Raw genomic sequence first — 54,511 nt, 5'->3', positions numbered from 1 at the left:
GGGTTTCAACCCGCCGCACAACGCGTGGATTGTCTCGGCGAGCCGACGACGCGTCGCGCCAACGACGGCGATGGAATCGCCTTTTGCGGCAACGCCGGGGGTCGATGGCGGGTTGAAACCCGCCCTACACATCAATCCCGCGAAACGATGGCGGGTTGAAATCCGCCCTACGCCGCGATGCCGAACCGCGCCTTCAGCATCGCGTACACCGCGCGCAACCCCTGCGCTTCGCCGCCGGCCGGTTTGCCCGGGCGGTCGCTGTCGTTCCACGCATACACGTCCAGGTGCGCCCACGGCAGCGATGCCGGCACGAAGCACTCCAGGTACAGCGCGGCGGTGATGCTGCCGGCCATCTTCGACGGCCCGGAATTGGCGATGTCGGCGACGTTGCTGGTGAGGTAGCGCAGATACGGCCGCCACAGCGGCATGCGCCAGACCGGGTCGCGCGTGTGCAGGCCGGCGTCGAGCCACTGCGCGGCGACGGCGTCGTCGTTGGCGTACAGCGCCGGCAGGTCCGGGCCCAGCGCGGTGCGTGCGGCGCCGGTCAGGGTGGCGAAATCCAGCAGCAGCTGCGGCGACTGCTCGCTCGCATAGGCCAGCGCATCGCACAGCACCACGCGGCCTTCGGCATCGGTGTTGTCGATCTCGACGTGGATGCCCTTGCGGGTCGCGATCACTTCACCGGGGCGATAGCTTTCCGGCCCGATCGCGTTCTCCACCGCCGGCACCAGCAGCGTGATCCGCAGCGGAAGCCGGCGCGCCATGATCAGTTCGGCCAGCGCGATCGCGTGCGCCGCGCCGCCCATGTCCTTCTTCATGTTGCGCATGCCTTCGCCGACCTTGATGTTCAGGCCGCCGGTGTCGAAGCACACGCCCTTGCCGACGATCGCCACGTGCGGCGCCGACGCCTCGCCCCAGTGCAGCGCGATCAGCCGCGGTGCGCGATGGGAGGCACGCCCGACGGCGTGGATCGCGGGGAAATTGCGCGCCAGCAGCTCGTCGCCGCAGACCACGTCGATGGTCGCCCCATGGCGGTGGGCGATCCCGCGCACCACCTGTTCCAGCTGCTCCGGACCCATGTGCTCGGTCGGCGTGTTGACCAGCTCGCGCACGCGCACGCAGGCGGCGATGAGCGCACGGGTTTCGTCGTCGATCGCCTCGGGCACCAGCCGCGCCGGCGGCCGCGGCGCCGTGCGGAAGCGCGCGTAGCGATATGCACCGATGCCCCAGCCCAGGTGCAGGGCGCGGCGCGCGTCGGCATCGAGTGCGCCCTCCACCTGCCAGTCGCCGGCGGGCAATGCCATCGGCGCCGGCGCATAGCTCCACGGATCCAGCCGGTCGCCGATGGCCAGCACCGCGCCGGCGAGGCCGGCGTCCCCGGGCAACGCGAGCACGGTGCCCGGTGTGGCATCGAAGCCGTGCGCGGCGAGCCACTGTTGCGTCGCCGGCGACTGGCGCTGGCGCCAGGCATCGAAGCCGGCGCGATCGACCAGGTGCAATGGGCGCGGCTGCAGGCCGGGCGCGGCGGCGAAACCGTCTGGCAGGGTCATGCGGCGTTCCGCGATGGCGCCTGCGCCGCGTCGAGCCAGTCAGCGAGCGCGGCGAGGGTGGGGAATTCGAGGTCCGGACGCGGATGCCGCGATGGCCAGGCGCGCGGCCGGCCGTCGGCATCGCCGCGATTGATCCAGCAGGTGCGCAGGCCGGCATGGGCGGCGCCGACGACATCGAGTTCGACGTCATCGCCGACGTGCAGCACCTGCGCCGGCGCGCACCCGAGCTGCACGCAGGCCGCGTGGAAAATGCTGGCCGCGGGCTTGGCCGCGCCGTGTTCGCGCGCGCCGAGCTGGAACTGGAACAGCGGCATCAGGCCGATCCGGGCCAGGCAGGCATTGCCGTTGCTCAGCGCCGCCAGCGGCACGCGCGCGGCCAGCCGCTGCAGGGCATCGACGCTGTCGGGATAGTGCTCGACCTGGCAGCGCGCGGCGAAGTAGGCCTCGAACGCGGCATCCACCAGGCCGACGTCCTCACCGCTGTCGCGCAGCATCCGCTCCAGCGTGATCAGCCGCTGGCGGGTGAAATCGTGCGACAGCCGGGGGTGTTCGGCATCGACTTCATCGCGCAACCTGCGTCGGGCCGGTAGCGGCCAGCGCGCGGCCGCACGCGGCGCATGCGCCAGCAACCACGCGTCCAGCGCCGCCTCGGCGCGATCGATCGCCGGCGCGATCGGCCAGAGGGTGTCGTCCAGGTCCAGCGTGATGGCGCGGATGGGGAAGGCCATCGGCCTAGTTTACGCCCCGGGTTCCGATGCCGCGTGGAGGCGCCGCGGTAACGCGCGCGGGCGGCAGCCAGGCGCATGGCGGCTCACTCCAGCAGCTTCGCCCATCCCTCCAGGCCTTCGATCTTCCCCAGCACCAGCTTCACGCACACCAGCAGCGGCACCGCGAGCAGCAGGCCGATGATCCCCCACATCCAGCCGAACACCATCAGCCCCAGGATCAGCACCAGCGGCGACAACGCCATCCGCCGGCCGAGGATGATCGGGGTGATGAGCTGGCCTTCCAGCGTATGCAACCCGAGGTACACGGCGGCCGGCAGCAGCGAATGCAGCGGGTCGTTGAAGGCGACGAAGCCCATCACCAGCATGATCAGCATGCCGATCAGCGGGCCGACGTAGGGGGCGAAATTCAGCACCGCGGCCATCGTGCCCCACAGCAGCGCCTCGTCCAGCGGCACCTCGAGGTAGGTCAGGACGCCGGCGAGGATCAGTCCGAACAGCACGTTGATCACGCTGATCGTCAGCATGTAGCGCGAGATCTCGCGCTCGATCGACTGCAGGATCTCCACCGTCAACCGCTTCTGCTGGCGCCCGGGCAGCAGCGCGATCGCGTTCTGCTGCAGGCTCTGGCCGTAGACCATGAAGAAGAACGTCAGCAGCACCACCGCCAGCACCGAAGTCAGCAGTTTCGGCGTCGACGTCAGCGCCTTGTAGGGATCGTTGACCTCGGTCTTGACCACCTGCACCGGGTTGACCGAGCTTTCGCCGCCGGCGGCGCGGGCGATGTTCTCGGCCGCCTTGTTGGCCTCGCGCACCGGCTTGACCAGCGAGCGCAGCTTCGGGGCGAGGTCGCGCATCTGGCTGGGGACCTGGCGCACCCATTCGGCCGCAGGCGTCACCAGCTGGCGGCCGAGCTGGAAGGTCAGCAGCATGCCCAGCGACAGCACCAGCAGCGCGCCGAAGAAGCGCGGGATCCACAGCCGCTGCAGCAGGCGCAGGATCGGATTGCCGACCAGGGCGAAGAACATCGCCAGCAGCACCGGCAGGATCAGGTCCTGCGCGGCCCACAGGGTGTAGCCCACCGCCAGCACCGCCAGCACCTGCAACGACAGCGTCGAGCGCATGCGCGGCTTGGCCGGCCTGTCGGCTGCGACGGCCGCCGGGGGCGGTGGCGTGATCGGCAGCGGCGGCGGGACGGTTTCGCGCGGGTCGCCGGCCACTTCGCTCACAGCAGGCCCGCGGCGCGCAGGGATTCGGGCGTCGGTCGCGGGCGTTGCGAGGGTGGGACCGCGGCCGCGCTCGATGGCGTCGTCGCGTCGGCGTCGGCGCCGGTGGGTGTCACCGCGTCCACGGTCTGTTGCGCCTTGGCCGCCGCGTGCTCGGCATCGCCTGCGGCCGCCTGCGCGCTGCCGCCGGCGAAGAGTCCGGCCACCGCCGAAATCAATTGCAGCGCGCCGCTGCCGCGGGTCATGCGACGCGCCGGTTCGACCTTGCCGACCAGGAAGCCGCTCACCAGGCCGACCGAAAGCAGCCGGCCCGGCGTCCACAAGTCACGCCAGGAGGCCTTGGCCTGGCGCCAGTCGGCGGCGGTCTGGCGCTCGCGCGCTTCGAGCGCGTTTTCGGCCTGGCGCACTTTTTCGATCAGCGATTCAAAGCTCATGGCGATTGCAGGCCTGGGTCGTTGGATCGGTTGGAAGACGACGCCACGCATCCACGCGCGTGCTGCACGCCCTGCATGGAGTCGGCCGCCGCCGCAGGCACCACCGCGGCGTGCGCGCGCACACGGCCTGCGACCATCGCGGCCACGCAGGGCATCGTCGTGCTCATGGCGGTGTCACGTCCATGCCCAGCCCCTTCTTCAGGGGCGTCGCGCTGGCGGTGTCGGTGACGCGATCGGCGGCCTCCCGGGTCGAGGCGCCCGAACCCGCATCGGGCATGTACGCCGCCAGCTCACCGATGCCCAGCCGCGCCAGTTGCCGGCGCGTGGCCTGCAGCCGGGTGTGTTCGAAGTAGCGGCTTGCGCTCCAGCCGCTGAAACCGGCGACCGCCAGGCTCAGCACGCCGGTGGCCAGCAGCGAGGCCGCCCACGGCCACCCCAGGCGCAGGCTCAGCCACGACACCAGCGCGGCCATCAACAGCAGCCACGCCGAGGCACCGAACGCGATCGCCACGCCAGTGAACGCCAGCGTGCGCCCGAAGGCGCTGCGCGCCAGCGAGATGTCCGCCGACAGCAGCACCCGGAACGCCTTGCCGGCATCGCGGCCGGCCTTCCACGTCGCCCGGCCGCTATCGCCGAGCGCCTTGATGTCGGCTTCGATCCGGTGCAGGTCTTCGCGCAGCGATTCCCGGCCTGGACCGCCGGGAGCGCCACCATCGAAGCCGCCACGCTCGCTGCCCGCACTGCCGGCGCCGTCGTGCGCGCCGTCCGCCGGAGGCGACATGGCCGCGGCTTACCGGTCGCTGCCGCGGGCGAGCTTGGCGATGAGCCAGCCGGTGGCGAAGGCCACGCCGAACGACGCCAGCGGACGCTCGCGGATCAGTTCCGACGCGCTGTCCAGCAGGTCGCGGCCCTTGTCCATCAGCGCATCGACCTGCTCGCGGCCGGCGGCGGCGGCGACTTCGGCGGCGGCAATGCCGGACAGCGCGCTTTCGGCCAGTTCCGACTTCACCTGCGCCTTGCCGACCTTCATCTCCTCGCCCGCGGCGCTGGCGGCACCCTTGATCGCGACGCCGGCGTGGCCGGCCGCCTGCTTCAGGTGCGACCCGGCCTGGCCGAGGTTGTTCTTCAGGCTGCCGCTGGCGCTGCCGGTGCTGCTCATCGCCATGTCGCTGTCGGCGCCGTAGCTGCCGGTGCTGCCCAGGCTGGAACTGAGGTTCGAGCCGGAGCTCGTGCCGTCGGTGCCGGTGGTGTTGCTGCCGCCGTTGCTTGCATTGGGGGGAATACTCATGGTCCAGGCTCCTCGGGGTTGCGACATCGCCTGCGACGATGCCGGATGGCTGCGCGAACGCAGCGTCATTGCATGATCAGTTCGCCCTGCTGGTTGCCGCGCACCACGCGCAGCAGCAGTTGTTGCGGCCCGGCCGCGCGCGCATCGCCGCGCTTGCCGGAAAAGCCCAGGCGGAAACCGGACAGGTCGTCGAAGCGACCGCTGTTGGCGGCGATCACCAGATCGCCGGCCTGCAGCCCGTTGGCCGCGGCGCGGCTGCCGCGCGCGACCTGTTCCACCAGTACGCCATTGGCGCCAGCCTGCCGCAGTCGCTCGGGTAACTCGGTGAAGGTCGCGCCAGCCAGGCGTGGATCCAGCGCCGCGCCGTCGACCGAGTGTGGCTGCTCGCGCAGCTGCGCGTTCAGCCGCAGCGGCTTGCCGTCGCGCAGCAGGTCCAGCGCCACTTTGGCCCCGACCGGCTGCAGGCCTTCGAAGTTGTGCAGCGCCTCGCGGCCGTCGATGTGCTGGCCGTTCGCGGACACGACCACGTCGCCGGCCCGCAGGCCCGCGGCCGCGGCGGCGGAGCCGGGATAGACCCGCGTGACCAGCGCGCCGGCCGCGGTGTCCAGGTGCAGCGCCGCGGCCAGCCGCGCGTCGATGTCCTGGGTGTCGATGCCCAGGCTGCCGCGGCGGACTTCGCCGGTGCTGGCGAGCTGGCGCATGACGTCGCCGGCGAGGTTGGACGGGATCGCGAAGCCCAGGCCGATGTTGCCGGCCATCGAACCCTCGCGGCTGGGATTGAAGCTGGCGGTGTTGATCCCGACCAGTTCGCCGCGCAGGTTGACCAGCGCGCCGCCGGAGTTGCCCGGATTGATCGAGGCGTCGGTCTGGATGAAGTTCTGGTAGCCAAGGCCGGGCAGGCCGCTGCGGCCGACCGCCGAGACGATGCCACTGGTGACCGTCTGCCCGATGCCGAACGGGTTGCCCACCGCGACCACGAAGTCACCCACCTGCAGGCGGCTGCTGTCGGCCAGCGGGATGGCGGTCAGCGGCATGTCCTTGGGCACCGCGATGCGCATCAGCGCGACGTCGGTGTCCGGGTCGGAGCCGACGAACTGCGCCGGCAGGTTGCGCCCGTCGGCCAGCGTCACCGACACCTGGTCGGCGCCTTCGATCACATGGTGGTTGGTGAGGATCAGCCCGCGCACGGCATCGACGATCACCCCGGAACCGAGCGACTGCGCGATCCGCTCCTGGGTCAGGCCGGGGAACATCTGCTGGAAGAACGGATCACCGCCGAAGGGACTGACCCGTACCCGCTGCTGGCTGTGCACGCTGACCACCGCCGGCAGCACGCGCTTGAGCATCGGCGCCAGCGAGGGCATCGGCGTGCCTTCGACGCTGGCCGGCAGCGCGGCCATCGCCGGAACGGCCGCTGCCGTGGGCGTGGCCGGCGTCGCCCGCGCGGGCGCCTCCAGGCCTTCGTGCAGCGCGGTGGCGGCGAAGCCGCCGAACGCAGCCGCGGCGGTCAGGGCAAACAGGGTGTTGCGGGGGCTGGGCAGTGGACGCATGCAGGATCGGTCTCCTGGAGTGTTATCGGTCGGCATCGGTGGCAGGGACGTGAAGGGCGCGTGCCCATCGCCGCTGCGGCGGCGAAGGCCACGCGCGCGGCGCCATCCCGGGGCGCAGGGAGTGTGCGCCAGGCGCGGCGCGGGCGACTTGCCCGCAAGTGAATGCGCAGGCCCATCGACCCGGGCGGCAACGCAAAGTTCGCCCGCCAGCGGCCACCACCGCCCGCACGCGCGGCCGCAAAATTTTTCTCGCCTTCCCCGTTGACATCCCGGCGCACCGCGCATAGTTTGGCTCCCCTGCGTCGCCACTACATCTTGTGGTGAACAGGGCAGCGGAAGCCCAAGCAGTAGGGTGAAGCAGGGCAGGGGCGGGGCCGGTTGGCGTTCACGCGACGGCCATCGTTGGTGTCACGCCACGGGGGGCAATCCCCAAGGGGACGGCGGATGCACGCTGCAGTAGACCTCACGGCCCGGACGGGCCACATCCAGACCACGTCGCGACGCGCATGCTGGCGCCGCGGCAGCCCCGTCGCCGCAGTTCGGCCCCCCGGCCGCGACGCCGGGTAGAGACGACGACCAATACATACATGTCGCGGCCGCGGTCGCGCAGGGACGAGGAGACGGGACGCGATGAGCACGGTGCGGCTGGAGGCGATCAGGACGGACATGGGCCAGGTGACGACGGTGGACGGGATGCGCGACGGCGCGCAGGTCATTCCGATGCAGCCGGCATCGACCGACATCTGGGACAAGAAGTACCGCCTGAAGACCAAGGCCGGCGTCGCCATCGATGCCGACATCGACGGCACCTACCAGCGCGTGGCCAAGGCGCTGGCCGAGGCCGAGCCCACCACCGAGCTGCAGCGCTACTGGAACGAGCGCTTCCTGTGGGCGCTGCGCCGCGGCGCGATCCCGGCCGGCCGCATCACCTCCAACGCCGGCGCGCTGGAGCACAAGCCGGCGACCTCGACGATCAACTGCACCGTCTCGGGGACCATCGAGGATTCGATGGACGGCATCCTCGACAAGGTCCACGAGGCGGGCCTGACGCTCAAGGCCGGCTGCGGCATCGGCTACGAGTTCTCGACCCTGCGCCCGCGCGGCGCGTTCGTCGCCGGCGCCGGCGCGTATACGTCCGGCCCGATGTCGTTCATGGATATCTACGACAAGATGTGTTTCACCGTGTCCTCGGCCGGTGGCCGCCGCGGCGCGCAGATGGGCACGTTCGACGTCAGCCACCCGGACGTGAAGGACTTCATCCGCGCCAAGCGCGAGGACGGCCGGCTGCGCCAGTTCAACCTGTCGCTGCTGATCACCGACGGCTTCATGGACGCGGTCGCGCAGGATGGCGACTGGCCGCTGGTGTTCCCGATCAACGCCAAGGAACAGGGCGACATCGACATCGATGATGCCGACAAGGTCGTCTGGCGCGACTGGCCGACGCACAAGAACTACATCACCCGCGACGACGGCCTGGTCGCCTGCCGCATCTACGGCCACATCCGCGCGCGCCACCTGTGGGACATGATCATGGTCTCGACGTACGACTACGCCGAGCCGGGTTTCATCCTCATCGACCGCGTCAACGAGATGAACAACAACTGGTGGTGCGAGAACATCCGCGCCACCAATCCCTGCGGCGAGCAGCCGTTGCCGCCCTATGGCGCCTGCCTGCTGGGCTCGGTCAACCTCACCACCTTCGTGCGCAACGCCTTCACCGACCAGGCGACCTTCGACTGGGACGAGTACAAGGAAGTCGTGCGCGTGTTCACCCGCATGCTCGACAACGTGGTCGAGGTGAATGGTTTGCCGCTGCAGCAGCAGCGCGACGAGATCCTGCGCAAGCGCCGCCACGGCATGGGCTTCCTCGGCCTGGGCAGCACGGTGACGATGTTGCAGATGAAGTACGGCTCGAAGGAATCGTGCGAATTCACCGAGCGCATCGCGCGCGAGATGGCCGTCGCCGGCTGGGAAACCGGCCTGGCGCTGGCGAAGGAGAAAGGCCCCGCGCCGATCATGGCCGAGCGCTTCATCGTCACCGCCGAGATGCTGCGCAAGCGCCCGGAAATGGCGGCCGACGGCTGGAAGATCGGCCAGGAGATCGAAGGCAGGTTGCTGCACGCGCGCTACTCGCGCTACATGCAGCGCGTGGCCGAGGTCGCACCGGAGCTGGTCGACGAACTGGCCGAGGTCGGCTCGCGTTTCACCCACCACAGCTCGATCGCGCCCACCGGCACCATCTCGCTGTCGCTGGCCAACAACGCGAGCAATGGCATCGAACCGTCCTTTGCGCACCACTACAGCCGCAACGTGATCCGCGAAGGCAAGAAGTCCAAGGAAAAGGTCGACGTCTGGTCGTATGAACTGCTCGCCTACCGCGAGCTGGTCAACCCGAAGGCGATGCCGTTCGCGACCGAGGCCGCCGCGCGCCTGCCGGAGTATTTCGTCTCCGCCGACGACATCACCCCGAAGGAGCACGTCGACGTGCAGGCCGCGGCGCAGAAGTGGGTCGACAGCTCGATCTCCAAGACCGCGAACGTGCCCACGGATTACCCGTACGAGGACTTCAAGGACATCTACCGCTACGCGCACCAGCAGGGCCTGAAGGGCTGCACCACGTTCCGCTTCAACCCGGCCGCCTTCCAGGGCGTGCTGGTCAAGGAAGCGGACCTGGAGAACACCCTGTACCGCTTCGAGCTCGAGGACGGCACGGTGCTCGAGGTCAAGGGCAACGAGCAGATCGAGTACGACGGCGAAATGCACACCGCGGCCAACCTGTTCGACGCGCTGAAAGAGGGGTATTACGGCAAGTTCTGAAGGCGCGCCGGCAGCGCGACGCGGCCGCCCACCCGGGTGCCGCGGCGCGACGCCGGAACCGCTGCCGGCGCGGCCCGCCCGGCGTTAGGATCGCGGCGTCCACCGTGCGTGGACCATCCACCACCAGTCAGGCAAGCAGCCCCCGGGAGGGCACATGAGCAACGGTAACGGAGTCACTGCCACGATTTCCGCCGCCGCCGATACGGTCGCCGAGCGCGCGCTGGATTTCGGCACCATCGTCAGCCGCAACGCCGAGGCCGCCACCGAAAAGGTCAAGGACGCCGCCGGCAAGGCGCGCAAGGCCGCCACCAACGCCAGGCAGGCCGCCGGCAAGGCCGCGACCAAGGCAAAAAAGGCCGCGGGCAAGGCCGTCACCGACACCAAGAGCCGGCTCAAGGCCGCCGCCGACAGCGGCCGCCAGGAAGCCGCCGCGCTCAAGCGCGCGCAGGCCGCGCGCAAGGCGAGCAGGAAGACCGCGGCGAAGAAGGCCGGCGCCAAGGGCGCGGCGAAGAAGACCTCCGCCAGCAAGGCGCTGGTCGTGCGCAAGTCGCCGGCCAGGAAGGCCGCCGCGAAGAAGACGCTGGTGAAGTCGCCGGCCAACAAGGCGGCCGCCAGGAAGGCGACGGCCAAGAAGTCGCCTGCGAAGAAGGCCACCGCGAAGAAGGCGATCCCCGCGCGCGCGATGTCCAAGGCGCCCGCGCGCAAGGCCACCGCCAGCAAGGCGACCGGCAAGTCCACCGCGCGCAAGACCACCGCCGGCAAGTCGGCGGGCAAGTCCGCGCGCCGCTGATCGCAATCCACGACCGCCGCGCCCGATGACGGCGCGGCGGCCGCTTCCAACCCATCGCTTCCAATCCACACCGCAACGCGTCACGTCAGGACTCCCATGGCCGTCAAGATCGACAAGAAAATCAAGGGCTACGCCGTCGTCACCCCCGAGGACAAGGCCAGGGACGCCGCCGCCAAGGTGGAGTCGGTGGCGCGCGCGACGATCGAAGCGCAGCTGCCGATGGCCGACGTGATCCAGATGCACGAGAAGATCGAGCGCCCCGAGGTGCTGATCGGATCGACCTACAAGATCAAGTCGCCGCTGGTCGAGCACGCGATGTACGTGACGATCAACGACATCGTGTTGAATGCCGGCAGCGAGCACGAGCAGCGCCGCCCGTTCGAGATCTTCATCAACTCCAAGTCGATGGACCACTTCCAGTGGATCGTTGCGCTGACCCGCATCATGTCGGCGGTGTTCCGCAAGGGCGGCGACGTCACCTTCCTGGTGGAGGAGATGCGCGCGGTGTTCGACCCCAAGGGCGGCTACTTCAAGGCCGGCGGCGTGTACATGCCGTCCCTGGTCGCCGAGCTCGGCTCGATCGTGGAGGACCACCTGAAGTCGATCGGCATGATGCACGACCCGGACATGAGCGCCGAGCAGCGCGCGTTGATCGCCGAGAAGCGCGCGGCGTATGAGTCCACGCAGCGCGGCGGCTCAAAAAAAAAGTCTGACGTAAGCGTCAGCTTCGAATCCGAGAATTCATCGCACGCCGAAACCATCGAGGTCACCGGCGACGGCGCGTCGTTCCCGCCGTCCGCCGCGATGTGCCACAAGTGCAGCAACAAGGCGGTGGTGATCATGGATGGGTGTGCGACTTGTTTGAATTGTGGGTATTCGAAGTGCGGGTGATCTCGTGAAGAGGCGTGCGCTGATCTTTGCTGGTGCGGGGGCGTCTTATGCCGTGGATCACGATGCATACCCGACCACTGTGCAGTTTTTCGACAAGCTCCCGTCAGAAATACGCGAGCATTCGTTAATTAAGGCAATTACACACCGGCTCCCCGAGAAATTTGGCTCGGGGCCTCCGGACGTCGAAAAACTTCTTTGGTGCCTGGAAGAATTAAACGAGTATCTCAACGCGATTAATTCAAGCACCCACCCAGCGTCTTGGTTCCTCCCGAATAACCAGCTTCCAGGACTCGTAGGGGTTGGAAAGGACGTGACTGGATTCGTTACGACGGCGCATAGAGCCCACGCTGTAGCAACCGATTTAAGGAACAAGATTGCGGCGAAAGTCTACGAATTCTATTCAAAGCTGCCTTCGCAAGATTCCTTATTGCCGAACTGGCAAAAGATGCTGGGAATTTGCGCCGAAAAATCTTATTGGCCAGATATCGTCACGACGAATTACGATCTAGTCATTGAGCAGGCCGCAGATTTTGCCGGCCAACCCATTGAATATGGGCGTGGCCGCGGAGTTGTGAGCGGACTCAATCTTGAGGTGTGGAAGAGGCAGTTATCTGAACCTGACTACTTGCCATCCGGAGGCACAGGCCTTCTTACAAAACTGCATGGTTCCGTCAACTGGCTCAGAGAACACGGAAAGATTGTTTTCGGAGGTACGGAGTTCAAAGGTGATCACGCTTATCACGGCGTGATCTATCCAGGATTTAAAGGTGTTCCGAAAGACGAGCCGTTCTCGCTCTTACACAGCTATTTGGAAGCTGCAATTCAGCGGGCCGATTTGATTGTTTTTATCGGTTTTGCATTTCGGGATGAGTACATCAGCGCTTGCCTGGAAAGGAATCTTGGGAGCAAGGTAGTGCACTTGATTGATCCTGGAGATGTTGAAATTCCAAGTGGGATCAAGAGCAACGTAAAACACATAAAACTAGGCTTTTCCGAGGCTATGCCAGTGTTGCGCGAAATGGCTTAGCAAGCGTAGCCCGGGCAAGCGCAACGCGCGTAAGGCGGGTTGGAGAGCGGGGTCAGGTTCACTTAATTGGTGAAGCCTAGGATCAAAGGCTTCCGCCTTCGGCGGGTCACTTTTGTTTCGGCAAAAGTAACCAAAACCATCCGCTCCTGACACTCGCCGCCTGCGGCGGTTCCCTGCGCTCCTCGACCGCGACGGCACGGCGCCCAAACTCGCTGCGCTCAAACATGGGCGCCTCTTCGGCCGCCACGGCCTCCGGTGCTCGGCTCGCTTTAAGTCGCTGAAGCGCAATCAACCGCAACGCCGGAACGGGGTCAGGTTCACTTCAGTGGTGGGCGGAGAACGGGTCAGGTTCACTTACTTGGTGAAGCCTAGGATCAAAGGCTTCCGAGAAGGGGGTCAGGTTCACTTATTTGTTGAAGCCAGGATCAAAGGCTTCCGCCTTCGGCGGGTCACTTTTGTTTCGGCAAAAGTAACCAAAACCATTCGCTCCTGACACTCGCCGCCTGCGGCGGTGCCCTGCGCTCCTCGGCCGCGGTGGCACGGCGCCCAAACTCGCTGCGCTCAAACATGGGCGCCTCTTCGGCCGCCGCGACCTCCGGTGCTCGGCTCGCTTTAAGTCGCTGAAGCGCAAGCAACCGCAACGGCAATAGCAATAGCAGCGGCAAACGCAAAAGCACGAGTAACGGCTGCTGCGAGGCGAACACGCGTGCTTCTTCCTTTTCGCGCATCGAAGGAGATTTGGAGAGACTGTCTTGACGTTGACGTTGACGTTGACGTTGACGTGACGTTGACGTTGACGTTGACGTTGACGTTGACGTTGACGTTGACGTTGACGTTGACGTTGATGTGGCTCTTGCTGTCTTGCGACTTAAAGGCCGCCAAGCATCGCAGGCGGGAGCGGCCGTAGAGGCGCCCATGTCTGAGTGCGCGTAGCGCGCGAGTTTGGGCGCCGTGCCGCTGCTGCCGAGAAGCGCAGGGCACCGGGACGGCTGTATCGTCCCGGCGGACGTCAGGAGCAAACGGTTTTGGTGACTTTTGCCAAGACAAAAGTCACTCGCGCGAAGCGCGAAAGCCCTGGGCTTGATCTTGCCCTGCGCGAAGCGCGAAAGCCCTGGGCTTGCTCTTGCCCTGCGCGAAGCGCGAACGCCCCAGGCTTGATCTTGCCCTGCGCGAAGCGCACGCCAAAAGCAATCAAGAGGCGACAACGCCGGGGGTTAGCGTTCAACCTCCACCATGACCTCGTTGCGGCGCATGAACCACAAGGTCCATGGCGGGTTGTATTGGGCCAGGGAGACCGGGCCGATGGTGCGGAGGCGTCGCGACTTCACCTGCGCCAGCAGTTCGTTCGATTTCGCCTCGACGTCACCGGGCAGCGCCAGGCCCGAGAATCGGAGGACCGCAAAACGGGCGGGGTCCATGGATCGCAGCCGGACCCGCGGATCGTCCGGCACCGGAAGCGTCTGCAGCGAATAGGCGCTCGGCATGGTGAAGCGGACGACCCATTCACCAGTCGCCGTTTGCGTCTGCGCGACGGGTGCGGTCATCGCGATTTTCTCGCTGACGGCCTGCTGCGTCACCGGGGCTGTCATGGCGATGCCCTGCCGCCGCTTGTTGCCACCGAAGATGTAGCCGGCGAGCAGCCTGAAGCCTTTGCTCGCGGCGTCCTTCTGTCCGCCCGTGACGGTCACCTCCGCGACCACGAGCGCGGGGTAATCGCGTATGTCGAAATCGCCGTCCCGCAGCACCTGGCGGAAGGCGGGCTCTTCAACCGCCATCGTGGCGCTCGCCCATGTCATGACGACCATCGAGGCGGCCAACAGCCATCGCTTCACGGTCATCGGGGGTCCCCGGCTGCGTCATCGTTCGATCCTGTCCGCTCGGCCGCGTCGACATGCCGGGCGCTAGGTGCAGTGGTAGGCGCCGGGCGATGACGGGCGCGTCATCGTGCGATGTCCGAAGTCAGCGTAGCCCGGGCAAGCGCAGCGCACCCGGGGCGCTTCCCGCGACGATCAACCCGGGTGCGACTTCGGTCTTGCCTGGGCTACGGATGCAACGACCGGATGGATGCCGAGGACATCAGGGATGGTGGGATATCGACGCAATCGCGTGGATGGCGGTACGTTCTTCTTCACCGTCACGCTGCGGGATCGGCGCGGGGATGTGCTGGTCCGGCAGGTCGATGCGTTGCGCGGCCGGGCTGCTGCACAAGCTGCCGGTCGAAGTCGTCTTCGCTTATGTCGCCATGAGCGTCGTGGCGATCGCGCTGTACCCCTTCGACAAGGCGGCGGCCGAACGCGGGCGGCGGCGCACGCCGGAAAACACATGGCACATGGTCGCGTTGCTGGGCGGTTGACCGGGGGCCTTGCTGGCGCAGGGACTGTTCCGCCACAAGTCGAGCAAGGCGGCGTTCCAGGCGGTGTTCTGGATGACTGTGCTCGGCAGTTGGGCCTTGCTGGGCTGGCTCTTGCGGTCCGGTGCGCTGCAGGGCTGAATGCTTTCCAGCCCATCGCGCGAGGTCGCCATGCTGTCCACCCAGGATGTCGAGTGCCCCTATTGCGGCGAAGTCATCACCCTGGCGCTGGACGCCAGCGCCGGACCGCAGCGCTACATCGAGGATTGCCACGTCTGCTGCCGGCCGATCACGGTCGAGCTGGCGATCGATGCCGATGGTGACGTGCACGCCCGCGTGCAATCGGAAGAAGACACCTGAGCCGACGGTGGCCGCGATGCCGACGGGGCACCACGCGCAGCCGACCCCGCGTCAGCGCGAAGACGGCGTTCAGGGCAAGCGGTCGCGGAGGGAGACCGAGCCTGGCCGCCGCTCTGGGCCCGGGCGCGCATGGGCGGCATGCGCATCGTGCGGCCGCCAGTTGCTCCTGCGGTCCAAGCGGGCGCGTGGCTGCAGTATCACCGGGCTGTCACGACGGGCGGCGTCGCGCGCCGCGCTCCACTGCAGCCACCCGGCGGCCACAGCGATGCCGCCGAACGTCAGCGGGCCGCCGGGCCAGGCGTGGGTATTGAAGACCTCCAGGCCCCAGCCGGAGATCGCCAGCAGCAGGACCGGCGGCCACGGGCGCCCGGCACGGCGCAGCGAAATCGCGGCGGTGAGGGTGGCCAGCCCCAGCGCGAGTGCGCCGATGGAGGACAGCGATGGCGTGCCGCCATCGCGCACGCCGCCGACAACGGGGTGCCGCCAGATGACATCGATGGCATCGCGCCACGCCGGCGCATCGCCGGAGGCATGGGCGGCCTGGACGAGCAGGCCCACGACCAGCCCGGCGGCGGTATCGAAGGCGATGAAACTGACCGCGAACACGAACAACGCCACGCGGCTGGCGATCGACGCCAGGTCGCGGCGGCCGTGCAGCAATGCGGCGACGGCGATCGCAGCCAATGGAAACAATGGAATCTGCGCGTAGTGCACGAACAACCAGCGGTCGACATCCAGTTGCAGCACGTTCCCGGCGTGGGGATGAAACAACTCGAGCACGGCCAGGTGCAGGGGCGCTGCGACCACCAGCGAGGCGTTTCGTAACCCGGCACGCGCAGTCGCATCCATGGCGCTTCCCTGTCGACGGGGCGGGGGAAGCGCCGTGGCGGGCCTGGCTCGCGCTGCATCGCGCGGCCGACACGTCCACTCCAGCGTTCCACCCGCCAAGGACGGCCGATCCTAGTCGGGGTCGCTGCAAGCGGCGATGAAGCCCGCGTGCCGGCCTCACCGGTGAGCGGGGCTGCGCCGCCGCGCGTTCTAGCGGTCGTCACCACCAGACGGACGCTGTGCCGCCGGCACCGGCTGGGAAGGCCGCCGCGAGCGGCCGCGCCAACGCCCCCCGACATGCCAGGCGGTGCCCAGAACGACCAGCAGCAGCGGGATCGCACCCGGCTCGCCATCGGCATGGATCTTCCCGGCCATCAGCACGACGCCGACCGCGATCGCGCACGCAGACAGGATGCGTTGCAGCACCCGGCCACGGTTCGTTTTCATGCAGGCTCCTGATCGTGGCCGCGCCATGGCGGCCGTCGGCGACAGCCTGCCTGCGGCGTGTGTGGCGGTAATGAAGCGGGCGTGCAGTGCGCGGGGGGCCTCGGCTCGATCGCGTCGGCAAGCGACCGCGATGGTGCGACCGCGATGGTGCGACCGCGATGGTGCGACCGCGATGGTGCGACCGCGATGGTGCGACCGCGCACTATCTGCGCTTCGGCTTTGCCTTGTTGGTTTTTGCCTTGTGCGCTTTCCCCTTGCGCGCGGCTGCCGCGGCCGCCGCCTCCTCGGCCGCCTGCCGCGCGTGCACGCGTTCGATCTCGGCGGGGAGTTCGCGTTGCAGGATCGCGAGCAGCTGCGCGGCGATGTCGCTGTCGATCGGCGCGCCCCCCGGCGTGCGCGCCGTCACCTGCGTGGTCAGCTCATGCACGGTGTCCGACAGCAGCAACGGCTGCACCAGGATCAGCAGCGGCTGGTCGCGGTAGCGCAGCGAGTACAGACCCATCATCCGCGAGCGGCTGTCGTAGCTCGCGGTCGGCGTGCGCACGAGGATGTCGCCGACGGCGTTCCAGGTGTCCAGCGGCGCGGCATGCAGCGTGAACTGCCCGCGCGTCTCCGTCGGCGCGGCGATGACCGGCTCCGGCGCGGCGGGGTGGCTCGCACAGGCGGCGAGGGCACCCGCGATCGCCAGCGCACAGGCAGGCAGCAGGAGGCGTGGCGTCCGGGGGCGTGGCGTCGGGGCGCGCGTTCGGATCATTCCGGCGTGTTTGCACCATCGGCCGTGACGGGCGGGCCAAGGGCGATCGCCGTTCGCAAGCTGCGGCGCCGCGACGAAGCCACCGATCCTCCATGTGCGCCAGTGTCGAAGGCGCGCATCGGTCGATGCCGGTGCGGTGGCGCGGCCGCAGACACCCATCACTCCCGGTCGACCACGCCGCCCGCTCCCCGGGGGGCGCAAGGGCCCGGCGCGTCGGCGCGCCATTCCGTCGCACCCTTCGCACCACCGCAACCGCATCGCGCTAGATTGCGCCGATGCCGACCGTCTTCCCGCGCCTGTTTTCGCTGATGCCACGCCGCCACCCGTCGGCCTTCCTGCTCGCCGCGCAACTGCTCAGCCTGGTGCTGTATCCATCGATGGACAACACCCAGGGCGGGCGGCTGTTGTTCGGTGCGGTGGCGCTGGTGGTGATTCCACTGACGGTGCTGGTGGTCAATCGCAGTCGTTCGGTCACGAAAATCGCATGGGCGCTGGCAGTGCCGGCGATCGCGTTGACGGTGATGGGCGTGCTGACCGGGCATGCGCGCCTGTTCCGATGGTCGGCGTCGCTGGAAGCGCTGCTGTATTTCTATGCCGCCGGCAGCCTGATCCACTACATGCTGCGCGACCTGCTGGTCACCGCCGACGAGCTGTTCGCCGCGGGTGCGGCCTTCACCCTGCTCGCGTGGGGCTTTGCCTACGCGTACTTCGCCTGCCAGGCATGGGTTCCGGGAAGCTTCACTGGATTGGAGCCGGAACGCGCGCGCAGCTGGGTGGAGCTGTTGTCCATGAGCTTCAGCAATCTCTCCGCGACCGGCAGCGGCGACGTGATCGCGGTCGGTCCGGTGGCGCGGGTGCTGGTGATGCTGGAGCAGTTCGCCGGCGTGGGTTACATCGCCGCGGTGGTGTCGCGGTTGATCGGGCTGACGCTGGCGTCCCACGCGCGCTGAGTGGCCAGGGGCGCCCGCGCGCCGGCGCCGCCTCGGCGATGCTGAACGCTTCCAGCCGCGGCCATCGATGGCGTGGCGCATTCCACACCGGCTTCACGGCCGCCTGCGTTTGATGCACGGGCGGCCCATGACGGGCCACCCCACACGAGTGAAGGAGAGACCCGATGAAGCGTTTGATCGTCCTGATGATGATGGCGGCGTTTTCCACCGCGACGCTGACGGCCTGCAACACCATGGCCGGTGCGGGCAAGGACGTGCAGAAAGTCGGCGAGAAGGTCACCGACAAGGCCCAGGATTGCAAGGACGGCAAGTGCTGATACCTGCGGCACAGGCATGACGTAAAGGATGCGTCGGCAGGGAAGCATGCGGGCCGGAGCCAGCGCTCCGGCCCGCTTCTTTGTGCACGGACCGAACGCGCGCCCTGCGCGGGCGCGCTCGGTGCAGGCTCATCCGTTCGGCGGATCCGGCACGAAGCCGCCCGGGAACGCCTGCGGTGCCGGCCCCGACGCACGCCATGGCGGTAGCGGCCGCGGCACGATGCCCGCCGCGGCGAGCGCGTCGATGTCGTCGTAGCGCAGCTGCAGCACCTGGTCCGGTCGCATGCTGGCGCGCACGAACTGCGTGTGCTGCACCGGCGACCATTCGCGATCGCCGTGGCCAGTGCCCAGCCGTTGCGGCAGTTCGACAGCGGCATCCGCCGCCGTCGGCGCGGCGGCCTTGGCCTGGTTGCGTGCCAGCGCGCCGCGCGCATCCTCGCGCAGCATCGGCGCGACCGGCGGTGGTGGCGGCAGCGGACGAGCCTCGCGGAACACCGCGATGCCGAGCACCCCGACATTGTCCGGCCGCCCGGTGCGCGCGGCGTAGGAATCGGGCAGGTCGGTGAACACGAACTGCGCGACATCGTCGAGCGATTTGCGCCAGCCTTCGACCTCGGTGCTCTGCCAGGGCGCGAGCACGTAGCCGGCCTGCGAAGGATCGGCGGTTTCGCCGCTGACGGCGTTGACGCCGTCCACCGACAACACGACGAGCACGCGCTCGTCGCTGGTATTGGTCAGGCGCACGGCGTAGCGATGGCCGGGCGTGCCGGCCACCCAGCGATCGCCGCGATAGGGGTATTCGGGCAGCCATTGGCCGCTGTCGCGATCCAGCACGGCCAGCTGGACCAGCGGACGCGCATGCAGCGGGTGCGCGGCGAGTGGGCCGCTGGCGCTGGCGGCGACCAGCGCCGCGGTGAGCATCAGGACATTGCGCAACATGGGGTGTCTCCGGGTCGAGGGGCCCCGCTGCCAACGCACCGCGCCGGCCGGTGGGGTTGGCGCGGGTAAACTTGCGCGTTCCGAGCCGCGACCCGCCGCACGCCTTATGACCCCGACCCGCGTCCTCACCGGCATCACCACCTCGGGAACCCCGCACCTGGGCAACTACGTCGGCGCGATCCGCCCGGCGCTGGCGGCCAGCCGTCGCCCGGGTGTCGAAAGCTTCTACTTCCTGGCCGACTACCACGCGCTGGTGAAGGTGCACGAACCCGCCCGCGTGCAGCGCTCGACGCTGGAGATCGCCGCGGCGTGGCTGGCCTGCGGGCTGGACCCGGCGCAGGTGTGGTTCTACCGCCAGTCCGACGTTCCCGAGATTCCCGAGCTCACGTGGCTGCTGACCTGCATCGCCGGCAAGGGCCTGCTCAACCGCGCGCACGCCTACAAGGCGGCGGTGGATCGCAATCGCGGCGAAGGCGAGGACGACGATACCGGCATCAACGCCGGCCTGTTCATGTACCCGGTGCTGATGGCGGCCGACATCCTGCTGTTCGACGCCAACCAGGTGCCGGTCGGGCGCGACCAGGTGCAGCACATCGAGATGGCGCGCGACTTCGCGCAGCGCTTCAACCATCTGTATGGCGAAGGACACTTCGTGTTGCCCGAAGCGGTGATCGAGGCGCAGGTGGCGACGCTGCCGGGCCTGGACGGCCGCAAGATGAGCAAGAGCTACGACAACACCATCCCGCTGTTCGCGCCGCGCGAGCAGCTGAAGAAGCTGATCTATTCGATCGTCACCGACTCGCGTGCACCGGGCGAGGCGAAGGACACCGAAGGCTCGGCATTGTTCCAGCTGTACCAGGCGTTCGCATCGGCGCAGGAAACCGACGCGATGCGCCAGGCCTTCGCCGACGGCATCGGCTGGGGCGAGGCGAAGCAGCGCCTGTTCGAGCGCATCGACAGCGAGGTCGCGCCGATGCGCGAGCGCTACGAGGCGCTGGTCGCGCATCCGGAAACGATCGAGCAGCAGTTGCGCGACGGTGCCCGGCGCTTGCGCGAGCGCTACGCGGTGCCGCGGTTGCGCGCGTTGCGCGAGGCGGTGGGGCTGCGCGACCTGGGTGCGCGCGCATCCGGTGCGAAGGCGGGCAAGCCGGCATCGGCGCCGCTGCCGGTGTTCAAGCAGTACCGCGAGGCCGACGGGAAGTTCTACTTCAAGCTCGTCGACGGCGAGCACGTGCTGCTGCAGAGCACGGGTTTCGATTCGCCCAAGGACGCCGGCGCGCGGATCGCGGCGCTGAAGCGCGGCGCGTTCGATGCTGCCGATGCAAGCGTCGTGCCGGGCAACGATGTGGGCGTCGACGAGATCGATGCGGCGCTGTCCGCACTGCGCGCGGCCGCGGAGGCAAAGTGAACCTGGCTTCGCAACCGGACTTGGCGCTGCTGCTGTTCGCGCCTTGGTTCCTGATCCTGGCGGGGCTGTACTGGGTGTACCCGCGCCAGCCACGCGACGGCGCGCGCCGGCTGTTCGATGCCTGCGCGTTGGCGATCGGCGTCGCGGCGTTTGTGTGGACCCTGCATTGGGCGCATGGCTTCGCCGATCGCCGCCATGGCCTGATGTGGCCGCAGATCCTGGCGACGTCCGCCGGCTACGCGGTGTTCCTGGCGGTCCTGGTGATCGCGCTCTTCGTGCGCCGGGCGTGGCTGCGCCGACGCTGAGTCACGGCCGCGGATTTCCGTAGCTTGGAGAAGGGCAGCGGCCGCACGCTCGACGCCTGTGCAACCGGTCCCGGGTGCGCTGCGCTTACCCGGGCTACGTGACTGCGGATCAGTTCGGGCGCGCCAGGTCGTCCAGCAACGCCTTCAGGAAGCGCGCCGCCTCGCCGCCGGTTGCGGCGCGATGGTCGAAGGTCAGCGAGATCGGCATGCGGCGGTGGACTTCGATGCCGCCCATCACCGCGACGACGTCGTGGCAGAGCTTGCCGGCGCCGATGATCGCGACCGTCGGCGGCACCACCACCGGCGTTGCGTAGCGGCCGGCGAACATGCCGAAGTTCGACAGCGAGATCGTGTAGCCGCTGAGCTCGGACGCCGGGATGCTGCGGTCCTCGACCTGCGCGCGCAGGCGCTGGATCGCGCCGCGCACGCCGTTGGCGTCGAGCATGTCGGCATTGCGCAACGCCGGGACGAACAGGCCGTCGTCGGTGTCGACCGCGATGCCGATGTCGACATGCGGATGCAGCGTGCGCACGAGCTTGTCGCCGTCGAACCAGGCGTTGAGCGCAGGCACGGCCTTGCACGCGGCGACGATCGAGCGGATCAGGCGCGCGGTGATGTCCTGCTTGCCGATCCACGCATGCAGGTCGGCGTCGTCGACCAGCGTCGTCGGCACGACCTTGGCGTGCGCGTCGGCCATGACCCGCGCCATGTTGCGGCGCACGCCCTTGAGCTGCTCGGGCTGGCCGCTGGCCTGCTGCGCGGCCGGCGATTGGGTGCGCATCGGGCGGCCGGCCGCCGACATCGGCGTGCGCTGGGCGTTCGCCGCCGGTGTGTCCTGCACCTGCAGCGACACCACGCGCTGGGCGGGCGCGGCGCCGGCTTTGGCCGAGCCATCGGCCGCGGCGCGCTTGACGTCGTCCATGGTCACCACGCCCTCGGCGCCCGTCGCACGCACGCGGGCGACGTCGACACCGAGCTTGCGCGCCAGCGCGCGCACCGCGGGCATCGCCTTGACGCCGCCGACCGCGACCGCGGCTTCGCTGCGCACGGTATCGGAGGACTGCATCGCGCCGACCACGGTGCCGGCGTCGTCGCGCTTCTCGCCCTTGGGTGCCGGCGTGCCGGCATCACTGATGGTGCCGCCTTCGTCCGACGCGATGACCTGGTGCCCGTTGTTCGATGGCGCATCGGTGCCCGCGCCGCCGTGGGTCTCATCGTCCATCGCCGGCGCGGCGCCGCCGTGGTGGTGGCCGGTGTCCTGGCCTTCGGCGCGCTGCGGCATCGAGGGGTCGATCTCGAATTCGGCGAGCATGCTGCCGGTGACGATCACGTCACCCGCGGCGCCGGCGAGCCTGAGCACCTTGCCCGAGACCGGCGAGGGCACTTCGACCACGGCCTTGGCGGTTTCCATCGAGACGAGGTTGTCGTCGAGTTTGATCGTGTCGCCGACCTTGACGAACCACTCGACGATGGTCGCGTCCGGCAGGCCTTCGCCGAGGTCGGGCAGGAGGAACTTCTTGTTCGCCATGTGCGTGTCTTCCGTAGGGTGGGCCTTGGCCCACCGTGGTTTGTCGAAGGTCTGTGCGGGCAGCGGCGGGCCTGGGCCCGCCCTACGACTGCGCGACCGCGCGTTTCGCGGCAGCGACGATCTTGTCCACGCTCGGCAGGTACTTCATCTCCAGCCGGAACAGCGGGATATGGGTGTCGTAGCCGGTGACGCGCTCGACCGGCGCGACGAGGTCGTACATCGATTCCTCGGCCAGGCGTGCGGCGATCTCGGCGCCGAAGCCGGCGGTCTTGGCCGCTTCATGCACGATCACGCAGCGCCCGGTCTTGGACACCGACTCGGCAATGGTGGCGAAGTCCAGCGGCTTGAGCGTGGCGACGTCGATGACTTCGGCCTGGATGCCTTCCTTCGCCAGCGCGTCGGCCGCTTCCAGGGTTTCCTTGACCTGCGCACCCCACGTCACCAGCGTCACGTCGCGGCCGTCGCGCAGCACGTAGCACACGTCCAGCGGCAGCGCCTCGCCGTCGTCGGCGACCACTTCCTTGTACTGGCGGTAGATGCGCTTGGGCTCGAAGAACACCACCGGGTCCGGCTCGCGGATCGCGGCCAGCAGCATGCCGTAGGCGCGCGCCGGCGAGGATGGCATCACCACGCGCAAACCGGGCACGTTGGTGAAGATCGATTCGTTGGCTTCGCTGTGGTGCTCCGGCGCGCGGATGCCGCCGCCCCACGGCACGCGCAGCACCATCGGGCAGCTCAGGCGGCCGCGGGTGCGGTAGCGCATGCGCGCGGCATGGCAGACGATGAAGTCGACCATCGGGTACATGAAGCCGTCGAACTGCGCTTCGGCGACCGGCTTCATGCCCTGCGAGGCCATGCCGACGGTGAGGCCCGCGATCGTGGTTTCGTCCAGCGGCGTGTCGAGCACGCGCTCGGTACCGAACATCGCCGAGAGGCCGGCAGTGGCGCGGAACACGCCGCCGTTGACGCCGACGTCCTCGCCCAGCACGACGACGCTGTCGTCGTGGCGCATCTCGTAAGCCAGCGCCTGGGTGATCGCCTCGATCAGGGTGATCGCGGCGGGCGCATTGGTTGCTGCAGCGATTTTCTGATCAGCCATTGCGCTTCTCCAGGGCAATCGCCGCGGCTCGTTGCGCGAGCAGGTCCGGCGGCGGATCGGCGTAGAGGTAATCGAACATGGCTTCGACCGGCTGCACCTTGCACTCCAGGTAGGCGTTGATCTCGACGTCGACCTTTTTGCCGCATTCCTCCAGCCAGGCTTTCTCCTGCGCTTCGTCCCACAGCTTCTTGCTGGTGAGGAAGCTGCGCAGGCGCAGCATCGGCTCGCGCGTCCAGCCGGCCTTGACCTCGTCCTCGCCGCGGTAGCGGCGGGCGTCGTCGGCGGTGGTGTGGTCGTGCAGGCGGTAGGTCATGAACTCGATCACGCTGCCACCCTCGCCGCTGCGCGCGCGTGCGCCGGCGCGGCGCATCGCCTCGAGCACGGCGATGAGGTCGTTGCCGTCGACCTGCAGGCAGTTGAGGCCGCCGGCGATGCCCTTCTGCGCCAGCGTCTCGGCGCCGGTCTGCGATGCGCGCGGCACCGAGATTGCCCAGCCGTTGTTGATCACGCACAGCACCAGCGGCAGCTTGTAGGCGCCGGCGGAATTGACCGCGGCGTAGAAGTCGGTCTTCGACGAACCGCCGTCGCCGCAGGTGGCCACCGCGATCCGCGGCTGCTTGCGCAGCTTGAACGACAGCGCCGCGCCAGCCGCCATCAGGCACTGGGTGGAGATCGGCACGCACCACGGGTAGTCGTTGCGCGGGATTTCGAAATCGTTGCCGCGTTCGTCGCCGCCCCAGTACATCAGCACTTCGCGCGGGTGCACGCCGCGCATGAACTGCGCGCCGTATTCGCGGTAGCTCGGCGCGAACACGTCCTCCGGCCGCATCGAGGCGCCGATGCCGATGTGGGTGGCCTCGTGGCCGAGGCAGGCGGCGTAGGTGCCGAGCTTGCCGGTGCGCTGCAGCGCGATCGACTTGGTGTCGAACACCCGCACGAACAGCATCTGCTTGAACAGCGGCACCAGGGTCTTGGGATCGAAGCCCTTGGGCAGGTCGGCGACGAGCTTGCCGTCCGGGCCGAGGTACTGCAGGTATTCGATGTCGAAATGCGCGGCGAGGGTCATCGGTTCGGCCGGAAGTCGCGGGAAGGGTGTCGCGGGACGCCGTGGTACGGACGCGCTCGCGAAGCCCGTCATGATAGCGAATCGGCCCTCCGGCCGGCGAGATGGGCGCCATTGGTGGCCATTTCAGGGCGTTTGAAGGCCGGCCCGGCGGTCCTCGCCGTAGAATGCGCCCCATGACGATCGAGCAGAACGAACGCGCCCTCGAGGCCGGCATCCACACCGACCTGTCCGGCCGGATGACCTATGGCGGCTACCTGCGGTTGGACCGGCTGCTGTCGGCGCAGCAGCCGCTGTCGCAGCCGCCGCACCACGACGAGATGCTGTTCATCGTCCAGCACCAAGTGTCGGAGCTGTGGATCAAGCTGATGATCCACGAACTGCGCGCGGCGATCGACCACCTGCGCCGCGACGAGCTCGGTCCCTGCCAGAAGATCTTCGCCCGCTGCAAGGTCGTGCTGCGCCAGCTGACCGACATGTGGTCGGTGCTGGAGACGCTGACGCCTTCGGAGTACATGGAATTCCGCGAGATCCTCGGGCCGTCGTCGGGATTCCAGTCACTGCAATACCGGACGATGGAATTCCTGCTCGGCAACAAGAACGCGGGGATGCTCAAGGTGTTCGCCCATGACGCCGAGGGCTGCGAAGTGCTGCGCGAGGCGCTGGAATCGCCGAGCCTCTACGACGAGGCGCTGGCCTTCCTTGCCCGCCACGGGCACGCGGTACCGGCGCACGCGCTGGCGCGGGACTGGTCCAGGCCGCACGTGTTCGATCCGGCGCTGGTGCCGGTGTTCGAGCGCATCTACGAAGACAGCGACACGCACTGGGTCGCGTACCAGCTCTGCGAGGACCTGGTGGACCTGGAAACGCAGTTCCAGCTGTGGCGCTTCCGCCACATGCGCACGGTGATGCGGATCATCGGCTTCAAGCGCGGCACCGGCGGCTCCAGTGGCGTCGGATTCCTGAAGCAGGCGCTGGAGCTGACGTTCTTCCCCGAGCTGTTCGAAGTGCGGACGGTGATCGGGACGGGGTCGGCGCCCGCCTAGCGTTGCGCGAGTTCGCGCTTCGGCGGGAGCGGCTTCAGCCGCGAGCCCCGCGCCTCGGATGCGCCGCCGATGAGCGGACTCCGATGGTGCCGGAAAGCGGGCGGCTGAAGCCGCTTCCACCAAGGGCGCGCTTCCGGCGCAGCTGATTGCTGCACCGCAGCAGCGTTTTGCGGTTTGACGCCGCGCGATGCGGCGGGCGATCCTCGGGCGATGCGTGCGACGTGCACGCCATCGCCCAGGGGACTGCATGAACACCACGCCATCCAACGCCGCCGAGCCGATGGGACCGCCGCTGACGCGACCGTCGTCCGCCGACGGCATCCCCAGCTTCCCGCAGGTGCTCGGCCATCCGCGTCCGTTGTGGATGCTGTTCATGACCGAGTTCTGGGAGCGCTTCGCCTTCTACGGCATGCGCTGGGCGCTGACGCTGTACATCGTCGCGCAGTTCTTCGCCGGCGACGCCTCGGGCCAGGCCTACGCCAGCCGCACCTACGGCGCGTTCCTCGCGCTGGTGTATGCGACCGCGATCTTCGGCGGCTATGTCGCCGACCGCATCATCGGCTACCAGCGCTCGATCCTGCTCGGCGCGGTGGTCTCGGCGCTGGGTTACTTCACGATCATGGTGCCGAGCCAGGGCATGTTCCTGCTCGGACTTGCCACGATCATCGTCGGCAACGGCCTGTTCAAGCCCAACATCTCGGCGCAGGTGGGCCAGCTGTACGCGCAGTCGGACGCGCGCCGCGACTCGGGCTTCACCATCTTCTACATGGGCATCAATGCCGGCGCGTTCGTCGCCCCGATCATCACCGGGATCCTGGCCGAGAAATTCGCCAGCCCCGCGATGCCGGCCTACAAGGCGGTGTTCCTCGCCGCCGGCATCGGCATGCTGGTCTCGACCGTGTGGTTCTGGTTCGGCCGCCGCCAGCTGGGCGGCATCGGCCGCCCGCCCGCCGGCGCCGAGGGCATCGGCCGCGTGCTTGCCGTCGTGGTGGGCGTGCTGGTGGCGATCCCGGTGGTCTACTTCCTGATGTCGATCGACGCCAGCATCGTGCTGTGGATCCTCGCCGCGCTGTTCGTCGGGCTGTGCGTGATGGTGCTGGTCGAAGGCGTCCGGGAAGGCAAGGTCAGCCGCGACCGCTCGCTGGCGATGCTGATCATCTTCGTGTTCAACGTGCTGTTCTGGATGTTCTTCGAGCAGGCCGGCAGTTCGTTCAACTTCCTGGCGCAGAACATCGTCAACCGCGACCTGGGCGGCTGGGAATTCCAGGTCGGCTGGTTCCAGTCGGTCAACCCGATCGCGATCCTGGTGCTGGCGCCGCTGTTCGCCTGGCTGTGGATGCGCCTGGGGCGCGCCAATCCGTCGATCCCGCGCAAGTTCGGCATCGGCCTGATCCTCAACGGCCTGGCCTTCCTGCTGCTGATGTTCGCGCTGTCCAGCCTGGTCGATCCGGCGAGCCACACGATCCCGTTCTGGACGCTGTTCATGGTCTACGTGATCCAGACCGCCGGCGAGCTGTGCCTGTCGCCGATCGGCCTGTCGATGGTCACCAAGCTCGCACCGCTGCGGGTGGTCGGCCTGGCGATGGGCGGCTGGTTCTTGTCCACCGCGATCGGCAACAACCTGTCGGGCATCTTCGCCGGCCACGTCAGCGGCGAGAGCGGCATGACGGTGGCCTCGGCGCAGGCCGGCTACACCTTCGGCTTCTGGGCGCTGCTCGGCGCCGGCGTGCTGCTGTTCCTCATCGCGCCGCTGATCAACCGCCTGATGCACGGCGTGAAGTAAGCGAGGGGCTCAGGGCGGGGCGTCGGCTTCGGCCCTGAGTTCGAGTTCGTCCAGCCGGTCGAGCAGGCGGAACAGCAACGCCCGCTCGGCCGCCGCCATGTCGCCGAGCAGGTTGCGCTCGAAGGCCAGCGCCAGCGGCGCGACTTCTGCGTAGATCAGGTGCCCGGCCGGCGACAGCCGCAGCACCGAGCGCCGGCGATCGCCATCGTGGACATCGCGTTCGATCCGCCCGGCGTCCAGCAGGCTGGCGACGGCGCGGCTGACCGCGACCTTGTCCATCGCGGTGCGCTGGGCCACTTCACCCGCCGACAGGTCGGGATAGCGGCCGAGCACCGCCATCACCCGCCACTCGGTCACCCCCAGCGCGAAACGTTGCGAATACTCGCGCGCGATCGCGCCGCTGATGCGGTTGGACAGCACGCTCAGGCGATAGGGCAGGAAGCGCTCGAGTTCGAGCGCGGCCGGCGGCGGCGTGGCGTCGACCGCGGGAGCGGGGGTCGGAGGGGCTGGCCTGGCGGACACTGCTGCGGCGCGCCTTGCAAATGGTTTCAGCTGAAACTATAACGTGCGATCCCACCCGCGCAAGCCGCGCCGCACCAAAGGACCCGCCATGAGCGCGCAAGCAGACGCCACCACCGACCGCCAGCCCAACCTGGGCATGCAACCGACGACCTTCGACAACCCGATGGGGATCGACGGCTTCGAATTCGTCGAGTTCGCCGCGCCCGAAGGCCAGGGCGAGCAGTTGCGCGACTACTTCACGCGCATGGGTTTCAGCGCGGTGCTGCAGCACAGGACCCGGTCGATCACCGTCTACCGCCAGGGCGAGGTCAACTTCCTGCTCAACGAGGATCCGGATTCCTTCGCCGCCGACTTCGCCCGTGCCCACGGCCCGAGCGCCTGCGGCTTCGGCATCCGTTTCCGCAAGCCCGCCGACGATGTCTGCAAGGCGGTGCTGGCCAATGGCGGCGAGGCGATCGACCACAAGCCGGAGACCAAAGCCGTCGACGCCCCGGTGGTCAAGGGCATCGGCGACTGCATGCTGTACCTCATCGACCGCCGCAGGCACGAGGCGGTGTACGCCGATTACCTGCCGGTGCAGGGCGCCGATCCGCGGCCGAAGGGCTTCGGATTGACCTTCATCGACCATCTCACCCACAACCTCTACTTCGGCAACATGCAGAAGTGGTCGGACTACTACGAGCGGCTGTTCAACTTCCGCGAGATCCGCTACTTCGACATCAAGGGCGCCAAGACCGGGCTGGTGTCCAAGGCGATGACCGCGCCCGATGGCGTGGTGCGCATCCCGCTCAACGAATCCAGCGATCCGAAATCGCAGATCAACGAATACCTCGACGCCTACCAGGGCGAGGGCATCCAGCACATCGCCTGCTTCACCGACGACATCTACGCCACGGTGGAGAAGATGCGCGAGGCGGGGATCGAATTCCTCGACACGCCGGACACGTATTTCGAGGTCATCGACCAGCGCGTGCCCAACCACGGCGAGGACGTCGCGCGGCTGGCGCGCAACAAGATCCTGATCGATGCCGACGCCGAGACCAAGCAGCGCAAGCTGCTGCAGATCTTCACCACCAACGCGATCGGCCCGATCTTCTTCGAGATCATCCAGCGCAAGGGCAACGAAGGTTTCGGCGAAGGCAACTTCCAGGCGCTGTTCGAAAGCATCGAGCGCGACCAGATCAAGCGCGGGGTGCTGTAGTCGCTTGTCGAAGTCGCTCCGGAGCAATGCAACGAGGCTTCGCGCGAGCCCCTCTCCCGCCGGGAGAGGGGTTGGGGTGAGGGTCCGGGATCGGCCGATGCCAAAACCACCATTGCCAACCAGGAGCCGTGACTTCGCCCGCGCCTTGCGCGTCTGCTCGACCGATGCCGAGCGCGCACTCTGGCAGCACCTGCGCGCAGGCCGCTTGAATGGCCATAAGTTTCGGCGTCAGCATCCGATCCATCCCTACGTTGTCGACTTCTACTGCGAAACTCTGAAGCTTGTCATCGAACTGGATGGCTCGCAGCACACGCCGGACTCCGATGCAGTGCGCACGCAATTTCTGGAAAGCCGAGGATTGAGCGTCATCCGGTTCTGGAGCCACGATGTGCTGCAGCAGACCGACGCGGTGTTGCAGGCGATCTGGAGCTTCGCCGATCGCCGGACCCTCACCCCAACCCCTCTCCCGCCGGGAGAGGGGCTTTAAGCAAGGCCAGCTTCCATGACCATCCACAGCAACGGCTATCAATCCGGTTTCGGCAACCACTTCGCGACCGAAGCGATCGCCGGCACCCTGCCGGTCGGGCGCAATTCGCCGCAGCGTGTCGCCCATGGCCTGTACGCGGAGCAGTTGTCGGGCACGGCGTTCACCGCGCCGCGCAGCGAGAACCGGCGCAGCTGGCTGTATCGCATCCGTCCTGCGGCGATGCACGGCACGTTCTCGCTGCTGGCCGACGCCCCCGGCGCGAAACCACGTTTCCACAACGATTTCGGCGACGGCCCGGTCACGCCCGACCAGCTGCGCTGGAATCCGCTGCCCCTGCCGGGCGCCGATGGCAATGGCGCGCAGGTCGACTTCATCGACGGCCTGTTCACCATGGCCGGCAATGGTTCCCCCGCCGCATTGCACGGCATCGGCGTGCACCTGTATGCGGCCAACCGCGACATGCACGACCGCTTCTTCCATGACGCCGACGGCGAACTGCTGATCGTCCCGCAGCAGGGCCGGCTGCACATCGAGACTGAGCTCGGCGTGCTCGATGTCGAGCCGCAGGAAATCGCTGTCATCCCGCGCGGCATCCGCTTCCGCGTCGCCCTTCCCGATGGCAGCGCGCGTGGCTACGTCTGCGAGAACTTCGGCGCATTGCTGCGGCTGCCCGACCTGGGGCCGATCGGCAGCAACGGCCTGGCCAACCCGCGCGACTTCCTCGCGCCCAACGCGGCGTTCGAGGATCGCGAGGGCGCGTTCGAGCTGGTCGCCAAGTTCCAGGGCCACTTGTGGCGCGCCGACATCGGCCACTCGCCGCTGGACGTCGTCGCCTGGCACGGCAACGACGCGCCGTACAAGTACGACCTGCGCCGCTTCAACACCATCGGCTCGATCAGCTTCGACCATCCCGATCCGTCGATCTTCCTGGTGCTCACCTCGCCCAGCGATACCGCGGGCGTTGGCAACATGGACTTCGTGATCTTCCCGCCGCGCTGGCTGGTGGCGCAGGACACCTTCCGGCCGCCGTGGTTCCACCGCAACGTGGCCAGCGAATTCATGGGCCTGATCCATGGCCAGTACGACGCCAAGGCCGAAGGCTTCGCGCCAGGCGGCGCTTCGCTGCACAACTGCATGACCGGGCATGGGCCCGACGCGGCAACGTTCGAGAAGGCGAGCAACGCCGAGCTGTCCAAGCCCGACGTCGTCACCGACACCATGGCCTTCATGTTCGAGTCGCGCGCGGTGATCCGTCCGACCGCGCAGGCGATCGACGCCGCGCACCGGCAGCGCGACTATCAGACCTGCTGGGCCGGCCTGCGCAAGCACTTCCGCGCGCCGGGCTGAGCCGGCAGCGACACGCCATTCGCGGTAGGCTCGACGGTTTCCCGCCTGGAGGTTTCGATGCGCCGCACGCCTTTGGTCCCCGTCCTGATCGTCTCCACCCTCGCCGCACTGGCCCTCGGCGCCTGCGATCGCCAGGCCGAGCCCGTCGCATCGACCACGCAAGCCCCCGCGTCGGCGGCATCTACGGCCACCGCGTCGGCGACGATTGCCGCGCCCGCACCCGCTGCCGTGGATCGCACGCCGACGTTCAAGGGTTATGGCGACCTGAAGTTCGGCATGAACTCCAAGGAACTCCACGAAACCTGGAAGGGACCGCTAAAGATCGCGGCGCCCGCCGCGGGCAGCAGCTGCCAGCAGGTGGCGCTCGATCCCGCGGCGCCGAAAGCGCTCAAGCTGATGATCGAAGGCGACAAGCTGGTGCGTTACGACGTCGCCACCGACGCCGAAACCGCGCCCGGCGGCGGCAAGGTCGGCATGGGCATCGACCAGATCCGCAAGCTCTACGACGGCCGCGTGCGCGAGCAGCCCGCCAAGTACGTGCCCGGCGGCGTCGACCTGCGCGTGAGCGCCGATGACGACAGCGGCAGTGCGCTGATCTTCGAGACCGGCGCCGACGGCAAGGTCACCGCGTGGCGCGTCGGCCAGTCGCCGGCGATCGATTACACGGAAGGCTGCTCCTGAGCATTGCCGGCCGTCGCCATCACCGGCGCCTGCCGCCGGTGCCGGCGCAACCGGATCGCCCGGGTTTGGCTGCGGAGCGAACACCCATGCACATTGCACCCCGGGCCAGCGCCGGCATCCTGGCCGCCGTGCTCCTCGCGACCGCTCCCTCGGCGTGGGCGGCGGCCCCGGCGGCGTCCGTGGACCTGACCGGCCACTGGGCGGGCTATACGGCCATCGTCGTGTTCGTGCTTGCCTACATCATGGTGGTGCTGGAGGAATTCACCCACCTGCGCAAATCGCAGCCGGTGATGCTGGCCGCAGGGGCGATCTGGGCCTTGCTGGCGGCGGTGACGACGCGCGCGGGCATGCCGGAAGCGGCGCATGCGGCGGTGGGGACCTACCTGTTGGAATACGCGGAGCTGCTGCTGTTCCTGCTGGCGGCGATGACCTATGTCAACGCAATGAGCGAGCGCAACGTCTTCGAGGCGTTGCGCAGCTGGCTGCTGCGCCACAGGCTGGGCTACCGCGCCTTGTACTGGATCACCGGCGCGCTGGCGTTCGTGCTGTCGCCGGTGCTGGACAACCTGACCACGGCGCTGGTGCTGTGCGCGGTGCTGATGTCGGTGGGCGCCGGCAATGCGCGCTTCATCTCGCTGGGGTGCATCAGCATCGTGGTCGCCGCCAATGCCGGTGGCGCCTTCAGTCCCTTCGGCGACATCACCACGCTGATGGTGTGGCAGAAGGGCCTGGTCACGTTCACCGAGTTCTTCGACCTGTTCCTGCCGTCGCTGGTCAATTGGGTCGTGCCGGCGCTGCTGATGTACTTCGCCGTGCCCAAGGGATCACCCACCAGCGAGGATGCGGGCGTCGGCATGAAGCGCGGCGCCATCCCGATCATCGCGCTGTTCGTGGTGACGATCCTGCTGGCGGTCAGCTTCCACAGTGCGCTGGGGCTGCCGCCCTTCCTGGGCATGATGACCGGGCTGGCGCTGCTCAAGCTCTACGGTTGGCGCCTGCAGGCGAGCAACCGCCAGCTGGCGCTGGCCGGGTTCGAGGACGAAGGCGCGCCCGGCGAAATCGATTCGTTCGACAGCTACGAGCAGGTCGCGCGCGCGGAATGGGACACGTTGCTGTTCTTCTTCGGCGTGATCATGTGCGTCGGCGCATTGGGCTTCTGCGGCTACCTCGCGGTGGCGTCGCACCATTTCTACGGCGTGCTTGGCCCGACCACGGCCAATGTCCTGGTGGGACTGATGTCGGCGGTACTGGACAACATCCCGATGATGGTCGCGGTGCTGCAGATGAATCCCGACATGAGCCACGGGCAATGGCTGCTGGTGACGCTGACCGCGGGTGTCGGCGGCAGCCTGCTATCGGTGGGTTCCGCGGCCGGGGTTGCGCTGATGGGACAGGCGCGCGGCCAGTACACCTTCTTCGGCCACCTCAAGTGGACTTGGGCGATCGCGCTCGGCTACGCCGCCAGCGTGCTGGTGCACCTATGGATCAACGCGCCGCTGTTCGCGATCGGCCAGTGAGCGCGACGCCGGCGACCACGGCGGCCGATCCGCGGGTGCGCAGCGCACTCGTGTTCGGCGGCAGCGGCCAGATCGGTGCGCCGTTGCTGCAACGCCTGCGGCAGGGCGGCTGGAGGGTGCTGGCGGTCTCGCGCGATGCACAGGTCGACGACACCTGCGTGCGCTGGCTGCGCGGTGACCTGTCGCGGGTGGAGCGGTTGCCGGTGGCGGTCGACGCGATCTTCAGCTGCGGGCCGCTCGACCACTTCGCGCGCTGGTATGCCAACTCGACCGTGACCTCGCCACGCGTGGTGGCCTTCGGCTCGACCAGCCTGGAGGTCAAGTCGGACTCGGTCGATCCGCGCGAACGCAGCCTGGCCGCGCGCCTGGCCGAGGGCGAGCGGGTGGTGTTCGCCGCGGCGCGTCGGCGCGGAGCCGCCGCGACGGTGTTGCGTCCGACGCTCGTGTATGGCGCCGGTCGCGACCAGACCCTGACCCGGATCGCGACCTTCGCGCGGCGATGGCATGGCTTCGTCCTGCCCGCGGGCGCGATCGGCCTGCGCCAGCCGGTGCATGTCGACGACCTCGCGGCGGCGGCGCTGCAGGCGTGCGACGTGGAGGCCGCCGCCGGCCATGCCTACGACTTGCCTGGTGGCGAAACCATCGCCTATCGCGACATGGTCGCACGCGTGCTCCGCGCCTTGCCCGCGCGTCCGGCCCTGATCGAAGTGCCGGCGCCGGTGTTCGAAACGGCGGTGCATGCCGCCCGTGGGATCGGCCTGGCGCGCGGCGTCGGCGATGCGGTCGTCGGGCGCCTGCGCGAGGACCTGGTGTTCGACCCGGCGCCGGCGCAGCGTGCGTTCGGCTATGGGCCACGCGGCTTCGCGCCGACCGCCGGGATGTTCGAGCGCGGCTAGCGCGGCGACGGCTTCAGGGGCCAATCGCCGGAGGCTTCAGTACGACCATCCGAGCTTGCGATACAGCTTTGCCAACACCCACGCCGGACCAATCAGCAGGTAGGTCAGGTCGGTAAGGAAGCTCGGCTTGCGGCCTTCGATCCGGTGGCCGACGAACTGCGCGATCCAGGCGAGCACGAACACGCCGGCCGACAGCCACAACAACTGCGGCGTCCCCAAGGTGTCGTGCAGCCAGCGCGTCGCCCAGGTCAGCGCGACGAAGACCGCCAGCATGCCGGTGCCGAGCCGACGCGAGGCGCGGAAGTAGAAGCTCCAGGCGAAGAACATCGCCAGCGCCGCCCACAGCCCGGGCCGGAACCAGCTGCCGACCACCGGGATGCACCACAGCATCCCGATCGCGCTCCACAGGATCGCGGGCACCGCGAAGACGTGGATCCACTGGTTGGTGTCGTTGCGGTGGTCGTCCGAGTAATGGGCGAACCAGCGGTCGATCGGGCGTTCGGAAGCAGTGGTGTTCATGGTCGATCGAACTTTTGTTCGCGGCAATGCGCAGCGGGGCAAGCGTAGCGCACCGCGGCTTGATCGGCCGTGGGCGGCCGGACTCCGCGGTGACGGCTGGGTTGGCGCATCGCCTTCGGGCGAGTCATCGGAAGCGCGCCCTCATCCGCCCTTCGGGCACCTTCTCCCGGAGGGAGAAGGAAAATCATCGCTGCCTCATCCGCGCTTCGGGCACCTTCTCCGGAGCGAGAAGGAACGGCGCGCGATAGGCGCCCGTCAGTCGACCGATATCCCCGCCAGCCGCTGCAACGCTTCGGCGTATTTGGCGCGCGTGCGCTCGATCACCTCGGCCGGCAGGCGTGGGCCGGGAGCGGTCTTGGTCCAGTCCAGCGTTTCCAGGTAGTCGCGCACGAACTGCTTGTCGAAGCTCGGCGGGCTGGTGCCGATCTCGTACTCATCCGCCGGCCAGTAGCGCGAGGAATCCGGCGTCAGCATCTCGTCCATCACGTACAGGCGGCCGTCGGCATCGGTGCCGAATTCGAACTTGGTGTCGGCCAGGATGATGCCGCGCTGCGCCGCGTAGTCGCGCGCGAACGCGTACAGGCGCAGCGTCGCGTCGCGCACCTGCTCGGCGAGGTCGGCGCCGATCGCGCGCACCATGGTATCGAAGTCGATGTTCTCGTCGTGGTCGCCGACCGCGGCCTTCGTCGAGGGGGTGAAGATCGGTTGCGGCAGTTGCTCGGCCTGTTGCAGGCCGTCGGGCAGGGTGATGCCGCTCACGCGCCCGGTGCGTTGGTAGTCCTTCCAGCCGCTGCCGATGAGGTAGCCGCGCGCGATCGCTTCCACCGGCACCGGCTTGAGCTTCTTGGTCACCACCGCACGCTTTGCATACAGCGATGCATCCACGCCGGGCGGCAGCACGCCGGCGACATCGATCCCGGTCAGGTGGTTGGGGACCAGGTGCGCGGTCTGGCCGAACCAGAAATTGCTGATCTGGCACAGCATCTCGCCCTTGCCCGGGATCGGGTCGGGAAGGACGACGTCGAACGCGCTCAGGCGGTCGGTGGCGACGATCAGCAGCAGCGGCTCGGCGCCGCGTCCGGCGGCTTCGCTGGTGCCGGCCGGAAGTTCGAACACGTCGCGCACCTTGCCGCGATGACGCAGCGCCAGGCCCGGCAGGTCGGACTCGAGCAGGTAGGGTCGCAATGGATGTGTCGTCGTCGTCGCCACGCGCGGTCCAGCCGAACAGCCGAGGGTCGACTAGTGTACCGGCCGCGACGGCGGCGCGAGGGGTGGCCTGTAAACTGGCCGGGTGGACGAGCCGCGCAAGCCCTGGATCGGCACCGTGGTCGGCGTGCTTGCGGGCCTGCTGCTGGTGCGCGCGCAACCGCTGCTCGGCGCGCTGATCGGGCTGCTGCTGGGGCACGCCTTCGATGCCGGCTGGTTCGGCGGCCGTCGCCGGCGCGATGCCGACGATCCTTACCGGGTGCTGGGCCTGTCGGCCGATGCCGACGACCGCGACATCGAGCGGGCCCGGCGCCGGCTGCTGGCGCGCTTCCATCCCGATCGTGCCCGCGATGCCGCCGAACGCGAGGACGCCGAGCGCCAGACCCGCACCATCAATACCGCTTACGACCGCATCCGCCGGCTGCGACAATCGCCGCCGCCACGCCGCTGACCTGCACAGGACCGCCATGCAACCGACCGTCATCGCCCCCTCGATCCTGTCCGCCGATTTCGCGCGCCTCGGGCAGGAGGTCGACGACGTGCTCGCCGCCGGCGCCGACTGGGTGCATTTCGACGTGATGGACAACCACTACGTGCCCAACCTCACCATCGGGCCGATGGTGTGCGAGGCGCTGCGCAAACACGGCGTGACCGCGCCGATCGACGTGCACTTGATGGTCGAGCCGGTGGACCGGATCATTCCCGACTTCGCCAAGGCCGGCGCCACCGACATCAGCTTCCACCCCGAGGCCAGCCGCCACGTGCATCGCACGATCCAGTTGATCAAGGCGGTGGGCTGCCGCGCCGGGCTGGTGCTCAATCCGGCGACCCCGGTCGACGTGCTCGACTGGGTGCTCGAGGACCTCGACCTGGTGTTGCTGATGAGCGTCAATCCAGGCTTCGGCGGGCAGTCGTTCATTCCATCCACGCTGGAGAAACTGCAACAGGTGCGCGGGATGATCGATCGCGCCTGCGCGGGCCGCGACGGGCGCGTCATCCGGCTGGAGATCGATGGCGGCGTGAAACCCGACAACATCGGCGCGATCGCGCAGGCCGGTGCCGACACCTTCGTCGCCGGCTCGGCGATCTTCGGCCATCCCGATTACGCGCAGGTGATCGCGCAGATGAAACAGGCGGTCGCGGCCACGCGTTGAGCCGGGCAAGGAGACGGCGACGCAGGCCACAAAGAAAGGACCGATGTCACCTTGGCGACATCGGTCCTGGTTGGACCGTCCCTGTTCCGCGTTTCATCCCTGCGATGACGTTCCATTGTCCGGATCGACGGTGACAATCGCGTGACTTCGGCACCGCGTGCGGTGGCATGCGTGGTCGCCACGAAGCCGCTACAGTGGCGCCCCATGCGACCGCATCCTTCCACGTGTTCCTTCCCCGCCGGCGGCGGTTGGCGATGCCGGCCATCGACTGCTGCAGCGCCTGCCCCGTCCCTGAAGGAATGCCCGCGTGATTTCGTCTTCGCCATCGTCCACCAGCCCTGCGCAGCAGGCGTTCGAGCGCCACGCGGCTGAGGGCCACACCCGCATCCCGGTCGTGCGCCAGGTGTTGTCGGACCTCGACACGCCGCTGTCGGTCTACCTGAAACTCGCCGACGGGCCGCACACCTACCTGTTCGAATCGGTCGAAGGCGGGGAACGCTTCGGGCGCTATTCGATCATCGGCCTGCCGGCCAGGCGCGTGTATGCCTTCGCCGGCCATACCCTTTACGTCAGCGAGCACGGCGAGCTGGTCGAGGCGCGCGACGTGGACGATCCGTTCGCCGAAGTCGAGCGCCTGCGCACGCAATTCTCGGTGCCCCGGCTCGATGATCTTCCCGGGTTCTCCGGCGGGCTGGTCGGCTGGTTCGGCTTCGAATGCATCGGCTACATCGAGCCGCGGCTGGCGCGCGGCACCAAGCCCGACGAACTCGGCACGCCCGACATCCTGCTGATGCTCAGCGAGGAAGTCGCGGTGTTCGACAACCTCAAGGGCCGGCTGTACCTGGTCGTGCACGCCGATCCGCGCGAGCCGCAGGCCTGGGCGCGCGCCAACCGCCGGCTGGACGAACTCACCCACCGCCTGCGCCATGCCGGCGCGGGCTATCCGGAGACGCTGCTGCCCGAAGCGCTGGACGAAAGCCATTTCGTCTCCGGCTTCACCCGCGAGGGCTTCATCGCGGCGGTCGAAAAGTCGAAGGACTACATCGCCTCCGGCGACGTCTTCCAAGTGGTGCTGTCGCAGCGCCTGAGCGTGCCGTTCCATGCGCGGCCGGTGGATGTGTATCGGGCGTTGCGCGCGCTCAATCCCTCGCCTTACATGTACTTCCTCGATGTCGGCGACATGCAGGTCGTCGGCTCGTCGCCGGAAATCCTGGTGCGGCTGCAGCACGACGCCGAAGGCCGCGGCATCGTCACCGTGCGCCCCATCGCCGGCACCCGCCCACGCGGGCGCACGCCGGAAGAAGACCTCGCGCTGGAAGCCGAACTGCTCGCCGACCCGAAGGAGCGCGCCGAGCACCTGATGCTGATCGACCTGGGGCGCAACGACGTCGGTCACGTCAGCGCGCCGGGCACGGTGCAGGTGGGCGAGCGCTTCGTGATCGAACGCTACAGCCACGTCATGCATATCGTCAGCGAAGTCACCGGCACGCTGAAGCGGGGGTTGGGCTATGCCGACGTACTAAGGGCGACGTTCCCCGCCGGTACCGTCAGCGGCGCGCCGAAGATCCGCGCGCTGGAAGTCATCCGTGAGCTCGAACCGATCAAGCGCAACGTCTACGCCGGCAGCATCGGCTACATCGGCTGGCACGGCGACGCCGACACCGCGATCGCGATCCGCACCGCGGTGATCCAGGACGGCAAGCTGCACGTGCAGGCCGGCGCGGGCATCGTCCATGACTCCGATCCCGGGAAGGAATGGGAAGAGACGATGAGCAAGGGCCGTGCGCTGTTCCGCGCGGTGGCGCAGGCGGCGAAGGGCCTCTAGCGGCGGGCCGCCGGTGGGCCCGCTCAGTGCGGGTGCTTGCCCAGCTCGTGCCAGCTCTTCTCGCTGACATCGACGTCGAACTTCTTCGCGGCCGCCCGGATCCGTTTCCAGGCTTCGTCACGCTCCTCGTCGCTCACGCCCTTGACCTGGTCGAAGCGCGCGATCGCGTTGCGGACGTGTTCGGCATCTTCCAGCGGTTCCTTGCGTTGCTTGGGGAATGCGAATTGGCCACGGCCGAGATCGTCGCGGTCGTCTGAGTCGAGCCTGCTCATGCGCGTTGCTCCCGTGTCGGCAGGCCTGCGATCCTGCGCGCCCAGGCGTGAACACCCCGCATTTGCGGCGGCACGATGCCTTCGTTGCCTCCAGCTCTTACGCAGCCAGCCCGGCCGTTGCCGCGGGCAAAAAAAAACCCGGCGACTCGCGTCGCCGGGTCAAATGCGGAGAGAGAGCCGCTTGTCTTACTTGGCTGCCTTGGAGGCGGCCTTGGTGAACTGCGCTTCGGCCTGCTCGGTCGCGTTGCCGGCGGCCTGCTTGGCCTGCGCGGTGGCGCGCTCGAACTGGCCCTTGGCGATCTCGCCGATCGCCTCGTTGGTCTTGACCGTGCGGCCGATGACGTCCTGGCCGGTGCTGATCGCACGCTCGACGTTCTGGCGGGCCACCTGCACCCCCTTCGGCCACAGGGTCTTGAGGCCGTCGAGGTCGCGCGCTTCGGCCAGCTCGCCCCAGAAGGCGAAGGTGGCGTTGACGTTCTGCTCGATCGCGGCCAGCTGCAGGCCGAAGACCTGCTCGGCGTTGCCCAGGGCCAGGCGGCTGACCTGGCCGGCGGTGTCGGCGAACTGGCGCGTGGCCGACGCGAACTGGTCGTTGAACTGGCTGAACTGCTCGGTATTGAACTGGTTCATGGCGGGTCTCCTGCGGATGTCCGGCAGGGAATGCCGGTTTTGTGCGTCGCAGCATAGACCCGCGGATGCTGCATTGCAACATCGATTGCGCTGGCTCCACCGCCGTGTTCAGTATCCGTTGTAAATCAGTGCCTTGGCCGCGATTCGGCGCGGATCTGGCCGCTTACGACCCGGTATGGCGGCAGCCCGAGGTGCAGGTCTCGTGCACCACCACCGCCGCCAGCAAGGGCAGGGTGGGCTTCAGGCGATCCCAGACCCACATCGCCAGCCGCTCGCTGGTCGGGTTGTCCAGGCCGGCGATGTCATTGAGGTAATGATGGTCCAGCTGCTCGTACAGCGGCCGGAATGCCGACGTGATGTCGCCGAAGTCCATGACCCAGCCGCTGTCCTGGCCCACTTCGCCTGACACCTGCAATTCGATCCGGAACGAATGCCCGTGCAGCCGCGCGCACTTGTGCCCGGGCGGCACGTGCGGCAACCGGTGCGCGGCTTCGATGGTGAAGGTCTTGAAGATGTCCAAGGCGCGGGCCGTTGCGGACGCAGGATGGTGGCTATGGGTGGACTCGAACCACCGACCCCAGCATTATGAGTGCTGTGCTCTAACCGGCTGAGCTACATAGCCACGGCGGCCGCGCAGCGCGGCGAACCGCGAATTGTCCATGTCGGTGACGCCGGCGTCAATCGCGTCCCGACGTGCTTGTCCGCTCACGCCACGCATGGCAGAGTCGGGGACAGTGACGTAAGTCAATCCCTTGGAGTCCGCATCGTGATCGATCCGGACGGTTACCGACCCAATGTCGGCATCGTTTTGATGCATCCCGACGGCCGCGTGTTCTGGGCGCGGCGCGTGCGGCGTGACGGGTGGCAGTTCCCGCAGGGCGGGATGAACACCGACGAGACGCCGCTGGAGGCGATGTACCGCGAGCTGCGCGAGGAAACCGGGCTCGAGCCCGATCACGTCGCGGTCCTCGGGGTGACGCCTGGATGGCTGCGCTACCGGCTGCCGCAACGCGCGATCCGGCGCCACGACCGGCTGGTGTGCATCGGCCAGAAGCAGGTGTGGTTCCTGCTGCAGTTCAACGGCAGCGAGGGCGACCTGAAGCTGGACCTGACCGATACACCCGAATTCGATCACTGGCGCTGGGTCGATTTCTGGTATCCGCTCGACCACGTGGTGATGTTCAAGCGCGGCGTGTATGCCAGCGCGTTGCGGCACCTGGCGCCGTTCGCGCGCCAGATCGCTGGCGCCAAGGCCATTCCGGCCCCGGCAACCGCGGCATGGACGCCGGGACCCAGGAGCCGGGGCGTGCGCGCCGTGGCCGGGCTGCCCGCGCTGGCCGTCGCCGGGGGCAAGCCGACCGAAGGCGGGCAGGGCTGAACCGGTCGCCCGGGGCGAATTGACACTCATTCGCATCTGGGGCCAAAATTCCCGCGGTCGCCCGAGGGCGGCGTCCCGCCCCGGAGAGTCCCGCCCGTGTACGTGTGCCTGTGCAACGGCGTCAGCGAACGCCAGATCCGCGAAGTCGCCGAAGCTGGCTGCCGGACCATGTCCGAGCTGACCATGCGCACGGGCTGCGGAGCCACCTGCGGCAGTTGCATCGGCATGGCGACGCAGTTGCTGGAAGAGGTCCATGCCGGCAAGCCACTGCCGCTGCCGGTGCTTTCGCACGCCGCCTGAGGCGCTGCGCGTTGGCCGCCGGCGCCGGATGCGCCCGATTCGCGTTCCGGCACCAGGCCGCAGGCGGCGCTAGGATCGCTCGATCCCCACCGCAAGGACCACGGCCATGAAAGGCGATCCGCAGGTCATCGAGCACCTCAACAAGGCGCTTTACAACGAGCTTACCGCGATCAACCAGTACTTCCTGCACGCCAAGATGCTGAAGAACTGGGGCCTGAAGGAACTGGCCGAGCACGAGTACAAGGAATCGATCGACGAGATGAAGCATGCCGACAGGCTCGCCGAGCGGATCCTGTTCCTGGACGGGCTGCCGAACTTCCAGGCGCTTGGCAAGCTGCGCATCGGCGAGAACCCGCGCGAACTGCTCGAATGCGACCTGGCGCTGGAGCTGGAGGCGTTGCCGACGCTGCGCATCGCGATCGCGCATTGCGAGGCCGTCGGCGACCCTGTCAGCCGCAAGCTGTTCACCGACATCCTCGATTCCGAGGAAGAGCACATCGACTGGCTGGAAACCCAGCTGGCATTGATCGCGCGCGTCGGCGAGCAGAACTACCTGTCGATGAAGATCGAAGGCTGACACGCGTCGCGGTCCGCCCTGCAGCGTCCATACAGGGCTGCCGGCGACACGCCTGGCGGGGACCTCGCCAGGGTCGCCAAGAACATTCGCCATGGTGCCGCTGGCCGGCTGGCATCGCGTTCGCGGATGGTCCTCGCCATGCGGGGCCCCGCACGCCGCCGACGCGCGTCCTAGACCGGCAGTGAATCCGACGGACGCGCGCCCGCTGCGGGCGCGTCGGCCGACGCAAGCAGGGCCCGGCGGGCGTGCGCGAACTCCGAGGCGATCAGCGCCACCGCCACGGCGGGCCGGTCCAGCGTCAGCATGCGCGCGCCAAGTTCCACCCGCTTGGCCGCCGCCGACAGCGCCATCGCACCGAGGTTGGCGCTGGAGGACTTGAGCGAATGCGCGGCCTCGCGCAGTTCATTGAAGTCAGGCGCAAGCGCAGCGGCCTCCAGCCGCGCCAGCAGCAGTGGAGTGTCGTCGAGGAACAGGGCGATCAGCTTGTCCAGCTCGGCGCCGAGCACCGAACGCAGTTCGCCCAGGATGGCCTGGTCCAGCACCGGGTCGTTGCTCCGCGTGGCCGTGCCTGGCATCGCGACCGCGGCGGCTGCGCTGGCATCCGGCTCCGGTGTGCGGGCATGGGCGCCATTGTCCACCGCGCCGCCCACGGCTTCGGCGGGCGAGCGGATCGGTGCCTCGGGCACCGCCGCAGCCGGCGGGGCGGGCTGGGGTTCGGGCGCGGGCGCGCTTCCGGTGCCGGGCAAGGGCCGCGCCAGCGGGTGCATGTCCTGCGCCCTGGGCCGCCACCAGCGATGCAGGCAGCGCTCGAGCTCGGCACGGGTGACCGGCTTGGCGAGGTAATCGTCCATCCCCGCATCCAGGCATTTCTGGCGATCGCCGGCCATCGCGTTGGCGGTCATGGCGATGATCGGCAGATGGTTGCCGTCGCCGGCGGCGTCCTCGGCTTCGCGCCAGCGGCGGGTCGCGGTGTAGCCGTCGACCACCGGCATCTGGCAATCCATCAGCACCAGGTCGTAGCGCGAGCCCGACATCCGCAGCAGCGCGACCTCGCCGTTCTGGGCCGTGTCGCAATCCACGCCCAGCACGCTGAGCAGGCGCTGGCCGACCATCAGGTTCACCGGGTTGTCCTCGACCAGCAGCACGCGCGCGCTGTGGACCGAGCTCTTGCCGTCGCTGCCGCCCTCGCCCGGCTCCGCCACCGCGACCGCCACCGGCGCGGGCGCCGCGGGCTTGCTGGTGAGTGCTTCGCGCAGCGCGGGGTCGGGGGCCTGGCGGCTGAGCAGCGTCACGTTGCGGCGCAGCTCGTCCGGTACCGGCTCGTCGCCATACAGGCAGACCAGCCGCACTTCGCCATAGACCGCGTGGCGCTCGAGGTTGCGGTGCAGCGCCAGCGCCGTGTTGCGCATCCCGGCCAGGTCGGCGAGCACGACGCTGTAGGCCCAGGGAGGGCCCTGGGTCGCGGCAGCGCGCAGCCGGTCGAGCGCTTCCTGGGTGTTCTCGACCAGGGTGATGCGCAGCCCCCAGTTGGGCAGCAGCATGTTCAGGCGCGTGCGCAGGCGCGCGTCGGCGCTGAGCAGCAGCAGCCGCCCGCCATCGAAGGACAGCTCGCGCGCCGGCATGTCGCCCTGCACCTTGAGCAGTGGAACGTCGAAGGAGAAGGTGGCGCCGCGGCCAGCTTCGGACTGCACCTCGATGCGGCCGCCCATCAGGTCGACGATCCGCTTGCAGATCGCCAGTCCCAGGCCGGTGCCGCCATACAGGCGCGTGGTCGACGCATCGGCCTGGCTGAAGGCATGGAACAGCCGTGCCTGCGCCTCGGCCGAAATGCCGATGCCGGTATCGCGCACCTCGAAATGCAACTGGTGCTGGGTTCCGGTTTCCCCGACCCGGCGCACGGTCACCGTGACCGTGCCGCGCTCGGTGAACTTCACCGCGTTGCCGACCAGGTTGCCCAGCACCTGGCGCAGCCGCACCGGATCGCCGCGCACCGGCAGCCGCACTGCCGGGTCGATCTGCAGGTTCAGGCGCAGGCCTTTGGAGTCGGCGGCGCGCTCCATCAGCTGGATCACCGATTCCATCAACTCGCGCAGGTTGAAGGCGGTGGTTTCCAGTTCGAGCTTGTCCGCCTCGAGCTTGGAGTAGTCGAGGATGTCGTCGACGATGCGCAGCAACTGGTGCGAAGACGCCAGCGCGGTGCGGACCAGTTCGTGGTGGTCGGGCGCCAGCCGCGCATGCATCAGCAGGTCGAGCATCGGCACGATGCCGTTGAGTGGCGTGCGAATCTCGTGGCTCATGGTGGCCAGGAACTCGCCCTTGGCCAACACCGCCGACTCGGCCGCCTGCTTGGCCAGCAGCAACTGCTGCTCCAGTTGCGTATGGCGGTCGATTTCGCGCTGCAACTGGTCGACCGTGGCTTCCCCGCGGCGCGCGCGCGCGTCGGTCTGCAGCCACACCTTCTCGCGGCGCCGCGCGGCCAGCACGAAGACCGCGATCGCAAGGACCGCCAGTGCCGCCAGCAACAGCGCGATGTTCTTCCACGGGCCGGCGATACCCCAGGTTTCCATCGCCAGTGCCAGCGTGGCGCCACCGGCCGCGGCGAGCGCCAGCCAGCGGGGCACCTGCGACGGCACGCGGTGCGCGTCGTCGTTCATCGAGGACGCTGCCGGCTAGAGCACCGCGTGCTGGAAGTCGAAATCAAGCGCGTCATCCGCCTGCTGGACCAGATTCCCCTGGATCAAGTCGATCCCGCTCATCCACAGCATCGCCGCGCTCTGCGCATGTTCCACCTGCGGGCCGATGACCTGCAGGCCCAGCCGGTGTGCGCGGTCGATGACGCCACGCAACTCGTCGCGCAGGGCCGGATCGGCATGCGCATCGGAGTATCGTGGCGACAGGCGAAGATACCCCAGCGACAACTGCTCCAGCAATGCATCGGCGTCCGGGCCATGCGCATACTGGCTCAGGCAAAGCTGAACGCCGGCGGCGAGCACCTGTTCGCTGAAGTGGCGCAGCGTCACCGAGTGCAGCAGCGCATCCTCCAGGCGCAGGTCGATCACCAGCGACGGGCCGGGCAATTCGAGGCGCGCAAGCAGGTCCACCAGCCAGGGCGCGTGCAGGTCGCGCGACAGCGTGCGCGGGGACTGCGAGACGAACAGGCGCAGCGGACGGCCTTCCTCGCGCCGCCGCCGCATCAGGTCCAGGGCCTGCTCCAGCACCCAGCGGTCGACGTCGGGCATCAATCCCGCCGCTTCGGCTGCCGGCACCAGGGCGCCGGCGCGATGCAGTGAGCCATCATCGGCGTGCATGCGCAGCAACGCCTGGAACTGCGCCTCCTCGCCGCCGGCCACCGCGACCACGGGCTGGAACGCAAGCTCCAGGCCGCCATCCTGCAGGGCGGCGCGGAGGGCGTCGGCCAGTTGCACCTGGCTGTCGGACGGCAGCGACCGCGGAACCCGCGCGGCGATCCGGGCCGGCTCGGTGCGTGCCTGCCGCGCGGCCTGTTCGAGCGCGTCCAGCAGGTCGACCGGATCGCTGGCATCGAGGACTTCGCCATGGCCCAGCGCCGCATCCAGGTGCTGGGGCGTGCCGCCAAGTTCGAACGGAAGCTGGCGCAGGCCGTCACGCAGGCGCGTGGCCAGCGGCGGTCTGGCATCGGCGCCGGCGCCGGCGGCAAACACCAGGAATGCGTTGTCGTTCAACCGCGCGCAGGGATGGTGGCCGGCCGCCTGCGCGAGCCGGCGGCCGGCGTCGTTCATCAGCTGCTCGAAGCCCGCATAGCCATAGCGCTCGCGCAGCAGGTTCGCGGCCTGGATCTCGACGAACAGCGCGGCGCCGGACGCCTGCGCCGCGATGGCCGCGGCGATGGATTGCAGCACGTGCGCGCGGTGGTACAGGCCGCTCACCGGATGTCGCGCGGCGTCGGCGCCGCGCTGGCGGTGGAGCAGGCGCGCGCGCTTGACCCGGCTGTAGACGGCGGCCATCAGGTGGCGTGGCCGGATCGGTTTGCCGAGGAAGTCGTCGGCGCCGCTTTCCAGTGCCTCGAACTGCTTTTCAGGATCGTTGTCGCCGGTGAGGAACACGATCGGCGTCAGCGCGTAATCCTGGTGGGCGCGGATCATCGCGGTCAGTTCGGTGCCGCTGATGCCGGGCATGTGCAGGTCCATCAGCACCAGGTCAGGCTGGAAGTCCGCCATCGCCGCCATCACTTCGCCCGAGACGCGCACGCCATGGGTCTGGATCCCGGCGCCGCGCAGCACGCTTTCGGCGAACAGTGCCTGGCTGGGGTCGTCTTCCACCACCAGCACGCGGTAGGGCGGCTCGTCGCCCTGGGCAGGCGCGGGATCACCGGGCATGCCGTGCATCGCGGCGTCGGGCGCGGGGTGTCGTTTCGGGGCGGTCACTGGGTCGTCCGTGCGGGTCGAAGGGGCAATGGGATCGGCGCCGCTGGCGTCGGCGGTCCAGCGTCGCCAGTAATGGGGAGGCGGAAATTCCGCGCGCACCCGCGCACCCACCTCCGCCTGGGAATCGGAAGCGGTGGCCGACAGCAGGGATGACGTCATGGCGTCCTCAAGATAGGCGCCGATCGACAACCGCGCCCGGGGCTTAGGTCATGCACGCAATGGTGATCCACGCAATCGGCATACCGAAACGGTCAGCGATGGCGGCCAGCGACTCACCCCCGCGGCCCGTCGCGGCCCGGCGGGTGTTACCGGCGCGGACCGCCACGCAATCCGCCGACCAGGCGCCGCCACAGCCATGCCACCGCGACCGCGAGCGCCACGCTGATGGCGACCGCGCCGCCGAGGGCGAGCCAGGGATGCAGCAACGCCAGCGCCAGGCCGCCGACGACCAGAGCGTCCTCCGTCCCCGACGCCATCCAGTTGCTGACCGGTTCGGGCGAGGTATTGAGCACCAGGCGCGTACCCGACTTCAGCGCGTGGCTGGCCAGCGCCACGCCCGCACCGGTGGCGAGCATGCCCGCACCCAGATGGCCGTCGGCCGACAGCGTGGCCGCGGCGAGGAAGGCGCCCGCCGGCACCCGCAGCAGCGTGTGCAGCAGGTCCCAGCCCGAATCCACGCCCGGGATCTTGTCGGCGAAGAACTCCACCGCCGCCAGGCCACCGGCCACGCCGAGGACCCAGGGCGATTGCGCCGCCTGCAGCGCCGGCGGCAGGTCCAGCCAGCCCAGCGCGCCGGCCAGGCCGACACCGAAGACCGTCAGGTAGACGCGGATCCCGGCCAGCCAGGCCAGCAGCACGCCGAGCGCGAACAGTTGTGGATGCGTCATCGCCCGTTCCCGACCGCGACCGCGCGGTCGCCGCCGCAGTCTAGACCTGCCAAGGGAAACCGCGGGTCCACCGCCGGCTGGCTTGACGCGGGCCGAAGCGGCTGGCTATACCGGCCCGATGACCGAACCGTCCGCAGCGTCACCGGAACCGGCGCGCGCGCAGCCGCCGCCCGGCCCGCGACACTCCGCGGGCGGCGCGTCCGAGCTGGCGCATCTTGGTCATGGCCACGGCCACGGCGTGGCCTACGCCCTGATCGCGGTCTTCCTGGCCGCGCTCGCCTTCGGCGGCTGGGGTCTGTGGCGCGTGCTGTCGCCGCTGCCTGGGGACACGCGCGCGCTGCGGCAGGCGCAGCAGGAGCGGATCGCGGCCCTCGAGCAACGGGTGGCCACGTTGGCGCGTTCGGACCAGATCAGCCGCGAGGCCAACCGCGACCTGCAGGGCACGCTTGCCGAGCGCGACGAGGAGATCGCCGGGCTGCGCTCGGATGTCGCGTTCTATGCCAGGTTTGTCGGCAGCACCGCGCAGCGGCGCGGGCTCAACGTGCACCAGTTGCACCTGGCGCGCCAGGGCGGACAGGCCTGGCATTTCACCGCCACGCTCACCCAGAACCTCAACCGCGGCGCCGTCAACCGCGGCGGCCTGACGCTGTCGCTGGAAGGCAGCCGTGACGGTCGCCTGCAGAAGCTCGACTGGGCACGCCTGCGCCAGCAACCGCAGCCGGCGCCGCTGGCTTATTCGTTCAAGTATTTCCAGCAGGTCGAAGGCGACATCCTGCTGCCCGCCGGCCTGCAGCCGGTGCGGCTCGTGGTGCGACTGCAACCCGAAGGCGGCGCGGCAGTGGAGCAGTCGTTCACCTGGGCCGAAGCGACCGCCAGGCCGGGCGAGGCCAACGGCGCAGCCGAGTGAGGCCCCCCGGAAGCCGGGCAAGCCCGGTCCCGTCGCCCGGGTAAGTGCGCCGCACCCGGGGCCATGGGGATGCATGCGCCCGTAGCCCGGGTAAGCGCAGCGAACCCGGGGCGTGTGGCACATTGATCCCAAGCACGATTGGGTCCCTCGCATTCCGGAGCGCGCATCTCGCCCCGAGCACCAGAAACCCCGCATGCGCTGCGCTTATCCGGGCTACCGCCATCCAGGGATGACCCTGGCAGCTTCCCCGTGGTTGAATCGCCCCGCCGCGCGCCCCATCCTGTGGCGATGACTTCCCAAACCTCCGCTCCGGCGTCATCGGCGAGCGACTCCCTCCCCGACCCTCCGTCGCTGCAGCGCCCGCTCGAATTCAGCGCGGCCGCCGCGGCCAAGGTGCGCGAGCTGATCGCCGAGGAAGGCAATCCGGCGCTCAAGCTGCGCGTGTACATCCAGGGCGGTGGCTGTTCGGGCTTCCAGTACGGGTTCGAGTTCGACGAACAGCAAGGCGAGGACGACCTGGCGATCATGACCGACGAGGTCACCCTGCTGGTCGATCCCTTGAGCCTGCAATACCTGATGGGCGCCGAAGTCGATTACAGCGAGAGCCTGCAGGGCGCGCAATTCGTGATCCGCAATCCGAACGCGAAGACGACCTGCGGCTGCGGTTCGTCGTTCACGGTGTGAAACCAGCCCCCGTCGTCCATCCGTTCGCTTACGTCGATGGCGCGCTCGATCGCGCCGACCACCTGCGCGACGACGCCGATGCACTGGCATCGCTCTGGCCGCAGGCGCGCGTCATCCTGCTCGACGACGACGGCCGCGCGCTCGCCGACGCCGACCGGCAGCTGCAGGCACCCCTGGGGCGCGACGTGGTCGGGATCCCGGCCGCGGCCGTCTTCCTCGGCCTGCGCGACGGGCGTGCCTGGTTCGCCGCGCGCGCGGCCACCGTGGCCATCGACGCACCGCAACGCGTCGACCTGCGCAGTGCGGCGGCGCTGTGGCCGGTGGTCGACGCGACGGTCTTCGCCCAGGCCCGGGCCCTGCTGCACTGGCACGCGCGCCAGCGTTACTGCGGCGCCTGCGGCGGCGAGGTCGATTTCGTCCGCGCCGGTTGGCTCGGCCGTTGCCGCCAGTGCGCCAGCGAGCACTACCCACGCACCGACCAGGCGATCATCGCCGCGGTCACCGACGGCCGCCGGTTGTTGCTCGGGCGTCAATCGCCGTGGCCGGCGCGGCGGTATTCGGTGCTCGCCGGTTTCGTCGAACCGGGCGAGTCGCTCGAGCAGACGGTGGCGCGCGAGGTTTTCGAGGAGTCCGGTGTGCGCGTGCACGCCTGCCGCTACCTGGCTTCGCAACCGTGGCCGTTCCCCGGATCGCTGATGCTCGGTTTCATGGCCCACGCCGCGCCGGATGAACCGGTGGTCGGCGACGAGCTCGAAGACGCGCGCTGGTTCACCGCCGCGCAGATCCGCACCGCACTGCGGCGCGATCCGGATGTGCCGTTGCGCGACGACGAAGCCGGCATCATCGTGACGCCGCCGGTCTCGATCGCACGCTGGCTGGTGGAGCAATGGTTCCAGGAGTACGGCGGCGATTGACCCCGGCGCCGGAACCCCGCGCCAGCTTCGACCAGGGGCTGGCGCAAAACGGCGTTCCAAGGCGGTTGACGCCGACCGTCCTGCGCGCCGGCCCGCCGCACCGTCGGCACACGGTCCAGTGCGTACAATCCGGGCATGTCGCTGACCCTGATTGCCGTCGTGATCGCGCTGGTGCTGGGCCACCTCGCGCCGGGCCTCGCGTCGTCGGCGCGTGACTTCGGCTGGTATCGCGGCTGGTTACGCTGGCTCGATGCCCGATTCCCTGCCGACGGCGCCTGGCGCGGCCGCTTCGGGATCGCCTTCGCCCTGTTGCCGCCGCTGCTGCTGGTGTTGCTGTTCCAGTGGTCCCTGCACAAGCCGTTGCTTGGCCTGGCCGGGCTGGTGTTCGCGATCGTCGTGCTGTTCCACGCCTGGGGTCAGCGCGACCTCGACCTGGACGTGCAGGCGATCGTCGATGCCCCCGATGCCGCGGCCCGCCGCATCGCGGCCGCACGCCTGCTGCCGCCGGGCGTGCCGGCCACGCTCGATCCACCGGCCTTGGTGGAAGCGGTGTTCCGCAATGCGCAGCGGCGGTGGTTCGGCGTGCTGTTCTGGTTCCTGCTGCTCGGTGCGTTCGGCGCGCTGCTGTACCGGCTCACGGCGCTGGCCTGCGAAGAGGACGTCGCCGACCTGCCGCCGCAGGCGCGCACCGGCGCGCGCGCGCTGCTCGCGGTGCTGGACTGGCCGGTCGCGCAGTTGATGACGTTCGCGCTGGCGCTGGTGGGTGATTTCGACACCGTCGTCGGCGCCTGGAAGGACAATGGCGGCGCCAGCCTGCAGATGGATGCCGCTTTCCTTGCCGCCGCCGGGCGCGCCAGCGTGCGCACCGAACTGGCCGACGAAGCGATGGACTACGCCGACGACGGCCTCGCCGCTCCCGGCGCGCTGGTGGCGGTGATGGGCGAGCTGCCCGAACTGCGCGACGCGATGAGCCTGGTCTGGCGGATCCTGCTGTTGTGGCTGGTGGCGCTGGCGTTGTTCGTGATCGCCGGCTGGGTCGGCTGACGCCCCGCCGCAGGCGACGCTTTGCTCAGCCGGGCGCAAGCCATCCGAACGGCGCCCAGGGCAGGTTGCGCAGCACCGCATAGCCGAGCAATACGACCAGCCACGGCAACGGACGCCCCAGCGCGCGCCACAGCCGCTGCGCACCGGCCGGTTGCCAGCCGGCCGCATTGAGCGCCATCGCCGCCAGCACCGGCAACGCGACCACGAGCAACGGATTCATCGCCAGCGCACCCGGGACGTCGCCCTGCAACAAGGCATGGAGCGCGCGCGTGCTGCCGCAACCGGGGCAGTAGAGGCCGGTCAGCGCATGCAGCGGACACGGCGGCAGCAGGTTGCCCGGGGCATTGGGATCCACCCGCGACAACAGCCAAGCCGTCGCCGTGCCACCGAGCGCAAGCAGCAATGTCGGCGCGATCCGGCGCCACCGTGCATGCACGGCCGGCGAACTGGCGGCCGGCAGCGCATGCATTGCGCTGCCGGTGGCTACCGCCGCCAATGCCGTGCGTGCGGAATCAGTAATTGCCACTCAGCGCGCCCAGCCCCATCAGCCCGCCGAAGAAGATGATCCAGATGGCGAGCAGGATCGGGCCCGACAACGCCGACCAGATCGCCCACATCTTCGCCTTGTGCGACATCTCGCGCGCACCTTCGAGATTGCCGGCCAGGCGCAGGCCATCGACCTTGGCCGCATACACGATCGACACGATGCCCAGTGGCAGGCAGCAGAACAGCGTGGCCAGGATCGCCCACACCAGATGGTTCGGAATGTTTTCCTGCGACACGGTATTCATGCGTCTCCCGTTGATGTCGTGCTGGCGTGGCCAGCGTCCCCGCGGCGATGTTAGCAGCCGCTGGCGCGCCGTTCGGGCGGCGGCAACCGTTGCCCTTCGCCGGCGCCGCAACGGCGCCGTGCGGTCACTGCGACGGGCGCGTCCCGCACCTCATTCGCGATTGCCGCGCAGCGTGCGCACCTGGGCCTCCAGGCTGTCCGCCGTCGCCACCCGACCGTCGACCGGGGCGTCCACAACCACCGCGACATCGGCGCGGAACCGCCGCGGCAACCGCATCCTCCCCAGCCGCCCGCTGGCGGCGGCATCGCCGCGCCGGCTCCACATGCTGGCCCACATCCCGCACAGCGCCATCGGCACCACCGGGACCGGATGCGCCGCGAGCACGCGCTCGACGCCGGACTTGAATGCACCGATCGCGCCGTCGCGCGTCAGCGCGCCCTCGGGGAAGATGCCGACGACTTCGCCCGCGTCCAACGCCGCCCCGATCTCGTCGAACGCGCGCTGCATCAACGCCGGATCCTCGCGCGCACCGGCGATCGGGATCGCCTTGGCGGTGCGGAAGATCCAGCGCATCACCGGGATGTTGAAGATCCGGTAATACATCACGAACCGCACCGGCCGCGGGATCGCGCCGGCCAGGATCAGCGCATCCATGTAGCTGACGTGGTTGCACACCACCAGGGCCGGGCCTTCGTCGGGAACATGGGCGATGCCGTCCACGCGCAGACGGTACAGCGACTTCACAAGCAGCCAGCTGAGGAAGCGCATCAGGAATTCCGGCACCAGGGTGAAGATGTAGAGCGCCACGACGGCATTGGCAATCGCCAGCGCCAGGAAGAACGTCGGGATGCTCCAGTGCAGCAGCTGTTGCGCGGCGATCCCGCACGCCGCCGCGGCAACGATCAACAAGGCGTTGAGGATGTTGTTGCCGGCGATCACCCGCGACAGTTCGGCCTTGGGCGTGCGGCTCTGCACCAGCGCGAACAGGGGAACCAGGAAGAACCCGCCGAAGGTCCCGATCATCAGCAGGTCGAACAGGATCCGCAGGCTGCCATGCGCGTGCAGGAAGCCGGCGACATCCAGTCCCGCCACCGGCGCCGCGCCCGGCCGCGCGCAGTAAAGGTCCAGCACGAACGCACTGATGCCCAGCGCGCCCAGCGGCACCAGTCCGATCTCCACCGTGCGCCCGGACAACTTCTCGCACAGCAGCGAGCCGATGCCGGTGCCGATCGAGAACACCCCGAGCGCGAGCAGGAACAGCGCGCTGCCGCCGCCGAGGTTGACCTGCGCGTACACCGGCAACTGCGCGGTGAGCGCGGTGCCGAAGAACCAGAACCAGGAAATACCGAGCACCGAGTTGAACACCGCGCGCTGGCGCGTGCACAGCCTGAGGATGTGCCAGGTTTCGGCCGCCAGGTTCCAGCGGATCCGCAGCGTCGGTGCCGTCGCCGGTGCCGGCGGGATCGCGCGGCTGGCCAGGTAGCCCGCCACCGCGATCGCCAGCACCGCGATGGACGCGTACGTCGGCCCGTGCGCGGGCGACAGCATCAGGCTGCCGCCGAGGATCATCCCGAACAGGATCGCCAGCGCGGTCCCGGTTTCGACCAGCCCGTTGCCGCCGACCAGTTCCTCCGGGTGCAACGCCTGGGGCAGGATCGAGTACTTGATCGGCCCGAACATCGTCGAGTGCAGCCCCATCAAAAACAGCACCACCAGCAGCAGGCTGGCGTGGTGCGCGTAGAACCCCCACGCCGCCACCGCCATCGCCCCGATCTCGAACAGCTTGATCCAGCGGATCAGGCGCGTCTTCTCGTACTTCTCCGCCAGCTGCCCTGCCAGCGCCGAGAACAGGAAGAACGGCAGGATGAACAACGCCGGCGCGAGATTCGTATACAGCGACGCCTGCGCCGTGCTCAAGCCAAGCTGCGCGGTGATCAGCACGATCGTCGCGTTGCGGAACACGTTGTCGTTGAACGCGCCCAGCAACTGCGTCGCGAAGAACGGCGCGAAGCGCCGCTGCCGCAACAAGGCGAACTGCGAATGTCCCGAACCCATGCATGTCCCCCGACGTTTGGGGGAGCCTAGCAGAGCCCCCGCGCACCCACGTCCCGCCCCGCCCGGTAGGAGCAGCTTCAGCCGCGAGTTCTTCCAGGACCCCCCAAGACCCCCACAAAAAAGCCCCGCAAACAACGCGGGGCCCTCCATCCAAACGCAACGCCTGCTTACGCCCCGGCTGCCGCTGCCACCTCCACCTTGCGCGGCCCGTTGTCGAATCGCTTGCCCAGCAATTTGCGCAGCGCGTCGACGCCTTCACCCTTGCCGGCGGCCTTGAGGAAGGCGTAGCCCTCCAGCGCGGCGACCATCGCATCGCTGCCCAGCGCCGTATCGGTGTCGTGCACCTTTTCCATCAGCCGGGTCAGCCGCACCGCACGCGCATGCAGCGCATCGTGCGATGCCAGGTCGCGGCGCATCTCGTCGACGTCGAAGTTGCGCGGCATCAGCGCGATGTTCTCGCTGATGACGTCCAGCGCCTGCCGGCAGAACGCCTCCGAGCCGTCGCCCATCTTCACCGCGCGCCGTTGCTGTTCGGAGGCCAGCGCCACCAGCAGCGGCTCCAGTGCCGTGTTCAAGCCGTCGATGGCCTGGTCGACGGCGGCCCACTGGGCGTCGTCGAGGTGTCGGGATGCAAAGTTCTGGGTCATGTCGTCCGTGTCTCCTTGGTGGGTGGAACTCCTGTTGCCGGCCTCCTGGCCGGCGGGCGGCAGCTTACCCGCTGCGGCAGCGCCAGCCGCGCGCGGCTGTCCCAGCCTGCGGCGCCGTGCGGGAGCGCGCGGCCGCGGCGGCAGGTGCAGATCGGAAGGGCGCACGGCTGAACTCCTGACACCGGTGTGACT

Annotated in this window: 59 protein-coding genes and 1 tRNA gene; 29 read left to right on the top strand and 31 right to left on the bottom strand. The window is 68.7% G+C overall.

The window, feature by feature from the left end; translation table 11 throughout:
• Positions 1–167: 167 nt before the first annotated feature.
• The 8 genes from G7B67_RS07740 to G7B67_RS07705 all read right to left on the bottom strand — a co-directional run bounded on the left by G7B67_RS07740 (position 168) and on the right by G7B67_RS07705 (position 6,773).
• Positions 168–1,550 carry a leucyl aminopeptidase family protein gene (locus G7B67_RS07740; protein WP_166210408.1) on the bottom strand — a complete coding sequence of 461 codons (1,383 nt, stop codon included), beginning with the start codon at positions 1,548–1,550 and terminating at the stop codon, positions 168–170.
• Positions 1,547–2,278, bottom strand: coding sequence for an HAD family hydrolase (locus G7B67_RS07735; protein ID WP_166210405.1), 732 nt, complete (start codon positions 2,276–2,278; stop codon positions 1,547–1,549). Before G7B67_RS07735 ends, G7B67_RS07740 begins: the two co-directional genes overlap by 4 nt.
• A gap of 83 nt (positions 2,279–2,361) precedes the next feature.
• Positions 2,362–3,399 (bottom strand): AI-2E family transporter, encoded by a 1,038-nt coding sequence (locus G7B67_RS07730; protein ID WP_166210482.1) that lies wholly within the window; start codon positions 3,397–3,399, stop codon positions 2,362–2,364.
• A 101-nt stretch (positions 3,400–3,500) separates the two neighbouring features.
• Entirely contained in the window at positions 3,501–3,935 is a 435-nt protein-coding gene (locus G7B67_RS07725) for a hypothetical protein (RefSeq protein ID WP_166210402.1), read from the bottom strand.
• Positions 3,932–4,102, bottom strand: a complete 171-nt coding sequence (locus tag G7B67_RS07720; protein ID WP_166210399.1) for a hypothetical protein — start codon at positions 4,100–4,102, stop codon at positions 3,932–3,934. The genes G7B67_RS07725 and G7B67_RS07720 overlap by 4 nt, the downstream gene beginning before the upstream one ends.
• Entirely contained in the window at positions 4,099–4,716 is a 618-nt protein-coding gene (locus G7B67_RS07715; RefSeq protein ID WP_166210397.1) for a phage holin family protein, read from the bottom strand. Before G7B67_RS07715 ends, G7B67_RS07720 begins: the two co-directional genes overlap by 4 nt.
• Before the next feature lie 9 nt (positions 4,717–4,725).
• Positions 4,726–5,094: a hypothetical protein gene (locus G7B67_RS07710; protein WP_166210479.1), complete on the bottom strand. Its 369-nt coding sequence runs from the start codon at positions 5,092–5,094 to the stop codon at positions 4,726–4,728.
• Between the two features lie 194 nt (positions 5,095–5,288).
• On the bottom strand, positions 5,289–6,773 hold the full coding sequence (locus G7B67_RS07705; RefSeq protein ID WP_166210394.1) for a trypsin-like peptidase domain-containing protein: 1,485 nt from the start codon (positions 6,771–6,773) through the stop codon (positions 5,289–5,291).
• Between the two features lie 630 nt (positions 6,774–7,403).
• On the opposite strand from G7B67_RS07705, the gene G7B67_RS07700 reads away from it, so the two are divergent.
• From G7B67_RS07700 to G7B67_RS07685, 4 genes are all read left to right on the top strand, one after another.
• Positions 7,404–9,590, top strand: a complete 2,187-nt coding sequence (locus G7B67_RS07700; protein ID WP_166210391.1) for an adenosylcobalamin-dependent ribonucleoside-diphosphate reductase — start codon at positions 7,404–7,406, stop codon at positions 9,588–9,590.
• 154 nt (positions 9,591–9,744) lie between these two features.
• A complete protein-coding gene (locus tag G7B67_RS13510; protein ID WP_166210388.1) occupies positions 9,745–10,380 on the top strand; it encodes a hypothetical protein in 636 nt (211 codons plus the stop codon).
• Between the two features lie 96 nt (positions 10,381–10,476).
• On the top strand, positions 10,477–11,271 hold the full coding sequence (locus G7B67_RS07690; RefSeq protein ID WP_166210385.1) for a TSCPD domain-containing protein: 795 nt from the start codon (positions 10,477–10,479) through the stop codon (positions 11,269–11,271).
• A gap of 4 nt (positions 11,272–11,275) precedes the next feature.
• Positions 11,276–12,298: an SIR2 family protein gene (locus G7B67_RS07685; RefSeq protein WP_166210382.1), complete on the top strand. Its 1,023-nt coding sequence runs from the start codon at positions 11,276–11,278 to the stop codon at positions 12,296–12,298.
• Between the two features lie 449 nt (positions 12,299–12,747).
• Here the strand turns inward: G7B67_RS07685 and G7B67_RS07680 are convergent, their stop codons facing one another.
• Both G7B67_RS07680 and G7B67_RS07675 read right to left on the bottom strand, forming a co-directional pair.
• Positions 12,748–13,026, bottom strand: a complete 279-nt coding sequence (locus tag G7B67_RS07680; RefSeq protein ID WP_207780890.1) for a hypothetical protein — start codon at positions 13,024–13,026, stop codon at positions 12,748–12,750.
• 486 nt (positions 13,027–13,512) lie between these two features.
• Positions 13,513–14,136, bottom strand: coding sequence for an SOUL family heme-binding protein (locus G7B67_RS07675; RefSeq protein ID WP_207780889.1), 624 nt, complete (start codon positions 14,134–14,136; stop codon positions 13,513–13,515).
• Positions 14,137–14,477: 341 nt separating this feature from the next.
• Between G7B67_RS07675 and G7B67_RS13425 the strand changes: the two genes are divergently transcribed.
• Genes G7B67_RS13425 through G7B67_RS07665 form a run of 3 tightly spaced genes read left to right on the top strand, consistent with a single transcriptional unit; the run spans position 14,478 to position 15,008 of the window.
• On the top strand, positions 14,478–14,651 hold the full coding sequence (locus tag G7B67_RS13425; protein ID WP_243412293.1) for a DUF1294 domain-containing protein: 174 nt from the start codon (positions 14,478–14,480) through the stop codon (positions 14,649–14,651).
• Positions 14,652–14,660: 9 nt separating this feature from the next.
• Positions 14,661–14,789 (top strand): DUF1294 domain-containing protein, encoded by a 129-nt coding sequence (locus G7B67_RS13505; RefSeq protein ID WP_279303972.1) that lies wholly within the window; start codon positions 14,661–14,663, stop codon positions 14,787–14,789.
• A complete protein-coding gene (locus G7B67_RS07665; protein WP_243412292.1) occupies positions 14,790–15,008 on the top strand; it encodes a CPXCG motif-containing cysteine-rich protein in 219 nt (72 codons plus the stop codon).
• Positions 15,009–15,077: 69 nt separating this feature from the next.
• Here G7B67_RS07665 and G7B67_RS07660 read toward each other — a convergent pair whose 3' ends face one another.
• From G7B67_RS07660 to G7B67_RS07650, 3 genes are all read right to left on the bottom strand, one after another.
• A complete protein-coding gene (locus tag G7B67_RS07660; RefSeq protein WP_166210379.1) occupies positions 15,078–15,857 on the bottom strand; it encodes a hypothetical protein in 780 nt (259 codons plus the stop codon).
• 189 nt (positions 15,858–16,046) lie between these two features.
• Entirely contained in the window at positions 16,047–16,283 is a 237-nt protein-coding gene (locus G7B67_RS07655) for a hypothetical protein (protein WP_166210376.1), read from the bottom strand.
• A 202-nt stretch (positions 16,284–16,485) separates the two neighbouring features.
• Entirely contained in the window at positions 16,486–17,037 is a 552-nt protein-coding gene (locus G7B67_RS07650; protein WP_166210373.1) for a hypothetical protein, read from the bottom strand.
• 275 nt (positions 17,038–17,312) lie between these two features.
• Here G7B67_RS07650 and G7B67_RS07645 point away from each other — a divergent pair, with 275 nt between their 5' ends.
• Both G7B67_RS07645 and G7B67_RS07640 read left to right on the top strand, forming a co-directional pair.
• Positions 17,313–17,987 carry an ion channel gene (locus G7B67_RS07645; RefSeq protein ID WP_166210370.1) on the top strand — a complete coding sequence of 225 codons (675 nt, stop codon included), beginning with the start codon at positions 17,313–17,315 and terminating at the stop codon, positions 17,985–17,987.
• 164 nt (positions 17,988–18,151) lie between these two features.
• Positions 18,152–18,304, top strand: a complete 153-nt coding sequence (locus G7B67_RS07640) for an entericidin A/B family lipoprotein (protein ID WP_166210367.1) — start codon at positions 18,152–18,154, stop codon at positions 18,302–18,304.
• Positions 18,305–18,433: 129 nt separating this feature from the next.
• On the opposite strand, the gene G7B67_RS07635 is transcribed toward G7B67_RS07640, so the two are convergent.
• Positions 18,434–19,240 (bottom strand): hypothetical protein, encoded by an 807-nt coding sequence (locus tag G7B67_RS07635; RefSeq protein WP_425482422.1) that lies wholly within the window; start codon positions 19,238–19,240, stop codon positions 18,434–18,436.
• Between the two features lie 109 nt (positions 19,241–19,349).
• Here G7B67_RS07635 and G7B67_RS07630 point away from each other — a divergent pair, with 109 nt between their 5' ends.
• Positions 19,350–20,651 carry a tryptophan--tRNA ligase gene (locus G7B67_RS07630; protein WP_166210361.1) on the top strand — a complete coding sequence of 434 codons (1,302 nt, stop codon included), beginning with the start codon at positions 19,350–19,352 and terminating at the stop codon, positions 20,649–20,651.
• Complete coding sequence (locus G7B67_RS07625) at positions 20,648–20,956, top strand: hypothetical protein (RefSeq protein ID WP_243412291.1); 309 nt, start codon at positions 20,648–20,650, stop codon at positions 20,954–20,956. The genes G7B67_RS07630 and G7B67_RS07625 overlap by 4 nt, the downstream gene beginning before the upstream one ends.
• A gap of 109 nt (positions 20,957–21,065) precedes the next feature.
• On the opposite strand, the gene G7B67_RS07620 is transcribed toward G7B67_RS07625, so the two are convergent.
• The 3 genes from G7B67_RS07620 to pdhA all read right to left on the bottom strand — a co-directional run bounded on the left by G7B67_RS07620 (position 21,066) and on the right by pdhA (position 24,649).
• The gene (locus G7B67_RS07620; RefSeq protein WP_166210358.1) at positions 21,066–22,484 is read right to left on the bottom strand and encodes a dihydrolipoamide acetyltransferase family protein; all 1,419 of its coding nucleotides are present in this window, start codon (positions 22,482–22,484) and stop codon (positions 21,066–21,068) included.
• Between the two features lie 82 nt (positions 22,485–22,566).
• Positions 22,567–23,583, bottom strand: a complete 1,017-nt coding sequence (locus G7B67_RS07615) for an alpha-ketoacid dehydrogenase subunit beta (RefSeq protein ID WP_166210355.1) — start codon at positions 23,581–23,583, stop codon at positions 22,567–22,569.
• Entirely contained in the window at positions 23,576–24,649 is a 1,074-nt protein-coding gene (pdhA, locus tag G7B67_RS07610) for a pyruvate dehydrogenase (acetyl-transferring) E1 component subunit alpha (RefSeq protein ID WP_166210352.1), read from the bottom strand. Before pdhA ends, G7B67_RS07615 begins: the two co-directional genes overlap by 8 nt.
• 173 nt (positions 24,650–24,822) lie before the next feature.
• Here pdhA and G7B67_RS07605 point away from each other — a divergent pair, with 173 nt between their 5' ends.
• Both G7B67_RS07605 and G7B67_RS07600 read left to right on the top strand, forming a co-directional pair.
• Positions 24,823–25,692: a tryptophan 2,3-dioxygenase gene (locus G7B67_RS07605; RefSeq protein WP_166210349.1), complete on the top strand. Its 870-nt coding sequence runs from the start codon at positions 24,823–24,825 to the stop codon at positions 25,690–25,692.
• Between the two features lie 280 nt (positions 25,693–25,972).
• Positions 25,973–27,475: a peptide MFS transporter gene (locus tag G7B67_RS07600; RefSeq protein WP_243412296.1), complete on the top strand. Its 1,503-nt coding sequence runs from the start codon at positions 25,973–25,975 to the stop codon at positions 27,473–27,475.
• Positions 27,476–27,484: 9 nt separating this feature from the next.
• Here G7B67_RS07600 and G7B67_RS07595 read toward each other — a convergent pair whose 3' ends face one another.
• Positions 27,485–27,997 (bottom strand): MarR family winged helix-turn-helix transcriptional regulator, encoded by a 513-nt coding sequence (locus tag G7B67_RS07595; protein WP_166210343.1) that lies wholly within the window; start codon positions 27,995–27,997, stop codon positions 27,485–27,487.
• A gap of 88 nt (positions 27,998–28,085) precedes the next feature.
• Between G7B67_RS07595 and hppD the strand changes: the two genes are divergently transcribed.
• The 6 genes from hppD (at position 28,086) to G7B67_RS07565 (ending at position 34,126) form a co-directional block, all read left to right on the top strand.
• Entirely contained in the window at positions 28,086–29,198 is a 1,113-nt protein-coding gene (hppD, locus tag G7B67_RS07590) for a 4-hydroxyphenylpyruvate dioxygenase (protein ID WP_166210340.1), read from the top strand.
• Positions 29,199–29,295: 97 nt separating this feature from the next.
• Entirely contained in the window at positions 29,296–29,685 is a 390-nt protein-coding gene (locus G7B67_RS07585; RefSeq protein WP_166210337.1) for an endonuclease domain-containing protein, read from the top strand.
• Between the two features lie 15 nt (positions 29,686–29,700).
• Positions 29,701–31,032 carry a homogentisate 1,2-dioxygenase gene (hmgA, locus tag G7B67_RS07580; RefSeq protein ID WP_166210334.1) on the top strand — a complete coding sequence of 444 codons (1,332 nt, stop codon included), beginning with the start codon at positions 29,701–29,703 and terminating at the stop codon, positions 31,030–31,032.
• Between the two features lie 57 nt (positions 31,033–31,089).
• A complete protein-coding gene (locus G7B67_RS07575) occupies positions 31,090–31,713 on the top strand; it encodes a lectin (RefSeq protein WP_166210331.1) in 624 nt (207 codons plus the stop codon).
• Between the two features lie 86 nt (positions 31,714–31,799).
• Positions 31,800–33,230 carry a sodium:proton antiporter NhaD gene (gene nhaD / locus G7B67_RS07570; RefSeq protein WP_166210328.1) on the top strand — a complete coding sequence of 477 codons (1,431 nt, stop codon included), beginning with the start codon at positions 31,800–31,802 and terminating at the stop codon, positions 33,228–33,230.
• Complete coding sequence (locus G7B67_RS07565; RefSeq protein WP_166210325.1) at positions 33,194–34,126, top strand: NAD-dependent epimerase/dehydratase family protein; 933 nt, start codon at positions 33,194–33,196, stop codon at positions 34,124–34,126. Before nhaD ends, G7B67_RS07565 begins: the two co-directional genes overlap by 37 nt.
• 36 nt (positions 34,127–34,162) lie before the next feature.
• Here G7B67_RS07565 and G7B67_RS07560 read toward each other — a convergent pair whose 3' ends face one another.
• Together G7B67_RS07560 and G7B67_RS07555 are read right to left on the bottom strand one after the other, a co-directional pair.
• On the bottom strand, positions 34,163–34,645 hold the full coding sequence (locus tag G7B67_RS07560) for an Mpo1 family 2-hydroxy fatty acid dioxygenase (protein WP_166210322.1): 483 nt from the start codon (positions 34,643–34,645) through the stop codon (positions 34,163–34,165).
• A gap of 255 nt (positions 34,646–34,900) precedes the next feature.
• Complete coding sequence (locus tag G7B67_RS07555) at positions 34,901–35,830, bottom strand: phosphoribosylaminoimidazolesuccinocarboxamide synthase (protein ID WP_166210467.1); 930 nt, start codon at positions 35,828–35,830, stop codon at positions 34,901–34,903.
• 106 nt (positions 35,831–35,936) lie between these two features.
• Between G7B67_RS07555 and G7B67_RS07550 the strand changes: the two genes are divergently transcribed.
• The 3 genes from G7B67_RS07550 (at position 35,937) to trpE (ending at position 38,830) form a co-directional block, all read left to right on the top strand.
• Entirely contained in the window at positions 35,937–36,302 is a 366-nt protein-coding gene (locus G7B67_RS07550; RefSeq protein WP_166210319.1) for a J domain-containing protein, read from the top strand.
• Between the two features lie 16 nt (positions 36,303–36,318).
• A complete protein-coding gene (gene rpe, locus G7B67_RS07545) occupies positions 36,319–37,005 on the top strand; it encodes a ribulose-phosphate 3-epimerase (protein ID WP_166210316.1) in 687 nt (228 codons plus the stop codon).
• A gap of 310 nt (positions 37,006–37,315) precedes the next feature.
• Positions 37,316–38,830, top strand: a complete 1,515-nt coding sequence (gene trpE / locus G7B67_RS07540) for an anthranilate synthase component I (protein ID WP_166210464.1) — start codon at positions 37,316–37,318, stop codon at positions 38,828–38,830.
• Positions 38,831–38,853: 23 nt separating this feature from the next.
• On the opposite strand, the gene G7B67_RS07535 is transcribed toward trpE, so the two are convergent.
• From G7B67_RS07535 to G7B67_RS07520, 4 genes are all read right to left on the bottom strand, one after another.
• On the bottom strand, positions 38,854–39,102 hold the full coding sequence (locus G7B67_RS07535) for a DUF6582 domain-containing protein (protein WP_166210313.1): 249 nt from the start codon (positions 39,100–39,102) through the stop codon (positions 38,854–38,856).
• Between the two features lie 186 nt (positions 39,103–39,288).
• Entirely contained in the window at positions 39,289–39,732 is a 444-nt protein-coding gene (locus tag G7B67_RS07530) for a phasin family protein (protein ID WP_166210310.1), read from the bottom strand.
• A 163-nt stretch (positions 39,733–39,895) separates the two neighbouring features.
• Positions 39,896–40,252 (bottom strand): 6-carboxytetrahydropterin synthase QueD, encoded by a 357-nt coding sequence (queD, locus tag G7B67_RS07525; protein ID WP_166210307.1) that lies wholly within the window; start codon positions 40,250–40,252, stop codon positions 39,896–39,898.
• A 25-nt stretch (positions 40,253–40,277) separates the two neighbouring features.
• Positions 40,278–40,354, bottom strand: a tRNA-Met gene (locus G7B67_RS07520).
• 144 nt (positions 40,355–40,498) lie between these two features.
• Here G7B67_RS07520 and G7B67_RS07515 point away from each other — a divergent pair.
• The 3 genes from G7B67_RS07515 to bfr all read left to right on the top strand — a co-directional run bounded on the left by G7B67_RS07515 (position 40,499) and on the right by bfr (position 41,987).
• Positions 40,499–41,110 (top strand): RNA pyrophosphohydrolase, encoded by a 612-nt coding sequence (locus G7B67_RS07515; protein WP_166210304.1) that lies wholly within the window; start codon positions 40,499–40,501, stop codon positions 41,108–41,110.
• A 96-nt stretch (positions 41,111–41,206) separates the two neighbouring features.
• A complete protein-coding gene (locus G7B67_RS07510; RefSeq protein WP_166210301.1) occupies positions 41,207–41,410 on the top strand; it encodes a (2Fe-2S)-binding protein in 204 nt (67 codons plus the stop codon).
• A 106-nt stretch (positions 41,411–41,516) separates the two neighbouring features.
• Complete coding sequence (gene bfr / locus G7B67_RS07505; protein ID WP_166210298.1) at positions 41,517–41,987, top strand: bacterioferritin; 471 nt, start codon at positions 41,517–41,519, stop codon at positions 41,985–41,987.
• 170 nt (positions 41,988–42,157) lie between these two features.
• Here the strand turns inward: bfr and G7B67_RS07500 are convergent, their stop codons facing one another.
• The 3 genes from G7B67_RS07500 to G7B67_RS07490 form a co-directional block, all read right to left on the bottom strand.
• Positions 42,158–44,641: a hybrid sensor histidine kinase/response regulator gene (locus G7B67_RS07500; RefSeq protein ID WP_166210295.1), complete on the bottom strand. Its 2,484-nt coding sequence runs from the start codon at positions 44,639–44,641 to the stop codon at positions 42,158–42,160.
• A 15-nt stretch (positions 44,642–44,656) separates the two neighbouring features.
• Positions 44,657–46,549 carry an EAL domain-containing protein gene (locus G7B67_RS07495; RefSeq protein ID WP_166210292.1) on the bottom strand — a complete coding sequence of 631 codons (1,893 nt, stop codon included), beginning with the start codon at positions 46,547–46,549 and terminating at the stop codon, positions 44,657–44,659.
• 146 nt (positions 46,550–46,695) lie between these two features.
• Positions 46,696–47,277, bottom strand: coding sequence for a DUF4126 domain-containing protein (locus tag G7B67_RS07490; protein ID WP_166210289.1), 582 nt, complete (start codon positions 47,275–47,277; stop codon positions 46,696–46,698).
• A 118-nt stretch (positions 47,278–47,395) separates the two neighbouring features.
• On the opposite strand from G7B67_RS07490, the gene G7B67_RS07485 reads away from it, so the two are divergent.
• From G7B67_RS07485 to G7B67_RS07470, 4 genes are all read left to right on the top strand, one after another.
• A complete protein-coding gene (locus G7B67_RS07485; RefSeq protein WP_243412290.1) occupies positions 47,396–48,184 on the top strand; it encodes a DUF6776 family protein in 789 nt (262 codons plus the stop codon).
• A 288-nt stretch (positions 48,185–48,472) separates the two neighbouring features.
• Positions 48,473–48,868, top strand: a complete 396-nt coding sequence (erpA, locus tag G7B67_RS07480) for an iron-sulfur cluster insertion protein ErpA (RefSeq protein WP_166210286.1) — start codon at positions 48,473–48,475, stop codon at positions 48,866–48,868.
• Positions 48,865–49,782 (top strand): NAD(+) diphosphatase, encoded by a 918-nt coding sequence (nudC, locus tag G7B67_RS07475; RefSeq protein WP_166210283.1) that lies wholly within the window; start codon positions 48,865–48,867, stop codon positions 49,780–49,782. Before erpA ends, nudC begins: the two co-directional genes overlap by 4 nt.
• A 135-nt stretch (positions 49,783–49,917) precedes the next feature.
• Positions 49,918–50,826, top strand: coding sequence for a hypothetical protein (locus G7B67_RS07470; RefSeq protein ID WP_166210280.1), 909 nt, complete (start codon positions 49,918–49,920; stop codon positions 50,824–50,826).
• 25 nt (positions 50,827–50,851) lie between these two features.
• Here the strand turns inward: G7B67_RS07470 and G7B67_RS07465 are convergent, their stop codons facing one another.
• The 4 genes from G7B67_RS07465 to G7B67_RS07450 all read right to left on the bottom strand — a co-directional run bounded on the left by G7B67_RS07465 (position 50,852) and on the right by G7B67_RS07450 (position 54,319).
• Positions 50,852–51,295, bottom strand: coding sequence for a DUF2752 domain-containing protein (locus G7B67_RS07465; RefSeq protein ID WP_166210458.1), 444 nt, complete (start codon positions 51,293–51,295; stop codon positions 50,852–50,854).
• A gap of 43 nt (positions 51,296–51,338) precedes the next feature.
• Positions 51,339–51,617, bottom strand: a complete 279-nt coding sequence (locus G7B67_RS07460; RefSeq protein WP_166210277.1) for a CD225/dispanin family protein — start codon at positions 51,615–51,617, stop codon at positions 51,339–51,341.
• 150 nt (positions 51,618–51,767) lie between these two features.
• Positions 51,768–53,672 carry an MFS transporter gene (locus G7B67_RS07455; RefSeq protein ID WP_166210274.1) on the bottom strand — a complete coding sequence of 635 codons (1,905 nt, stop codon included), beginning with the start codon at positions 53,670–53,672 and terminating at the stop codon, positions 51,768–51,770.
• A gap of 167 nt (positions 53,673–53,839) precedes the next feature.
• Positions 53,840–54,319, bottom strand: coding sequence for a hypothetical protein (locus tag G7B67_RS07450; protein WP_207780888.1), 480 nt, complete (start codon positions 54,317–54,319; stop codon positions 53,840–53,842).
• Between the last annotated feature and the right edge of the window lie 192 nt (positions 54,320–54,511).

Origin of the sequence: Cognatiluteimonas telluris (assembly GCF_011320095.1) — a bacterium.
Taxonomy (GTDB): domain Bacteria; phylum Pseudomonadota; class Gammaproteobacteria; order Xanthomonadales; family Xanthomonadaceae; genus Cognatiluteimonas; species Cognatiluteimonas telluris.
Note: the sequence above shows the minus strand (reverse complement) of the source record. Positions and strands in the feature narration are given on the sequence as shown.

Bases quoted from the DNA above. Each gene is read 5' to 3' on its own strand.
- G7B67_RS13510 (WP_166210388.1), top strand. From the start codon at position 9,745: ATGAGCAACGGTAACGGAGTCACTGCCACGATTTCCGCCGCCGCCGAT.
- G7B67_RS07465 (WP_166210458.1), bottom strand. From the start codon at position 51,295: ATGCATGCGCTGCCGGCCGCCAGTTCGCCGGCCGTGCATGCACGGTGG.
- rpe (WP_166210316.1), top strand. From the start codon at position 36,319: ATGCAACCGACCGTCATCGCCCCCTCGATCCTGTCCGCCGATTTCGCG.
- G7B67_RS07740 (WP_166210408.1), bottom strand. From the start codon at position 1,550: ATGACCCTGCCAGACGGTTTCGCCGCCGCGCCCGGCCTGCAGCCGCGC.
- G7B67_RS07660 (WP_166210379.1), bottom strand. From the start codon at position 15,857: ATGGATGCGACTGCGCGTGCCGGGTTACGAAACGCCTCGCTGGTGGTC.
- G7B67_RS07680 (WP_207780890.1), bottom strand. From the start codon at position 13,026: ATGCGCGAAAAGGAAGAAGCACGCGTGTTCGCCTCGCAGCAGCCGTTA.
- G7B67_RS07565 (WP_166210325.1), top strand. From the start codon at position 33,194: ATGGATCAACGCGCCGCTGTTCGCGATCGGCCAGTGAGCGCGACGCCG.
- G7B67_RS07575 (WP_166210331.1), top strand. From the start codon at position 31,090: ATGCGCCGCACGCCTTTGGTCCCCGTCCTGATCGTCTCCACCCTCGCC.
- G7B67_RS07620 (WP_166210358.1), bottom strand. From the start codon at position 22,484: ATGGCGAACAAGAAGTTCCTCCTGCCCGACCTCGGCGAAGGCCTGCCG.
- G7B67_RS07665 (WP_243412292.1), top strand. From the start codon at position 14,790: ATGCTTTCCAGCCCATCGCGCGAGGTCGCCATGCTGTCCACCCAGGAT.
- G7B67_RS07560 (WP_166210322.1), bottom strand. From the start codon at position 34,645: ATGAACACCACTGCTTCCGAACGCCCGATCGACCGCTGGTTCGCCCAT.
- G7B67_RS07585 (WP_166210337.1), top strand. From the start codon at position 29,296: ATGCCAAAACCACCATTGCCAACCAGGAGCCGTGACTTCGCCCGCGCC.
- erpA (WP_166210286.1), top strand. From the start codon at position 48,473: ATGACTTCCCAAACCTCCGCTCCGGCGTCATCGGCGAGCGACTCCCTC.
- G7B67_RS07675 (WP_207780889.1), bottom strand. From the start codon at position 14,136: ATGACCGTGAAGCGATGGCTGTTGGCCGCCTCGATGGTCGTCATGACA.
- G7B67_RS07700 (WP_166210391.1), top strand. From the start codon at position 7,404: ATGAGCACGGTGCGGCTGGAGGCGATCAGGACGGACATGGGCCAGGTG.
- G7B67_RS07715 (WP_166210397.1), bottom strand. From the start codon at position 4,716: ATGTCGCCTCCGGCGGACGGCGCGCACGACGGCGCCGGCAGTGCGGGC.
- pdhA (WP_166210352.1), bottom strand. From the start codon at position 24,649: ATGACCCTCGCCGCGCATTTCGACATCGAATACCTGCAGTACCTCGGC.
- G7B67_RS07450 (WP_207780888.1), bottom strand. From the start codon at position 54,319: ATGACCCAGAACTTTGCATCCCGACACCTCGACGACGCCCAGTGGGCC.
- G7B67_RS07535 (WP_166210313.1), bottom strand. From the start codon at position 39,102: ATGAGCAGGCTCGACTCAGACGACCGCGACGATCTCGGCCGTGGCCAA.
- G7B67_RS07690 (WP_166210385.1), top strand. From the start codon at position 10,477: ATGGCCGTCAAGATCGACAAGAAAATCAAGGGCTACGCCGTCGTCACC.
- G7B67_RS07485 (WP_243412290.1), top strand. From the start codon at position 47,396: ATGACCGAACCGTCCGCAGCGTCACCGGAACCGGCGCGCGCGCAGCCG.
- G7B67_RS07600 (WP_243412296.1), top strand. From the start codon at position 25,973: ATGGGACCGCCGCTGACGCGACCGTCGTCCGCCGACGGCATCCCCAGC.
- G7B67_RS07460 (WP_166210277.1), bottom strand. From the start codon at position 51,617: ATGAATACCGTGTCGCAGGAAAACATTCCGAACCATCTGGTGTGGGCG.
- G7B67_RS07725 (WP_166210402.1), bottom strand. From the start codon at position 3,935: ATGAGCTTTGAATCGCTGATCGAAAAAGTGCGCCAGGCCGAAAACGCG.
- G7B67_RS07630 (WP_166210361.1), top strand. From the start codon at position 19,350: ATGACCCCGACCCGCGTCCTCACCGGCATCACCACCTCGGGAACCCCG.
- nhaD (WP_166210328.1), top strand. From the start codon at position 31,800: ATGCACATTGCACCCCGGGCCAGCGCCGGCATCCTGGCCGCCGTGCTC.
- G7B67_RS07530 (WP_166210310.1), bottom strand. From the start codon at position 39,732: ATGAACCAGTTCAATACCGAGCAGTTCAGCCAGTTCAACGACCAGTTC.
- G7B67_RS07650 (WP_166210373.1), bottom strand. From the start codon at position 17,037: ATGATCCGAACGCGCGCCCCGACGCCACGCCCCCGGACGCCACGCCTC.
- G7B67_RS07500 (WP_166210295.1), bottom strand. From the start codon at position 44,641: ATGAACGACGACGCGCACCGCGTGCCGTCGCAGGTGCCCCGCTGGCTG.
- G7B67_RS07605 (WP_166210349.1), top strand. From the start codon at position 24,823: ATGACGATCGAGCAGAACGAACGCGCCCTCGAGGCCGGCATCCACACC.
- G7B67_RS07640 (WP_166210367.1), top strand. From the start codon at position 18,152: ATGAAGCGTTTGATCGTCCTGATGATGATGGCGGCGTTTTCCACCGCG.
- G7B67_RS07470 (WP_166210280.1), top strand. From the start codon at position 49,918: ATGTCGCTGACCCTGATTGCCGTCGTGATCGCGCTGGTGCTGGGCCAC.
- G7B67_RS13425 (WP_243412293.1), top strand. From the start codon at position 14,478: ATGCGTTGCGCGGCCGGGCTGCTGCACAAGCTGCCGGTCGAAGTCGTC.
- G7B67_RS07615 (WP_166210355.1), bottom strand. From the start codon at position 23,583: ATGGCTGATCAGAAAATCGCTGCAGCAACCAATGCGCCCGCCGCGATC.
- G7B67_RS07720 (WP_166210399.1), bottom strand. From the start codon at position 4,102: ATGAGCACGACGATGCCCTGCGTGGCCGCGATGGTCGCAGGCCGTGTG.
- G7B67_RS07710 (WP_166210479.1), bottom strand. From the start codon at position 5,094: ATGAGCAGCACCGGCAGCGCCAGCGGCAGCCTGAAGAACAACCTCGGC.
- G7B67_RS07495 (WP_166210292.1), bottom strand. From the start codon at position 46,549: ATGACGTCATCCCTGCTGTCGGCCACCGCTTCCGATTCCCAGGCGGAG.
- hmgA (WP_166210334.1), top strand. From the start codon at position 29,701: ATGACCATCCACAGCAACGGCTATCAATCCGGTTTCGGCAACCACTTC.
- G7B67_RS07655 (WP_166210376.1), bottom strand. From the start codon at position 16,283: ATGAAAACGAACCGTGGCCGGGTGCTGCAACGCATCCTGTCTGCGTGC.
- bfr (WP_166210298.1), top strand. From the start codon at position 41,517: ATGAAAGGCGATCCGCAGGTCATCGAGCACCTCAACAAGGCGCTTTAC.
- G7B67_RS07490 (WP_166210289.1), bottom strand. From the start codon at position 47,277: ATGACGCATCCACAACTGTTCGCGCTCGGCGTGCTGCTGGCCTGGCTG.
- G7B67_RS07735 (WP_166210405.1), bottom strand. From the start codon at position 2,278: ATGGCCTTCCCCATCCGCGCCATCACGCTGGACCTGGACGACACCCTC.
- G7B67_RS07730 (WP_166210482.1), bottom strand. From the start codon at position 3,399: ATGCGCTCGACGCTGTCGTTGCAGGTGCTGGCGGTGCTGGCGGTGGGC.
- hppD (WP_166210340.1), top strand. From the start codon at position 28,086: ATGAGCGCGCAAGCAGACGCCACCACCGACCGCCAGCCCAACCTGGGC.
- G7B67_RS07645 (WP_166210370.1), top strand. From the start codon at position 17,313: ATGCCGACCGTCTTCCCGCGCCTGTTTTCGCTGATGCCACGCCGCCAC.
- G7B67_RS07705 (WP_166210394.1), bottom strand. From the start codon at position 6,773: ATGCGTCCACTGCCCAGCCCCCGCAACACCCTGTTTGCCCTGACCGCC.
- G7B67_RS07455 (WP_166210274.1), bottom strand. From the start codon at position 53,672: ATGGGTTCGGGACATTCGCAGTTCGCCTTGTTGCGGCAGCGGCGCTTC.